The organism is Streptomyces sp. B5E4, assembly GCF_039871555.1.
Classification (GTDB): domain Bacteria; phylum Actinomycetota; class Actinomycetes; order Streptomycetales; family Streptomycetaceae; genus Streptomyces.
The window spans coordinates 57,672-112,373 of sequence record NZ_JBDPMI010000020.1; the positions used below are offsets into that span (position 1 = coordinate 57,672).

A 54,702-nucleotide genomic window follows, 5' to 3' on the forward strand; every position below is an offset into this window, starting at 1 on the left:
GCGGCCGGTGCCGCGGGCGGTGCGGGACGTGCGGTGGATGATCGAGGAACTGCGGGTCAGCTACTTCGCGCACGCGCTGGGGACGGCGTATCCGGTCTCCGACAAGCGGATCGTGAAGGCGGTCGACGCGCTGGTGCCGCCGACGAGGTGAGCCGCGGGAACCGGTTCGACCGGCGGCCTGAGCTGCTGTAGAGTCGGGCACGCGCGATCGCGCACGCAAGGTCCTGTGGAGCAGTTTGGAGTGCTCGCCACCCTGTCAAGGTGGAGGCCGCGGGTTCAAATCCCGTCAGGACCGCACAGTTTTCCGAGGGCCCTCTCTGAGGCCGCGCCCGCGGCGAAGCCGCAGACGGAAGCAGCAAATCCCGTCAGGACCGCACAGTTTTCCGGGGACCCTCTCTGAGGCCGCGCCCGCGGCGAAGCCGCAGACGGAAGCAGCAAATCCCGTCAGGACCGCACCGCATGATTCCCGTCCGGCCCCGGCCCCTTTCGGCCGGGGCCGTTCGCGTTCGTGCCCTCTCCCGTCCCACGAGTCACCTTCCGCCCCATCCGCCCTGCTGCCCGGTCTAGACCGGCTGCCCGATTCCTTGACGGGCGTACCGCCACTCGGTACTCAAGGGCTATGACGACGACGGTGCGGCATGAGACGAAGGCCCTTCTGCGCGCTCATCTCTCCGCCGCGTCGGCCTACGGGCACCTCACCCCCCACTGCGCCGTCTGCAGCCGTCTGCTGCGGCTGGCGATGGAGTCCGGACCGCCGGAGATCGCGGACGCGAAGGCCGCGACGATGGCGAACGACGCGGCGGACACGACCGAGCCGGACGGGGCAACGCTCCCGGCGTAGAGCCGGAATTGACGGGGGGTCACTATCGCAGCGGTCGCCAGGGCCGCAAGCCGCCACGACTGTGACGGGGATCACTCACTCGGTTTCGAAACAGGGGGATTTACGCCCCGCTTAGGTCAGGTCAATTTTGTATATGCCATTGCACCCATGCCCGGACGGGCACCGACACTTCCGGACGTCGCGTACGCGAACGGCCCCCGGCGGTCGCCCGGGAAGGGCGGCCACCGGGGGCCGATCGACACATCGCGCTGGACCCGGCGGAGTCCAGCGCGATCGATGACGCTGCGTCGCGTGTGGTGCGAGGGGCATGAGCCGGGCTAGGGGGTCCCGGCCGACCCCGGCGACGCGGGTGGGTCAGGCCTCGCTGCGCTGCTGCGGAATACCCGCCAGCAGTGCACGGACCTCCGCCTCGCGGTAGCGGCGATGCCCGCCGAGCGTGCGGATAGACGTGAGCTTGCCGGCCTTCGCCCAGCGCGTGACCGTCTTCGGGTCAACGCGGAACATCGTGGCTACCTCGGCGGGGGTCAGCAGCGGCTCGGCGTCAGGGGTGCGAGCGGTCATGAGCGGCCTCCTCGGGAGAACCGAACCTTCTCGGTTCTTTCCTCTAAATTCTGCACCTTGACCCTCGTTGACCGATATGGCCAACGGGGGTCGAGTCGGTAATAGGACGAACGGCTTGTCCTCGGCACTACAACTACACCATCTGTCCAGCGGCGTCGGCCAAACCGATGGAATTGCCCTCTGAGGTGTTCAACCTCGACGGATCCCGCTGGACCGTGCCATAGCGGACAGTCACACCTTCGTGACGATCAGTCACAGCATCACCAGGGGCCACAAGGCCTCCCACGAGAGGATCAATGCTCGGCATTCCACCCTAAGTTGGACGGAACATACCCCATCTGGACTCCTTGCCCTATATCGTCACCCAGGCTACGCGGTGACGGCAAGACCCAGGTACGTGCTTTCCATCACGCTTGACCAAATAGCCTGGTTCGGGACCTTCGTCCGGGACCAAGGTCCCCAGGGGCAGGGACCGAACGGCACCTTCCGTACCGAGGCATGGCGGGACACTAGTCCGGATTTGTTCGTCGCACTAGTGACCCCTTGCCCAACCCCTTGCCAGACCCCCGGCCGACGCCCCCGTCCGCCCTGCGCCAGGCGCCCCGCCCGTACGCCCTAGCTGGCGAACTGCCGCTCGCGCACCAGGCCCCAGCGGTCCGTCAGTCTCTGGTACGCCCGACCGGCCCGCTCCTCGTCCCCCGCCGCCAGCGCCGCGATGCCCTCCGCGACCTCCGCCGCGGACCGGTCCTCCGCCAGGTGCTCCTTCGGCAGGACGTGCACGAGACCGCCGTAGTCCAGCTCCACCAGCGACCGGGGATGGAACTCTTCCAGCCACTTTCCGACGTCCACCAGACCCTCGACCAGCGGCGCCTGGCCCACCGCGTCACGCAGCGCCTTGAGCCCGCGCGCCACCCGGCGCCGGGCCTGCACCATGGGCGTGCGGTAGCGCAGCAGGGTGCGCGTGCCCGTCTCGTACTCCCTCTCCTCGTCGGAGAAGAGCACGAACCAGCGCATCGGCACCGTCCAGACCGCGGACCTGATCCACGGCCGGGCGTCCGGGTTGTCCACCCGCCAGCGCGCGTGATCGGCGAGCGCCTGTTCCCGTACGACCTCGGGCAGCGCCGCCTCCAGCACCGGCCGGGGCAGCTCCTCGACCAGCTCGTCCAGCGCCAGCCAGCTCCGCAGCCGGGTGCGCCAGGGACAGACGCACGTCACGCCGTCCACGTCGGCGACGAAGGCGTCGCCGCTTTCGTGCGCCGGGGCCGCGGTCGGCGGGGTGCCGGCCAGCCCGGCCAGCGCCCGTAGCAGCTCGTCCTGGCTGGTGGGGGCGGCTTCGCGGGCTGCGTAGCGATACCAGTGGGTGCGTTCGGGTTCGGGGAAGGCGGCCAGCGGCTCGTACACGCGCAGATACGTCGCGTACGGGATCACCAGTGACGACATCACGGCCACGCCTCTCCCCTCTCCCACGTACGTATCCGAGTCTCCCGCAGACTATGGTGCTGAGTCCTCCGGGGGGACGCCTCCTGGGGACCCGAGACCCCGCCGGGGGGTCCGGGAGGCGGGCGCAGCTCTACGCTTGAGCCACTACCCGCCCTCCCCACCCCTGGAGGGCAGCAGCCCGCGACCAAACCGGAGTCACCACCGTGACCGACGTTCTCTCCACACTCTTCCGCTCCGATCAGGGCGGACATGAACAGGTTGTCCTCTGCCAGGACCGCGAGACCGGCCTGAAGGCGGTCATCGCCGTGCACTCCACCGCCCTGGGCCCGGCCCTCGGCGGCACCCGCTTCCACGACTACGCCGCTTCGGAGGACCCCGAGCAGGCCGCGGTCCTGGACGCGCTGAACCTCGCCCGCGGCATGTCCTACAAGAACGCGATGGCCGGCCTCGACCACGGCGGCGGCAAGGCCGTGATCATCGGGGACCCCGACGAGGTGAAGACCGAGGACCTGCTGCTGGCCTACGGCCGCTTCGTCACCTCGCTCGGCGGGCGCTACGTCACGGCGTGCGACGTCGGCACGTACGTCGAGGACATGGACGTGGTCGCCCGTACGAACCGGTGGACCACCGGCCGCTCGCCCGAGAACGGCGGCTGCGGCGACTCCTCGGTGCTGACGTCGTTCGGCGTCTTCCAGGGCATGCGCGCGGTGGCCGAGCACCTGTGGGGCACGCCGTCGCTGCGCGGGCGGCGGGTCGGCATCGCCGGGGTCGGCAAGGTGGGGCACATCCTGGTGGACCACCTGGTCGCGGACGGCGCGGAGGTGGTGGTCACCGACGTACGGGCGGAGTCGCTGGCGCGGGTACGGGCCGCCCACCCCGCTGTGGCGATCGTGGCGGACACGGACGCGCTGATCCGCGAGCCGCTGGACGTGTACGCGCCGTGCGCGCTGGGCGGGGCGCTCAGCGACGAGACGGTGCCCGTCCTCGCCGCCAAGGCCGTCTGCGGGGCGGCGAACAACCAGCTCGCCCACCCGGGCGTGGAGAAGGACCTGGCCGACCGGGGGATCCTCTACGCCCCGGACTACGTGGTCAACGCGGGCGGCGTCATCCAGGTCGCCGACGAACTGCACGGCTTCGACATGGACCGGGCGCGGGCGAAGGCCGCACGGATCTTCGACACGACGGTGGAGATATTCCACCGGGCGGCGTCCGACGGCGTACCCCCGGCGGTGGCGGCGGACCGGATCGCGGAGCAGCGCATGGCGGAGGCCAAGCGCCGCGGCTGAGCGCCGTACGCCCCTCGGCCCGCCCCGCTCCCGCCGGGGCGGGCGAGGCCCGTGTGCACATTCGCCAAGGCAAAGCAGCGATGTCACGTAACGCATGTCACCACCGCGCGGCGGGTCGCTCCTCGTCAGACGATAGAATCGGGTCTTGACCAGCGGGGACGCGGGCTCCACCGGGATCGGCGGCGGGGCCCGTGCTGCCAGCGACGTACCGTCAGGGTGCAGAAACAGGTACCGTTGAACCCCGATGGACGGTCTCTCTTAACGAGAGTCCGCTTCCGATCATGAACGCGTGTCAGACTCTGGGGCCATCGAGCCCCGTCGTTTGAGGGGGTCGACCCATGGGGCGCGGCCGGGCCAAGGCCAAGCAGACGAAGGTCGCCCGCCAGCTGAAGTACAGCAGCGGTGGGACTGACCTCTCACGCCTTGCTGAAGAGCTGGGCGCATCGACGACGAAGCCGCCGTCGAACGGTCAACAGCAGCAGCAACAGCAGCAGCAAGTCGAGGAAGAGTCGCCCGACGACGACCTGTACGCACGCTACGCGGAGCTGTACGAGGACGAGGACGACGAGGACGGCGAGGACTCGGCCGGCTCGTCGGAGCAGCGTCGCGGGGCCTGAATCGCAGACAGCAAATCGGAGCTCGGCTCGGGGACACCCCCGGACGGGCCCTTTTTGCTGCCGTGAATCGGCGGCGGCGGACCGCACCCCCGGGGCGTGGGGAGCCGTGGGCGCACCCCTCGCACGCGACGGGGACGCCGCGTGCGCCGTACGCCATGGACGCGTCGTACGCGCCGCCGGCGGCGGCCTCAGCGGGCATAGCCCCCCGTAAGCTCGACACCACCCGCCCCCGTCTCCTCCTGCCCGCGCACCTCACCGGCGACCCAGGCGTCGACCCCCCGGTCCGCGAGCAGCGCCAGCGTGACGTCCACCGATGCCTGCGGCACCACGGCGACCATGCCGACGCCCATGTTCAGCGTCCGCTCCAGCTCCGCCCGCTCGACCCGGCCCACCTCTCCGACCACGTCGAAGACGGCGCCCGGCGCCCACGTCCCGCGGTCGATGACGACCCGCAGCCCGTCCGGCACGACCCGGGCCAGGTTGCTGGCCAGGCCGCCGCCCGTGACGTGCGAGAACGCGTGCACCTCGGTGGCGCGCAGCAGCGCGAGGCAGTCCAGCGAGTAGATCTTCGTCGGCTCCAGCAGCTCCTCGCCGAGCGTGCGGCCGAACTCCGGCACCTGCCGGTCCAGCGTCCAGCCGGCGCGGTCCAGCAGGACGTGGCGTACCAGCGAGTACCCGTTGGAGTGAAGGCCCGAGGAGGCCATCGCGACGACCGCGTCACCCGTACGGATGCGATCGGCACCCAGCACCGCGTCCGCCTCGACCACGCCGGTGCCGGCGCCGGCCACGTCGTACTCGTCGGGGCCCAGCAGCCCGGGGTGCTCCGCCGTCTCGCCGCCGACCAGCGCGCAGCCGGCCAGCACACAGCCCTCGGCGATGCCCTTGACGATGGCCGCGACCCGTTCCGGGACGACCTTGCCGACGCAGATGTAGTCCGTCATGAACAGCGGCTCGGCGCCCGTGACCACCAGGTCGTCGACGACCATGGCGACCAGGTCGTGCCCGATCGTGTCGTGGACGTCCATGCGCTGCGCGACCGCGACCTTCGTGCCCACGCCGTCGGTCGCGGAGGCGAGCAGGGGACGCTCGTAGCGCTTGAGCACGGAGGCGTCGAAGAGGCCGGCGAAGCCGCCGAGCGCGCCGACCGACTCCGGCCGGCGGGTCTTCTTCACCCATTCCTTCATCAGCTCGACGGCGCGGTCACCGGCCTCGATGTCGACGCCCGCCGCCGCATAGGAGCCGGCGGCGGGGGCCGCGGGGGCGGGGGGCTGGCTGGCACCAGACATGGCGTTGGGGTCCTCCGGGTCGTTCACCTGGGGTCGGGTGGGGCCTGGGCGCCGGCGCTACGGGCGGCGCAGGGCGTCGGCGGCGTCGCGCCCGCCGGCGACCTCGGTCTCCAGCAGGTGCTTGCCCAGCAGCTCCGGGTCGGGCAGCTCCATCGGGTACTCGCCGTCGAAGCAGGCGCGGCAGAGGTTGTTCTTGGGAATGCCGGTGGCCTCGATCATCCGGTCGGTGGAGATGTACGCGAGCGAGTCCGCGCCCAGCGACTGCCCGATCTCCTCGACCGACAGGCCGTTGGCGATCAGCTCGGCGCGGGTGGCGAAGTCGATGCCGAAGAAGCACGGCCACTTGATCGGGGGCGACGAGATGCGCACGTGCACCTCGGCGGCGCCGGCCTCGCGGAGCATCCGTACCAGCGCGCGCTGCGTGTTGCCGCGGACGATGGAGTCGTCCACGACGACGAGGCGCTTGCCGGCGATGACCTCCTTGAGCGGGTTCAGCTTCAACCGGATGCCGAGCTGGCGGATGGTCTGGGAGGGCTGGATGAAGGTCCGGCCCACGTAGCTGTTCTTAACCAGCCCGGCCCCGTACGGAATGCCGCTGGCCTCCGCGTACCCGATGGCGGCGGGGGTGCCGGACTCGGGCGTGGGTATCACCAGGTCGGCGTCGGCGGGTGCCTCGGCGGCGAGCTGGCGGCCCATCTCGACGCGGGCGAGGTAGACGTTCCGGCCGGCGATCTCGGTGTCGGGCCGGGCCAGGTACACGTACTCGAAGACACAACCCTTGGGCTTTGCCTCGGCAAATCGGCTGGAGCGCAGCCCGTTCTCGTCGATCGCGATCAGCTCGCCCGGCTCCACCTCGCGGATGAAGCTGGCCCCGACGATGTCGAGCCCGGCGCTCTCCGACGCCACCACCCAGCCGCGGTCCAGGCGGCCGAGCACGAGCGGGCGGATGCCCTGGGGGTCGCGGGCGGCGTAGAGCGTCTGCTCGTCCATGAAGACGAGGCTGAACGCACCCTTGGCCCGCGGCAGCACCAGCGGCGCGGCCTCCTCCACGGTCAGCGGCTTGCCGTCGTCGTCGACCTGGCCGGCGAGCAGCGCGGTCACGAGGTCGGTGTCGTTGGTCGCCGCCGCCCTGCCGCTGCGCGATCCGCCGTCCGGGGGCAGCGCGGCGACCATCTCGGACAGCTCGGCGGTGTTCACGAGATTGCCGTTGTGGCCGAGCGCGAGCGACCCGTGGGGGGTGGCCCGGAAGGTGGGCTGCGCGTTCTCCCACACGGAGGCACCGGTGGTCGAGTAGCGCGCGTGACCCACGGCGATGTGGCCCTGGAGGGAGCCGAGGGATGTCTCGTCGAAGACCTGCGAGACCAGGCCCATGTCCTTGAAGACGAGGATCTGTGAACCGTTGCTCACCGCGATACCCGCGGACTCCTGTCCCCGGTGCTGCAGCGCATATAGTCCGAAGTAGGTGAGCTTGGCGACCTCCTCACCCGGGGCCCAGACGCCGAAGACGCCGCAGGCGTCCTGGGGGCCCTTCTCACCGGGAAGCAGGTCGTGGCTGAGTCGTCCGTCACCACGTGGCACGTATTCGAGTCTAAGGCAGATCCGCCCCACCCCCCGAACGGTGCAGACGTGGCGGGAATCACGTCCCGGCCTCCCGGCCGGGGCGGCGAGCGGGACAACCCGGTGCGGCTGCGTGCGCCGGCCGCTACTGTCGGCCGATGACGGAGCTGCACGAGGAGGGTGTGTGCCGCAGACGGGAGCCGCCGAGCGTGCGGTGCACGAGATCCGGGTTCATACGAGCGCGGGCGTCGAGGAGACGCCGGCCCTCCAGGAGCCGGTCGAGCGCCTGCTGTGCCCGGACCCCGATCACGCGCCTCCGTGCGAGATTCCCTGGAGCCTCACGTGGGACGACACGCCTGGGGCCCTGATCACAGGCGTGTACGCAACCCACGAGCAGGCCACGCAGGTGACGGAGCGGGTACGCGCCCTGGTGGGCGAGCGACGGCCCGTCTCGCTGCGGGAAGGCGACGCCGGGCGGTTCGGGGAACTCGTCGAGCAGTACCGGATCGAGACCGGACCGCGCCCGACCTGAGCCGCAGGCGGACCACGCTGCCGGAGGAAGGGGCGCTCGCCGTGCATGCCGTCATCGTCTGGTGGGACCTGGCCGACTCCGGCCAGACCATCGAGTCCCTGCGCCACTACCTGCGCGAGGAGTCCGTCTCCGCCTTCGCGGACGTACCCGGACTTCGCTTCAAGATGTGGCTCTCCGACCCTGATGCCGACCGGTGGGGGGCGGTGCTGCTGTGGGAGTCGGAGGAGGCGTCCCGGCAGCAGTTGCCGAGCCGCGCGGTCGAACTGATCGGCTACCAGCCTAGGGTTGCGCACACGTGTGACGTGGAGGCCACCGTCGAAGGCCGCTTCGAGATCGAGCAACTCGCGCGCCGCGGCCTGGCCTTCCCCGAGGGCGGTCACCACTCACGGCAATGACGGTGTGCCGGCGTGCGCTACCCGAGCACCTTGGCGTACCAGTGGTCCGCCTTGCCGTGGCCCTCGTATGGCGCCGTCTCCTCGTACCCGTACCGTACGTACAAGGCGCGCGCCTCGGTGAGCTGGGAGTTGGTCTCACACACGATCCGGACGGCGCCCAGCCTCCTGGCCGCCTCCTCGACGGCGAACAGCAGGCTCCGGCCCAACCCCGCTCCCCTCCCGGCGGGATGCACGTACATCCGCTTCAGCTCCGCCGTCTTCGGACTGCCGCCGAGCAGCCTGACGCCCGCGCAGCCCAGAAACTCGCCTCCGCCGGACCGTGCGACAAGGAACTCACCGTCGGGTGGCCCGAGGTCTCGATGCGGATCCTTCGCCAGGACGGTTCGCAGCTCGGCCTCGGTCGCCGGGCGTCCCAGCACCCGCCGCCCCATCTCCGTGAAGTACTGCCGCATCACCGGGTCCACGGCCGTGTCCGTGACGGGCTCGGGTCGGATCGTCCACGCAGCCATGCGGGCCATGCTTCCGGACTCACCGCAAGACGTCGACCGCTCCCGGCTACGCCGTCATCCCTTCATACGCCTCGCGCAAGTCGGCCGCTCCCGGCAGCTTTCGCGATTCCGCCGCGTTCACGACCTCCAGTGCCCGCCAGTGGTTCGAGGGCACGATCCGCATACGGCTGCGCACCTCGGTCACGCAGAAGGAGCCGCTTTGATCGACGCTCCAACCGCACCACCGTTGCCGCAGGTCAACGCGCCGCGGTTCAGTTCGTGGCGTTGGTCGCGGGACTCGCCCCGGGCAGGGCCGTTTCGCTGCGGAGTGCCTGCAAGGTGTCGAGTTCGCGGTCGATGTCACGGCGTTTGGCCCGCAGACGCTCGACTTCCTGGGCCAGAAGCTGCTCCATGACGCCCGTACGCTCCTCGGGCGGGGCTTCCAGGCACGGGAGCAGTTCGTTGATGGTGGCGCTGGTGAGGCCGGCGGCGAAGAGGTGCTGGATGAGGACGACGCGCTCGACCATGGAGCCGTCGAAGTCGCGCCACCCGCCGGGGGTGCGGCGGGAGCGGATGAGTCCCTGCTCCTCGTAGTACCGCAGGGACCGGGTGCTGACCCCGCTCTCGTTTCCCAGCTCACCGATGCGCATGGGGTCCAGTCTTGCACGTGACACCGGTGTGAAGGTTCACGATCCAGGCGCCCGCACTTCCTGGACGAAGGACACCCGCCATGCACTGGCTCTTCCTCGGACTCGCCGTCGTCTTCGAGATCTCCGTGGCCCTGTCCGCCGGCAAGGCCCGGGGCTTCACCCACCCCGGCTGGACGACCGCCACGCTCGTCAGCGGCGGCATCGCCACCTACCTCCTCAGCCTGGCGCTGCGTACCTTCGACGTCGGCGTCGGCTACGCGATCTGGACCTCCGTCGCCGGCGTCGGGATCGTCGTCCTCGGCGTCTCCCTCTTCGGACAGCGTCTCGACTGGCGCAAGCTCCTCGGCATCGCCGCGGTCATCGTCGGCGTCGTCGGCCTCCAGCTCAGCGGTGCGGCGTGACCTCCCCGCCCGCCGGCCCCCGTAGCACCCACCGGAAAGGAACCGATGTGTCCAGCCGTACCGCCCCCCGGAGCGACCGCGCGCGAGCCTGGTTCGTCCTCCTTCTCGCCGGGGTCTTCGAGATCGGGTACGCCCTCGCCGTCGGAGGCAGCGACGGATTCACCGTGCTCTCCTGGTCGCTCGTCGCGGTCGTCTTCTTCCTGCTGACGCTCTACGCCCTGAGCGTCGCCCTGCGCGCCATCGACGTGGGCATCGGCTACGCCGTGTGGGCCGGCATCGGCGCCGTGGGCGCCGCGCTGCTCAGCCCGGTGTTCTTCGACGAGGCCCTCACCCCCGCGAAGGCCCTCTGGCTCACGGTGATCATCGCGGGCGTCGTCTGGCTCAAGCTCTCCGACCGCCCGGACCGGACCGAGCGGACCGAGCGCGCCGGGCAGACCGAGCGGGCCCAGCAGGCCGTCCACCCGTGACGATCGTGCAGTCGGCGGCCGGTCACCCGCCCCGGTTCACGTCGACCGGCCGCCGAACTGCCAGTGGTGCACCTCGACGTCCGCGTACGCGCCCGCCGTGAGCACCGCCCGCGCCGTGTCCGCGTCCGGGGCCCGTACCAGCGCCGCCGTGCCCAGCCAGGTGGCCCCGTCGTCGGAGAGCAGGGGGCCGTACGCGATCAGCTCGTCTTTCTGCGGCGGCAGGGCCAGGTCGACGGCCGGGCCTTCGCCGAGGCCCAGGACGAGGTAGCGGTTGCCGTCGTCGGGGCCGCCGGGGAAGTCCCACATCGTGCGGCCCAGCGTGTTGCGCCAGCGGCGCAGCAGCACGTCGCGGTACGCGCCCGCCTGGTAGCCGGGTTCGTCGAAGGCGAACGCGCGTGCGGTGGCGGCGTCCGGCAGGTCGAGGACGTGCACGCTGCCGGTGGGTACCTCGCCGTCGTCGGCCATGGTCGGGCCGCGGGCGATCATCTCGGCCGCGTACCCGTCCATGTAGGACCAGTGCGCTTCGAGCAGTTCGTAGCGGAGCGCCATGGATCCGGGCCGGTCACGGTGGTAACAGAAGAACTCCATGGCCTTATTCTCACCTCGCGACCCGTCGGAACGGCGGGCCGGGGGTCAGGCGGGCGGCGGGCCCAGCGTCCCGATCGCCAGATCGATCGCGGTGGCCAGGCGTACGGGGTCGTGGCCGGCCCGTTCCCGTACCCGCAGGCCGAGGACCGTGCCGCGCGCCACCGCGGTCGTCTTCGGCGGCGTCGGCGCCGCCAACGTCTTCGGCGTCCCGCTCGGCACCCTCCTCGGCGAACTCACCGGCTGGCGCGTCGCCTTCGCCTCCATGAGCGCCCTGGCGCTCGTCGTGCTCGTCGTACTGCTCGCCGTGCTGCCGCCGCTGGCCGCCTCGCAGGCCATCCGGCCGCGGCTCCTGGCCGAGCGGCTCCGCAACCCGGGGGGACGCGTCGGCATCGTCGCCACGGCCCTCGTCGTCTTCGGGCACTTCTCGGCGTACACGTACGTGAGCCCGGCCCTCCAGCGGCTGTCGGGCATCGACCAGCGCCACGTCGCGCCGCTGCTGTTCGGCTTCGGCATCGCGGGCATGATCGGCAACTTCGCAGCCGGCGCGACGCTCGCGCGCAGCGTGCACCGCAGCGTGCTGGTCATCACCGTGTCCCTCGCCGCCGCGATGCCGCTCTTCCTGCTGCTGGGCCGGACGACGGCCGGCGGTGCCGTCCTGCTGACCGCCTGGGGTCTCGCCTACGGGGGCGTCTCGGTCGGGCTGCAAACGTGGATGATCAAGGCCGCTCCCCGGGCGGTGGAGGCGGCCTCCGCGCTGTGGGTGGCGGTGTTCAACCTGTCGATCGGCCTCGGCGCGCTGGCCGGCGGCGTCATGGTCGACGCCCTCTCCCTCCGGGGCGTGCTGTGGCTCGGCGGCGCCTGCGCCCTGGCCGCCGCACTGGCGGTCTGGAGCAGCCGCGCCGACGAGAACCTGCTGAACCCCCGCGGCCCCGTGGGTCACGTCAGGCGAGCACCGGGAGCACGTCCGTCAGGTCCGCCCGCTCGCCGCTCGCCGCCACCGACCCCTCCTCCCGCGCCGCCGCCCACTCCGTACGCCCCGTCGCCAGCCGGATCCAGGTCAGGGGGTCGGTCTCCACCACGTTCGGCGGCGTGCCCCGGGTGTGGCGCGGGCCCTCGATGCACTGGATCGCCGCGTACGGCGGGATGCGTACCTCCACCGCCGCGCCCGGGGACTTCGCCGCCAGCGCGTCCGCCAGGACACGGACCGCGGCGGCGACCGCGCCGCGGTCCAGGGGGACGTCGGTACCGGTGGCGCGGGTCAGGTCGTCGCTGTGCACGACGAGTTCGACGAGGCGGGTGACGGTCGCATCGAGCGCGGACATCGGGCCGAAGCGGTGCGGCAGCAGCCGGTCGGTGCGTACGGCCTCCGACGCGACCGCCGCAAGCCGCTCCGCCGCCGCGTCCAGCGCTGCGGCGAGATCCGCCGGCCCCTCCCCGTACGCGGCGGAGATGCGCTCCGCTTTCCGTACGACGCCGGCCGCCAGGTCGTCCGCGACACCCGCCGTCGACACCGCCCACCGCGGCAGGTCGACCGTCGCCCGCGCCGCCGCCGGAGGCGGCTCGGCGAGCAGCCGCGGCACCGTCTCGATCTCGTCGACGACATGCGCCAGCAGCAGCCGCACGTCCCAGCCCGGCAGCCCCGACGGCAGCGCGAGCCGGCGCTCGTCCAGCGCGTGCGCCGCGGCGCTCAGCGCGCGCACCTGCGCCGTGAGCGCCGTCCAGGTCTTCTGCGGGTCGTACGTACGCGCCCTGCGGGCGCCGCTGTGCTTGGCCGTCGGCATGACAGGAGCGTACGACCCATGTGTGACAAGGCGGACGTGTGCCACCATGCGCGCATGCCTATCGCCGACCGCTACCTCGCAGAAGACGAGTCGCTGGTGTACGTGACCCGCCAGCACTGGACCACGCTGGTCAACGAGTTCCTCGCGCTCTGTGTGATCGCAGTGGCCGCCGGGGTGCTCGTGTGGTGGCTGCCGACGGACGAGGACTGGGGGAAGTACACGAGCTTCGGGGTGCTGGCGGTGGCGGCGATCTTCGCCTGCTCCTTCTGGCTCGTCCCGCTGCTGCAGTGGCGCAGCACGATGTACATCCTGACCACCAAGCGCCTGCACAAGCGGAGCGGCTTCCTGTCCAAGTCCGGCCGCAGCATCCCCCTGTCGCGCGTCAACGACGTGTCGTTCCGCGCCAACCTGTGGGAACGGATCATGCGCTACGGGACCCTCAACGTGCAGTCCGCCTCCGAGCAGGGCGTGATGACGCTGCGGCACGTACCCGACCCGGAGGGGCTGAAGGCCGAGATCTACCGCGCCGTGGACGCCCTCGGGGGCGGGTCGGAGCCTGTGCGCTGACCCGCCCCCGTGGCGAAACGGCCCGGACTCAGGCGAACAGCGCCGGGATCGTCCGCTCGTACGTCTCCCGCAGCTCCGCCAGCGGCAGCGTGAACTGACCCTGCAGCTCCACCGCGTCCCCGTCGACCACGCCGATCCGGGCCGCCGGCAGCCCGCGGGCGCCGCACATGTCCGTGAACCGCATCTCCTCGCTGCGGGGCACCGCCACCACCGCGCGGCCCTGCGACTCCGAGAACAGGAACACCGCGGGATCCAGCCCCTCCGGCACCACCAGCCGCGCGCCGTGGCCGCCCTTCAGGCAGGACTCGACCACCGCCTGGACCAGCCCGCCGTCCGACACGTCGTGCGCCGCGTCGATCATGCCGTCGCGCGACGCGGAGATCAGGATCTCGGCGAGCAGCCGCTCCCGTTCCAGGTCGACCGCCGGCGGCAGCCCGCCGAGGTGGTCGTGAACCACCTGCGACCAGGCCGAGCCGCCCAGCTCCTCCTTCGTCTCGCCGAGGAGGTAGAGCAGTTGGCCCTCCTTCGCGAACGCCATCGGGGTGCGCCGCGCCACGTCGTCGATCACGCCGAGCACGCCGACGACCGGCGTCGGGTGGATCGGCTGGTCGCCGGTCTGGTTGTAGAGGGAGACGTTGCCGCCGGTGACCGGGGTGCCCAGGGTGCGGCAGGCGTCGGCCAGGCCGCGGCACGCCTCGGCGAACTGCCACATGCCCGCCGGGTCCTCCGGCGAGGGGAAGTTGAGGCAGTCGGTGACCGCGAGCGGGCGGGCGCCGGTGGCGGCGACGTTGCGGTACGACTCGGCCAGCGCCAGTTGCGCGCCCGCGTACGGGTCGAGCTTGGCGTACCGGCCGTTGCCGTCGGTGGCCAGCGCGACGCCGAGGCCCGTCTCCTCGTCGATCCGGATCATGCCGGAGTCCTCGGGCTGTGCCAGGACGGTGTTGCCGAGGACGAAGCGGTCGTACTGCGAGGTGATCCACGACTTGTCCGCCTGGTTCGGCGAGCCGACGAGCCGCAGCACCTGCGCGCGCAGCCCGGCACCGTCCACGGGGCGCGGGAGCTTCGCCGCGTCGTCGGCCTGGAGGGCGTCGAGCCAGCCGGGGCGGGCCATCGGCCGCTCGTAGACCGGGCCGTCGTGGGCGACGGTGCGCGGCGGTACGTCGACGATCTGCTCGCCGTGCCAGTAGATCTCCAGCCGGTCGCCGTCGGTGACCTCGCCGATGACGGTGGCGGTGACGTCCCACTTCTCGCAGATGGCGAGGAAGCGGTCGACCTTCGCGGGCTCGACCACCGCGCACATCCGCTCCTGCGACTCGCTCATGAGGATCTCCTCGGGCGAGAGCGTCGCGTCGCGCAGCGGTACGACGTCGAGTTCGACGCGCATGCCGCCGGTGCCGTTGGAGGCCAGCTCGGACGTGGCGCAGGACAGCCCGGCCGCGCCGAGGTCCTGGATGCCGACGACGAGGTCCTCGTGGAACGCCTCCAGGGTGCACTCGATGAGCAGCTTCTCCTGGAAGGGGTCGCCGACCTGCACGCTGGGGCGCTTCGAGGGCTTGGCATCGTCGAAGGTCTCGGAGGCCAGGATGGAGGCGCCGCCGATGCCGTCGCCGCCGGTGCGGGCGCCGTAGAGGATCACCTTGTTGCCGACGCCCGCGGCCTTGGCGAGGTGGATGTCCTCGTGCCGCATGACGCCCACGCAGAGGGCGTTGACCAGCGGGTTTCCCTGGTAGCAGGAGTCGAAGACGACCTCGCCGCCGATGTTGGGCAGGCCGAGGCAGTTGCCGTAGCCGCCGATGCCGGCGACGACGCCGGGCAGCACGCGCTTGGTGTCGGGGTGGTCGGCGGCGCCGAAGCGCAGCGGGTCCATCACGGCGACGGGGCGGGCGCCCATGGCGATGATGTCGCGCACGATGCCGCCGATGCCGGTGGCGGCGCCCTGGTAGGGCTCCACGTACGAGGGGTGGTTGTGCGACTCGACCTTGAACGTGACGGCATAGCCCTGGCCGACGTCCACGACGCCCGCCTGCTCGCCGATGCCGACGAGGAGGGCGTCGGAGGGCGGGGCCTTGTCGCCGAACTGCTTGAGGTGCACCTTGCTCGATTTGTATGAGCAGTGTTCGGACCACATCACGGAGTACATGGCCAGTTCGGCGCCCGTCGGGCGGCGGCCGAGAATCTCGCGGATCTGCTCGTACTCGTTCTGCTTCAGGCCGAGTTCGGCCCAGGGCTGCTCGGTGCCGGGGCTGCCGGAGGCGTGCTTGACGGTGTCCAGGGTCACGCTCGCTCGCTCCTTCGCGCGTGGGGGTCCAGACGGTCGTGGCTCAGGGCGCGAACTCGCTCCCTCTCCGCTCCGGTATCCAGCGGGGTGCGCGTCATGCGTGGACCAGCCTCTTGAGGATCGAGGTGAAGAAGCCGAGGCCGTCGGTGCGGCCGGTGCCGACGAGGGCTTCGACGGCGTGCTCGGGGTGGGGCATGAGGCCGACGACGTTGCCCGCCTCGTTGGCGATGCCGGCGATGTCGCGCAGCGAGCCGTTGGGGTTGCCGTCCAGATAGCGGAAGACGACGCGGCCGGTGGCCTCCAGCTCGTCGAGCGTACGTTCGTCGGCGGTGTAGCGGCCGTCGATGTTCTTCAACGGAATGTGGATGTCCTGGCCCGCGGCGTAGTCGGCGGTCCAGGCGGTGCCGGCGTTCTCCACCCGCAGCTTCTGGTCACGGCAGATGAAGTGGAGGTGGTTGTTGCGCAACATCGCGCCGGGCAGCAGATGAGTTTCCGTCAGCACCTGGAAGCCGTTGCAGATGCCGAGGACCGGCATACCGGACCTGGCCTGCTCGATGACCGTATCCATCACAGGCGCAAAGCGCGAAATGGCGCCCGCCCGCAGATAGTCGCCGTAACTGAAACCGCCGGGGAGCACGACCGCGTCGACCTGCCGCAGATCCTTGTCCCGGTGCCAGAGCGGGACCGGCTCGGCGCCCGCCAGCCGAACGGCCCGCAGCGCGTCGCGGTCGTCGAGAGATCCCGGAAAGGTGACGACGCCGATACGAGCGGTCACTTCGCCTCTCCCCCGTGCGCGACTTCCTCGACACGTACGGTGAAGTCCTCGATCACGGTGTTCGCAAGGAAGGTCTCGGCCATCGTGTTGATCTGCGCGAGGGCGGCGTCGTCGACCGGTCCCTCCACTTCGAGCTCGAAGCGCTTGCCCTGGCGGACATCCGCGATCCCGGCGAAGCCGAGGCGCGGCAGCGCGCGCTGCACCGCCTGCCCCTGCGGGTCGAGGATCTCCGGCTTGAGCATGACGTCGACTACGACGCGGGCCACTGGCTACTCCCGGTAAGGGTTGTGAAGAAGCGGTGACGACAGCGTACCTTGCGGACAAATCTACCCGGGTAGATATGGGTCGGGCCGGTTACGGTTCCGCATCGCCCGTGATATCCACTTGGGTAAAGGGCCCGATAAAAGTAGGGTCCGCATTGCGACGTGACACGCGGGCCCAATTGCTCGACTTCCGCAACAGAATCCGTCGCGATACAAAGGGTAAAGCACTGATCAAATGAGCCGGCGCTCCCGCAGCCCCGGTCTACCGCGCAGGTCGCGGCGGGCGAGGAAAGCGGCAGGCGCGACCGACGGAAGGACCGGTTTCGTGGCGCAGCGCGTAGTGGTCAGCCTCTTCGACGACATCGACGGCGGAGAAGCGACCGAGACGGTCAACTTCGGACTCGACGGGAAGTCTTACGAGATCGATCTCAATGCCTCGAACGCCAAGAAACTGCGCAGCACGCTGGCGCCCTTCCTGCGGGCCGGGCGGAAGCAGGCCGCGTCGGGGCGGGCCTTCGTCCGCACGGACATCGCACCCAACCCCGCCACCGTACGCGCCTGGGCCGGGTCGCAGGGCATGGAGGTGCCGGCCAGGGGCCGTATCCCGAAGAAGGTCTACGAGGCGTTCGAAGCCGCCCACTGACGCCGCCGCCTCCGCCGGCCTTCTTTCCAGCCGTTCCTCCGGTCGTCTCCCCCGGTCGCCCTATCCGGCGCCCGACGGTCCCGGTGTCCGGACGGCCGGATCCCTCATCCGGCCCTCCGCCGGGCCGTCTTGGCACCGTTGACCGGCCCGGCTTGCCATCCGCCCCCCGGGATCCGATAGAGTCTGGACACGCGCCAAGGGGAGACCCCCCGAGGCCACGCGGGTGTAGCTCAGTAGTAGAGCGCCCTCTTTCCAAGAGGGAGGCGCAGTGTGCGATTCCTGTCACCCGCTCCGCCACAGAAGCCCTGTTAATCGTGGGGTAGAGTGGAGCACGCGCCGGACGGTGAGAGCTGTTCGGATGCACGCGGACGTGGCTCAGTTGGTAGAGCATCACCTTGCCAAGGTGAGGGTCGCGAGTTCGAATCTCGTCGTCCGCTCAGTGAGGGCCCCGGCTTCGGCCGGGGCTCTTTTCGTGTTCCCGGAAGTCCTCCGGGATCCCGGCACCATGACATCTGTCATCGCGTCCGATGACAGCGTGCACTGCACCGGCACCCGCGGCGGCGGAAGTCTGAAGACATGGTCCATGCACAGGAGAACGTGATCAGCGCAGCGGGGCTGCGGCGCGCGTACGGAGACTTCGAGGCGGTACGCGGCGTCGACTTCGCCGTCCGCCAGGGCGAGTTGTTCGCCCTGCTGGGTACGAACGGCGCCGGCAAGACCTCCACCGTGGAACTGCTGGAGGGCCTGGCGGAGCCCAGCGGAGGAGAGGTACGGGTGCTGGGGCGTGACCCGTACCGCGAGCGCGGGCGGGTGCGCCCGTACACCGGCGTAATGCTCCAGGAGGGCGGGATGCCCTCGCAGCTCACGGTCGCCGAGACGGTACGGATGTGGGCCGGCTGCACGGCGCGGCCGCGGCCCACCGCGGAGGCGCTGGAGCTGGTCGGGCTCGCCGACCGCCGGGACGTCCGGGTGGCACAGCTCTCCGGCGGCGAGCGGCGCCGGCTCGACCTGGCGCTCGCGCTGCTCGGCCGGCCGGAGGTGCTCTTCCTCGACGAGCCGACCACCGGGCTCGACGCCGAGGGGCGGCACGCGACGTGGGAGCTGGTGCGCGAACTGCGCGCCGGCGGCACGACGGTGCTGCTCACCACGCACTACCTGGAGGAGGCCGAGGAGCTGGCGGACCGGCTGGCGATCATGGCCGGCGGCCGGATCGCGGCGGCCGGCACCGTCGAGGAGATCGTCGGCGCGCACCCGGCGACCGTCTCGTTCCGGCTGCCCGTCGGCTGGCTGCCGGGCGACCTGCCGCCGCTACCGGCGCTGGGCGTGACGGGGCACGAGCTGGCGGGCACGGCCGTACGGCTGCGTACCGGCGCGCTGCAGCGGACGCTGACGGGGCTGCTGCTGTGGGCCCAGGACAACGGCGTCGAGCTGGCCGGTCTGGACGCCCGGTCGGCATCGCTGGAAGAGGCGTTCCTGAAGATCGCGGGCGCCGCCGTGGACGACCGGCGGCCCGGCAAGAGCGCCCCGGCCGCGCAGCACGGCGCCGGCGCGGCCCGTACCGACGAGAGGAACGCCCGATGACCGCCACCACCGTCGCCACCCCGCCGGCGCACCTCGACGACCGCGCCGCCGACGTCCCCGGCCCGCTCGCCCGGCTGGCCGCGATCGGCCGCGCCGAGCTGACGCTGCTGTGGCGCAGCAAGCTGGTGCTCTTCGGCGCCCTGGTCACCCCGGCGGGCTTCGCGTTCGCCACCCGGTCCGCCGTCGAGGAGCTGGACCTGTCCGACACCGGCCTCACCGCGGCCACCGTCGTGCTGCCGAGCGCCGTCGTCTTCGCGCTGATCTTCGTCGTCTACGCGAACCTCGTCATCGTCTACGTCGCCCGCCGCGAGGAACTCGTCCTCAAGCGGCTGCGCACCGGCCTGCTCACCGACCGCGAACTGCTCGCCGGCGCGGCGCTGCCCGCCCTGTGCGTGGCGCTGGCGCAGTGCCTCGTGCTGGCCGTGGCCGTGAGCCTGGCGATGGACTCGCCTGCGCCTAAGGCGCCGCATCTGGCGGTGCTGGGGGTGCTGGCGGGGATGGCGATGCTGACGGTGCTGGCCGCGGCGACCGCGGCGGTGACGAAGTCGGCGGAGAGCGCGCAGCTCACGAGCATGCCGCTGCTGCTGGTGTCGATGTTCGGCTCGGGGCTGTTCGTGCCGTTCGAGGTGCTGCCGGACTCGCTCGCCGAGGTGGCGCAGCGGCTGCCGCTGTCGCCGGTGGTGGAGCTGGTGCGCGGCGGCTGGACGGGGGAGCCGGGCGGCGGCGCGGTCGTCGAGGCGCTCGCGGTGGCCGTGGCGTGGATCGCGGCGGGGGCGTGGGCGGTGCGGCGGTGGTTCCGGTGGGAGCCGCGCGCGTGAGGGGGGTGCGCGCTGCCGTGCGGCCACCGGAGAGCGGTGGGCGTACGGTACGGCCGTATGCGGCGATCACGCCGAGCGGGTCGACCGGGGAGGGGACGTACCAGATGACCGAGCCGGACGCGGGTGCGGGCCCCGGCCCGGATCCGGTCCCGGACCGGGACCCGGGACCGGGGCGCAGAGGCGGCGTGCTCGGCCGGCTGCAGCGCGCCCGGCGCATGAGCGGGCCCGAGCGCTGGCGGCAGTACACCGTCTCCACCATGTACTTCCTCGCGCTCTTCGAGGCGGTGCTGATCGGTGTATGGCTGAGCAACACCCGCGACGACATGGGCGCGGTACCGTTCGCCGTCGTCGCCGTGCTGCTCCTCGCGCACCTCACGATGCAGGTGAAGCTCTCCCTGACCGCCCCGTTTTTCGGCGCCGCGGGGCCCACCGACCGGCTGGTCGCCCTGCACCTCGCCGTCGTCTCGGCGCTGCTGGCCGCCGCCCTCGCGCTGCGCGCGACGGACCGGCTGGACCCGGCGGAGCTGGGGCCGTTCCTGGTGTGGGTGCTCATGTTCGCCGCCGGGCCCCTGGTGCTGGCGCTGCCGCTGCGGCGCGGCGGGGTGGTCGTCGCGGCGCTGTGCGCCGGGACCCTGCTGGCCGCGCTGGTGGTCGGGCCGCGCGAGAAGTGGCTGCTCGTCACCGCTGTCACCACGGCGCTGGGCGCGCCGTTCATGGGCGCCACCTACCGGTCCTCGGCGTGGGGCGTGAAGCTCGTCGACGAACTCGACGCCGCCCGCGCCGTGCAGGCCCGGCTGGCCGTCGCCGAGGAACGGCTGCGCTTCGGCCGCGACCTGCACGACGTACTGGGGCGCAACCTCGCCGTCATGGCGCTCAAGAGCGAGCTGGCCGTCCAACTGGCGCAGCGCGGCCGGCCCGAGGCCGCGGACCAGATGGCCGAGGTGCAGCGCGTCGCGCAGGAGTCGCAGCGCGAGATCCGCGCGGTCGTACGGGGCTACCGCGCCGCCGACCTGCGCGCCGAGCTGGCCGGTGCCCGCGCGGTGCTGCGCGCGGCCGGCGTCGACTGCGAGGTGGACGAAGGGGACCTGGCGGCTCCGGGCGCACGCGGGGAGGTGCCGGAGCGGGTGCAGTCGGCGCTCGCGTGGGTGGTCCGCGAGGGGACGACGAACGTGCTGCGGCACGCGGACGCCCGTACGTGCACGGTGTCGCTCCGGGCCGCGGACGGCGTGGCCGCACTCGTCATGGAGAACGACGGCGCCCCCGACTCCGAGCCCGGCACACCCGCCGACGGCGCCGGACTGACCGGGCTGCGCGAGCGGCTGGCGGCCGTGGGCGGCACCCTGAGCGCACAGCGCAGGACCGGCGGGCGGTTCCGGCTGGCGGCGCGTATCGACCTGGAGGCGTCGTGATCCGAGTCCTGCTCGCCGACGACGAGCACCTGATCCGCGGCGCGCTGGCCGCGCTGCTGGCGCTGGAGGACGACCTCACGGTCGTCGCCGAGGCGGCGGGCGGCGACGAGGCGCTGGCCATGGCCCGCGCCCATCAGCCGGACGTCGCCGTGCTGGACCTGCAGATGCCGGGGCTCGACGGCGTCGCCGTGGCGGCCTCGCTGCGTACGGCGGCACCCGGCTGCGCGGCGATGATCGTCACCAGCCACGGCCGCCCGGGTGCCCTGAAGCAGGCGCTGTCCGCGGGTGTGCGGGGCTTCGTGCCGAAGACGGTCTCGGCGCAGCGGCTGGCGGAGGTGATCCGCACGGTGCACGCGGGCGGCCGGTACGTCGACCCGGAGCTGGCGGCGGACGCCATCGCGGCGGGCGACTCCCCGCTGACGCCGCGGGAGGCGGAGGTCCTGGAGCTGGCGGCGGACGGCGCCCCGGTCTCGGACATCGCCCGCCGCGCCTCGCTGACACCGGGGACGGTGCGGAACTACCTGTCGTCGGCCATGACGAAGCTCGACGCGGAGAACCGCCACGCGGCGGCCCGCGTGGCGAGGGAACGCGGCTGGCTGTGAGGCGAGCGCCGCCACCGCATGCCGACCACCCGCCCCCGTATCGCCTCACTCCGCGGCCGGTCCGCGGCTTCGGTACGCGGGTATAGTGGGAAACCGCCCCAAGAGGCGTGCGGACGTAGCTCAGTTGGTAGAGCACCACCTTGCCAAGGTGGGGGTCGCGAGTTCGAGTCTCGTCGTCCGCTCCACGCACCGGCACCCCGGCCTCTTCGCGCGTCCGCCGCGGCACAACACGCAAGACCCCCGGCGCTGCCCGGGGGGCCGCCCCTTTCTGTGCCAGGATCAGGGGTGCCATGACTGCGACCACAGCTAGTACCGCATCCGCGCCCGCCCCCGCCGGCGCCGCGCCCGCGTCTGCGCCCGAGCCCGCGGCGCTGCACGGGCCAGTCCTCCAGTGGTTCCACGAGCACGCCCGCGACCTGCCGTGGCGCCGGCCGGAAGCCGGTCCCTGGGGCGTCATGGTCAGCGAGTTCATGCTGCAGCAGACGCCGGTGAGCCGCGTGCTCCCCGTCTACACGCAGTGGGTGAAGCGCTGGCCCCGCCCCGCCGACCTGGCCGCCGAGGCGCCCGGTGAGGCCGTCCGCGCCTGGGGCCGGCTCGGCTACCCGCGCCGTGCACTGCGCCTGCACGCCGCCGCCACCGCGATAAAGGAGCGGCACAACGGCGACGTGCCCAAGCGGCACGCGCAGCTCCTCGCACTGCCCGGCATCGGCGAGTACACCGCCGCCGCCGTGGCCTCCTTCGCGTACGGGCAGCGGCACGCCGTGCTCGACACCAACGTCCGCCGGGTCTACGCCCGGCTGGTCGGCGGCACCGAGTTCCCGCCCGGGGCGACGACCGCCGTGGAGCGCCGCGTCGCGCGCGAGCTGCTGCCGGACGAGGACGCCGAGGCGGCCCGCTGGGGCGCCGCGACGATGGAACTGGGCGCGCTCGTCTGTACGGCCCGCAAGCCCGACTGCGGCAACTGCCCGGTGGCGACGCTCTGCGCCTGGCGGCTCGCGGGACACCCGGCGCACGCGGGCCCGCCGCGGCGCACGCAGACGTACGCCGGGACGGACCGCCAGGTGCGCGGCCGGCTGCTGGCCGTCCTGCGGGACGCGGACGGGCCGGTGCCGCAGCAGCGGCTCGACGCCGTCTGGCACGAGCCCGTACAGCGGGCGCGGGCGCTGGACGGCCTGGTGTCGGACGGGCTGGTGGAGCCGCTGGCGGACGGGCTGTACCGGCTGCCGCAGGGCTGACGCCGCCGCCTGCCGCCCCCGGGCAGCGGGCAGCGGCGGGGCCACCCGGTATCTGCCGACGGGGATGCCCCGACGGGCTCCACCGCCGCAGCACGCCCCGCAATCCGGCACCCGCCGGCCCCGTGGTGCGCCGGCCCGTCCCGCCGGCGCGGGCAACCGACCGCGCGCGCCGGAGGCGACCCCGCGGCGTCAGGCCCAGGGCTTGCTGTGATCCAGTCCGCCCTCCTGCCGCTGCGTCAGCGAGTACCAGTTGCCGCTGTCGTCGCGGAAGATCGCCTCGATCCCGTACGGCCGCTCCTGCGGCTCCTGGACGAAGTCGACGCCGCGGGCCCGCAGCTTCTCGTACGTCGCCCGGCAGTCGTCGGTGTGGAACGCGCCGGCGCCCAGCACGCCCTTGTCGACGAGCGTCGTCAGCGCCTCCGCCGACTCCGGGTCGAGGCCGGGTCCCGTGGTCCGCATGAGGGCCAGCATGACGTCCGGCTGGCCGGGGACGCCGACCGTGATCCAGCGCACGCCCTCGCCCATCTCGATGTCGTCGCGGATCTCGAAGCCGAGCTTGTCGGCGAAGAAGTCGCGGCTGCGCTCCTGGTCGGTGGTCCACACGGTGGTGATGGCCAGGTTCGTGATCATGACGTTCTCCCTGGTGGGGTGGTGCTTCGGTACTGCGGCCACCGTAGGCAGGGGCGCCCTCAGCCCGCTTCCTCAGAGTTGCGCTCCCTGCTCCGCGGGTCGAACCCGCCGGCCCACAGCAGCGCGAAGCAGCCGGGTATGAGCGCGGTCCCGCGGCCCACGTGCGCATCGCGGTACGCGCTCGGAGGGAGGCCCGTACGCCGCTTGAAGCTGGCGGAGAACGTGCCGAGGGAGGAGAAGCCGACCAGGTGGCAGATCTCCGTGACGGCGAGGTTGCACGTACGCAGGTGCTCGGCGCGCTCCAGGCGGCGGCGCGTCAGGTACTGCCCGGGGGTCTCGCCGTAGGCGGCCTTGAAGGCGCGGATGAAGTGATACCGGGAGTAACCGGCGTGCGTCGCCACCGCGTCCAGGTCGAGGGCCGGGTCGGCCCAGTCGCGGTCCATGGCGTCCTTGGCGCTGCGAAGAGCGCGCAGGTCGGGGCGAAGCACTCTTCGAGCATGGCACGCCCCACCGACAACGGGCCCGCCGCGCATGCCGCCCCGCCGCCCGACGCCCCGCGGCCCCCGTCTGCGTACGCCGCCGGCCTTCCGGCCCGTACGCACACAGAAGGGCCGCGCGCCCCCGGCCCGCTACTGCGGGAGGCGCGCGGCCCGTCCTCGGGGCCCCGGTCCGCTCAGACCTTCACCGGGGCCTCCGCCTCCGCTTGCGCGGAGTCCGGACCGGCGTCCCCGGCCGGTCCGGCGTCATCCTTCGCCGGGGCGGCCCCGCGCAGCGGGACCTCCCTGACGAACCAGGCGGCGAGGAACCCGAGTGCCGCGATCGCCGCTCCCCAGAGGAAGACCTGGTGGGTGCCGTTCGAGACGGCGTTCAGGTACGCCTCCCTGATCTGCGTCGGCAGTTGCTCGATCCGCTCCGGGGTCAACTGCCCGCCGCTGCCCGCCGCCTTCCCGCCCGCGGGACCGGCCTCCTCGGCCATCGTGTCGGCGACCCGCCTGCTGAAGACGGCGCCCATCAGCGCGACGCCGAAGGAGCCGCCGATGGTGCGGGTCAGGGTGATCGTGGAGCTGCCGGCGCCCATGTCGCGCATCTCCAGGCTGTTCTGCCCGACGAGCATCGACATCTGGATCATGAAGCCCAGGCCGGCGCCCATCACGGCCATGTAGAGCCCGGAGGTCAGGCGGGAGGTGTCGGTGTCCATCGTGGACAGCAGGTACATCCCGGCGATCAGGGCGGCGCCGCCGATGATCGGGTAGATCTTGTAGCGCCCGGTCCTGGTCGTGGCCCGGCCGACGAAGAGCGAGACGATCATGACCGGCAGCATCATCGGCAGGAGCAGCAGGCCGGAGTTGGTGGCCGAGGCGCCCTGGACGCTCTGCTGGAACAGCGGCAGGAAGGTCACGCCCCCGAACATCACGAAGCCGACGATGAAGCCGATCACGTTCATCAGCGTGAAGTTGGGGTTGCGGAAGATACGCAGCGGGATGATCGGTTCTGCGGCGCGGGTCTCGGCCCAGCCGAAGGCGGCCAGCGAGGCGGCGCCGAGCACGGCCAGGCCGACGATCTGCGCCGACCCCCAGTCGTACTCCGTACCGCCCCAGGAGGTCACCAGCACCAGTGCCGTCAGCCCGATGGAGAGCAGGGCGGCGCCGGTGTAGTCCACGCGCGCCTTGACGCGCTTCTTCGGCAGGTGCAGCACGGTGGAGATGACGAAGAGGGCGACCGCACCGAGCGGCAGGTTGATGTAGAAGGCCCAGCGCCAGCCGAGGTGGTCGGTGATCGTCCCGCCCACCAGCGGGCCGCCGATGGTGGCGATGCCCATGACGGCGGCCATCATGCCCTGGTACCGGCCGCGTTCGCGGGGCGGTACCAGGTCGCCGATGATCGCCATCACGCCGACGATGAGACCGCCGCCGCCCAGGCCCTGGACCGCGCGGAAGGCGATGAGCTGACCCATGTCCTGGGCCATGCCGGACAGGGCGGAGCCGATCAGGAAGAGGACTATCGAGGACATGAAGATGCCCTTGCGGCCATAGAGGTCGCCGAACTTGCCCCACAGCGGCGTGGAGACGGCGATGGCCAGGGTGTACGCGGTGACCACCCAGGCGAGGTGGTTCAGGCCGCCGAGCTCGCCGACGATCGTGGGCATCGCGGTGCCGACGATCAGGTTGTCGAGCATCGCGAGCATCATCGTGATCATCAGGCCGAGCATGATCACTCTGATGTTCCGCGGCGGCGCTGGAACCGCCTCCTGATCCTTGTCCGCCATGACCCCTCTCCCTACTTACTTGCCGCCCGGCTAGTGGGTACGATGTGAACGTACGCCGCTACTTGCCGGGCGTCAAGTAAGCATCTGACGGAAGCAGGGATCATGGTCACGACCAGGAGTGACACCAGCCAGCGCATTCAGGACGTGGCGCTGGAGCTCTTCGCCGACAAGGGCTACGACAAGACTTCCCTGCGCGAGATCGCCGAACGGCTCGACGTCACCAAGGCCGCGCTGTACTACCACTTCAAGACCAAGGAAGACATCCTCGTCAGCCTGGTCGAGGACCACTTCGGGCGGGTCGACGAGCTGATCGCCTGGGGGCGGACCCAGCCGGCCACGCTGGAGACCCGGCTGGAGCTGCTGGCGCGCTACAGCACGCTGCTCGCCGGCGGCGACACGCTCTTCCGGTTCATGCAGGAGAACCAGGCGAGCATCCGCGACCTGAGCCTCGGCGAGACCTTCAAGGCGCGCATGGGCGACATCGTCGGAATGCTCCGCGACGAGGACGCCGACCTGAGGGACCAGGCCCGCAGCATCGCGGCGATCTTCACCATGCACGCGGGGATGTTCGCCCTGGACGACGCCAAGGGCGACCCGGAGGAGAAGCGGCTCGCCTGCCTGGAGGTCGCGCAGGAACTGGTGACGTCCGCGTACAAGGGCTGACCGCCGGCGCCCGCAGCGCCGGGCCCCGAGTCGTACGGGGCCGTCTCGTGCACACCCGTAGGCGCCTGTACGCGCCCGGGGCACCCGGCCCGTACACGCAGAGCCGCCCCGGACCACACGGTCCGGGGCGGCTCTGTGTCGTGCGTCGGAAGCCGAGCCGCTACGGGCTCACGCCTCCTTGCTCAGGTTCGGGCCCGCGCCGCCCGCGGCGGCGTCGACCGGCGGGGCGTCGGGCAGCGCCGACTTCTCCTCGCCGCGGAAGGTGAACGTCGCGTCGTCACCCTCGCCCTCGATGTCGACCACCACGATGTGGCCCGGGCGCAGCTCGCCGAAGAGGATCTTCTCCGAGAGCACGTCCTCGATCTCCCGCTGGATCGCGCGGCGCAGCGGCCGGGCGCCCAGCACCGGGTCGAAGCCCCGCTTGGACAGCAGGTCCTTGGCCTCGGTGGAGAGCTCGATGGCCATGTCGCGGTCCTTGAGCCGGTTGTCCAGCTCGGCCAGCCGCAGGTCGACGATCTCGATGATGTCGTCCCTGGTGAGCTGGTGGAAGACCACGATGTCGTCCACACGGTTGAGGAACTCCGGCCGGAAGTGCTGCTTGAGCTCCTCGCTGACCTTGGACTTCATCCGCTCGTAGCCGGACTTGACGTCGCCCCCGGCGGCGAACCCCAGGCCGAAGCCCTTGGAGATGTCCTTGGTGCCGAGGTTGGTCGTCATGATGATGATCGTGTTCTTGAAGTCCACGACCCGGCCCTGGGAGTCGGTCAGGCGACCGTCCTCCAGGATCTGCAGCAGCGAGTTGAAGATGTCCGGGTGGGCCTTCTCGACCTCGTCGAAGAGGACGACCGAGAACGGCTTCCGGCGCACCTTCTCCGTGAGCTGACCGCCCTCCTCGTACCCGACGTAGCCGGGCGGGGAGCCGAACAGCCGCGAGACGGTGTGCTTCTCGCTGAACTCCGACATGTCGAGCTGGATGAGCGCGTCCTCGTCACCGAAGAGGAACTCCGCCAGCGTCTTCGACAGCTCCGTCTTACCGACGCCGGACGGGCCGGCGAAGATGAACGAACCGCCGGGGCGCTTCGGGTCCTTCAGGCCCGCCCGCGTACGCCGGATGGCCTGGGAGAGCGCCTTGATGGCGTCCTCCTGCCCGATGACGCGCTTGTGCAGCTCGTCCTCCATGCGCAGCAGCCGCGAGGACTCCTCCTCGGTCAGCTTGAAGACCGGGATGCCGGTGGCGGTGGCCAGGACCTCGGCGATGAGCTCCTCGTCCACCTCGGCGACGACGTCCATGTCGCCGGCCTTCCACTCCTTCTCCCGCTGCGCCTTCTGCGCCAGGAGCTGCTTCTCCTTGTCGCGCAGGCCGGCGGCCAGCTCGAAGTCCTGCGAGTCGATCGCGGACTCCTTCTCGCGCCGCACGTCGGCGATCTTCTCGTCGAACTCCCGCAGGTCCGGCGGCGCGGTCATCCGGCGGATGCGCATGCGCGAGCCCGCCTCGTCGATCAGGTCGATCGCCTTGTCCGGAAGGAAGCGGTCGGAGATGTACCGGTCGGCGAGCTGGGCCGCGGCGACCAGGGCGGCGTCCGTGATGGACACCCGGTGGTGCGCCTCGTACCGGTCGCGCAGACCCTTGAGGATCTCGATGGTGTGCTGCAGCGACGGCTCCGCGACCTGGATCGGCTGGAAGCGGCGCTCCAGGGCCGCGTCCTTCTCCAGGTGCTTGCGGTACTCGTCGAGCGTGGTGGCGCCGATGGTCTGCAGCTCGCCGCGGGCCAGCATCGGCTTGAGGATGCTCGCCGCGTCGATCGCGCCCTCGGCGGCCCCCGCGCCCACCAGGGTGTGCAGCTCGTCGATGAACAGGATGATGTCGCCGCGGGTGCGGATCTCCTTGAGCACCTTCTTCAGGCGCTCCTCGAAGTCACCGCGGTAGCGGGAGCCCGCGACCAGGGCGCCGAGGTCCAGGGTGTAGAGGTGCTTGTCCTTCAGCGTCTCGGGCACCTCGCCCTTGACGATGGCCTGCGCCAGTCCCTCGACGACGGCGGTCTTGCCGACGCCGGGCTCGCCGATGAGGACGGGGTTGTTCTTCGTCCGGCGGGACAGCACCTGCATGACCCGCTCGATCTCCTTCTCGCGCCCGATGACCGGGTCGAGCTTGGACTCGCGGGCGGCCTGCGTGAGGTTCCGTCCGAACTGGTCGAGCACCAGGGACGTCGACGGCGTGCCCTCGGCGGGGCCGCCGGCCGTGGCGGTCTCCTTGCCGCCCTGGTAGCCGGAGAGCAGCTGGATGACCTGCTGCCGCACCCGGTTCAGGTCGGCGCCCAGCTTCACGAGGACCTGGGCGGCGACGCCCTCGCCCTCGCGGATGAGGCCGAGCAGGATGTGCTCCGTACCGATGTAGTTGTGCCCGAGCTGAAGGGCCTCGCGGAGCGACAGCTCCAGGACCTTCTTCGCCCGGGGCGTGAAGGGGATGTGGCCGGACGGGGCCTGCTGGCCCTGGCCGATGATCTCCTCCACCTGCTGGCGGACCGCCTCGAGCGAGATCCCGAGGCTCTCCAGGGCCTTTGCGGCGACACCCTCACCCTCGTGGATCAGGCCCAGGAGGATGTGCTCGGTGCCGATGTAGTTGTGGTTGAGCATCCGGGCTTCTTCCTGAGCCAGGACGACAACCCGCCGCGCGCGGTCGGTGAACCTCTCGAACATCGTTAATCGCTCCTCAGAGCGGTCAGGCAGATCGGGGACGTTCCCCTCCCTGTCCTTCCGCAGCTTAGTCCCGCAAGCGGGGACCGCTCATTCCAACTGCCGACACCCGGACGCTGACTCCGTCAGTCTCCTGCACCGGGCATCCGACTACTGCTCCAACCCGATGGTGCGAGACGATGTTCCCGCAGGCCAGGCGAATACTCTCAATGCCGCTACGCCCATGGCGAACGCCGCCCGCCGACCCTGCCGAAGCCTGCCGAAGCCACCGCTCTCACCAGCACCACTAGCCAAGTCTTACCCGCGTCATGGGCAGTGCCATCAGATTTTCCGGCCTCTTCACTGCGCTGACGGCGAACACGGTGGAACGCCTGTGGACGCTGATGCGGGGAAGAAGTAACGCGCTATGCGACCGGGATGACACATGTCGTAACCAACGCGGGTGCGACCCCGTTGCTCACGGTGTGACCGGCCCCGTGATCCCGCGCCAGACCGGCCCGCAGGGCAGGCCCGCCCCGGCGGGCGGAAGCGGCGCGCGCGGCCGGAAAGGGCCGGGTGCGGAGGCGGACGGCGAGGCCGCCGCTCAGGCGCCCCCAGCCGGTGTGCTGCCGTCCGGAGCGCTGCGCTGCGACGTGCTGGAGATGCCGTCGGAGGCGGGCTGGGCGGTGCTGCGCCGGCGGCCTGCCACAGGCCCCGTGGGGCTGACCGGCGGCCGCATGCGCTTCCTGATCGCCGAGGGCGGCGCGGCGGAGCTGCCGGGGCTGCTGGACTGGCTGGAGTGGGGCGGCATCCCGCTGGATCTGAGCGCGGCGCCGGCGGCGGTACGGAGCTGGCCGCCGACGCTGTGGCTGCGCCCGCCGGGCCGGGCGGCGCTGGCGCGGCTCCCCGCGGTGCGGCTGCCCGTGGACACGGGGGCCGGCCGCGGGGGCGGAGTCGTGGACGGGGAGGGCGTAGGAGATGACGCCGATGGCGTCGAAGACGTCGTCCGGGACGCTGTCGAAAGGGATGGGGACAGGGGGTACGCGGACGGCGATGCCGTGCCGGCGCGGAACCGGGTTACGGACCGGCCGGATCTGGTACGGCTGGTGAGCGCGGCGGCGACGGCCTGCCACCGCCTCGCCCTGAACGTCAGCCGTTCGCCTTTTCGTATGCCTCGCGGATGTTCGCCGGAACACGGCCACGCTCGCTGACCTCGTATCCCTGCTCCTTCGCCCACGCGCGGATCTTCGCCGTGTCCTGGCTGCCGGACGCCCCGCCGCGAGAACGCTTCGTAGCGCGGCCACCCGTCCTGCGGCCGCTCTTCACGTACTGCTCCAGAGCGGAGCGCAGCTTTTCCGCGTTGGCAGTGGTGAGGTCGATCTCGTAGGACTTGCCGTCGAGAGCGAACGTCACGGTCTCGTCTGCCTCACCGCCATCGAGATCATCAACAAGAAGGACCTGTACCTTCTGAGCCACCGGGCTTCCCTTTCATCGGAACAATGTGTGCTGGCGAAAGCAAACCGCTTTTCAGCGAAAAACTCAAACCCTGCCGGAGAACTCGCTCAACAATATCTTCGCGATTCGGACATAGCGCCATCAGAGATGCAGCAGCATCCTGCTGTTGCCGAGGGTGTTGGGCTTCACCCGCTCCAGGTCCAGGAACTCGGCAACGCCCTCGTCATACGAGCGCAGCAGCTCACTGTAGACGTCCTGGTCCACCGGAGTCTCACCGATCTCGACGAAGCCGTGCTTGGCGAAGAAGTCCACTTCGAACGTGAGGCAGAAAATTCGGCTGACACCGAGCCAGCGGGCGGTGTGCAGCAACTTGTCAAGGAGTTGGTGGCCGATGCCGGTGCCCTTGCGGGCCGGATCCACGGCCAGCGTACGCACCTCCGCGAGGTCCTCCCACATCACGTGCAGCGCCCCGCAGCCGACCACCGCGGCGTCCGTGTCGCGCTCGGCGACCCAGAACTCCTGGATGTCCTCGTAAAGCGTCACGGTGGCTTTGTCGAGAAGGATGTCACGGTGCACGTAGGGGTCGAGCAGCCGCCGGATGGCCCGGACATCCGAGGTGCGGGCACGCCGGATGGTGACCCCGTAAGAATCGCTGGGCATGACATGACGCTATCGTCACGTGCTTCCTTCGCCGCCACCGGCTTCGGTGCCACCGGGTGAGTCCAGCGACACGACGCGTAGCGCATCGCGCAGGGCTTCGAGCTGGGCCGGCGACATCATGCCGAAGAACGCGACAAGCGCGGCCGCCGGATTGTCGCTGGCGGCCCACGCCTCGTTCATGAGTGCGGCGGAGTAGGCGGCCCGGGTGGAGACCGCTTCATATCGATAGGCGCGGCCTTCGGGGGCGCGGCGCAGCCAGCCCTTCTGGTGGAGGTTGTCCATTACGGTCATGACGGTGGTGTACGCGAGAGGGCGTTCCTGCCGGAGGTCTTCCAGCACTTCCCGGACCGTGACCGGGCGGTTCCACTCCCACACCCGGGTCATGACCGTGTCTTCGAGCTCTCCCAATGGCCGGACCACGCCAGCACAATACCCACAGGAGCGTGAACAATGGGGCGATTGGGACGGGGAACGGAGCGGCGGGCGTGGCGATTCGGGCGGCGGAGGTGCGCCCGACGCCGGAGTGAGGGGTTACTCCGCGCTACTCGGCGGACTTCTGCTTCGCCGCTTCCGCCTGCGCGAATGCGGCGTCGACGGCGGCGTCTTCCTTGGCCTTGTTGGGCCCGCCCTGGTTCTTGACGATCGTCACGATCATCACGGTGAAGGCGACGGCCATGACGGTCGACGGAAGCAGCGCGGAGAGGTAATCCATGAGAGCCATCCATCGTTGCGGGCTACTGGGCGCGGGCGCCGCGGAGGTGCCGCGGGCTCCAGCGTAGCCCGGCGGGGGTGGCGGGTTTGCGGGAGGGGTGGAGGTGCGCCGGGGACCGGGGCGCACGGGAGCGGGGGCCGGGCCCGTACGGGAGGGCGGAGGTCAGGCCGTACGGGCCGAGTGGGGGCGTAGCAGGTGCTCCGGGCGCGGGGCCGGGCGGCGGCGGGGCGGGAAGACCTCGGCGGGGGTGGGCACGGGCCGGCCCGGGGGCGCGGGCTGCCGCTCCGGGGGGCTCTTCTCGCGCGGCGGGCGCTGCGGCTGCTCGCCGGGCTTGCGGGGCTGCCGGGCCGGGGTGGGCTCCGAGTCCTCGGACCCCTGCGCGGCCCGGGGGGCCCGGCCGCCGGGCAGGGCGCGCAGCGCGGGGCGCGGGAGGAGCGGGGACGGCACGGGCGGCGGCTCCGGCACCGAGGGCCCTGCCGGAGCCGCCGGTGCCGGGGGCACCGTGGGCGCCGACGGCACGGACCGCTCCGGGCGGCGGCCGGGCGGTACCTGGGCGGCCGTCAGCGCCTCACAGCGCCGCAGCAGCCGGCGCCGGCGTTCCGCCACGCCCGAGTCCGCCGGCTCGTCGCACAGGGCGCGCAGCGCGGCCACGTCCGCCTGCCGCGGCGCGTAGCCGGCGGCCAGTGCGTCGTGCAGCAACTCCGCGTAGCCGGAGGCACAGCCGGGGAGCGCGGCGCGGTAGCGGGCGAGGTCGGCGTTACGGAACAGGCGCATCCGGTCCGCCTCGGCCACCGCCTCGTCCAACGCCGCGGCCAGCTCCGTACAGTCCCGTACGACGGCAGCGCGCGGGACCGCCGGCGCGGCGGCCGGCTTCGTTCCGTCACCCCTGGCGGGCCTGGGCAGGCCCCAACTCGACTCGATGGCGATGGCCAGCGCGTCACGCACGACGCGGAGCTCGTCGGCGCTGAGCGCCACACCGCCTCGGGAACCGTATGGCGTAGGCATAATCCGACTTTAGGCCCTGAATGGGGCTTATAGCGCGAAGGCGCGCGGAACGGGCTATCGCCGCGGGCGCGCCGCTGCCGCGTACCCGTCAGGTGGTCGAGACGTTCCGCTCGTAGACCAGGCGGAGGCCGACCAGCGTCAGCCACGGCTCGTGCTCGTCGATCACCGAGGAGTCGGCGAGCATCATCGGCGCCAGCCCGCCCGTCGCGATGACCGTGACCTCGTCCGGGTCGTCGGCCAGCTCCGCCGCCATCCGGTTGACCACGCCGTCGACCTGGCCCGCGAACCCGTAGAGGATGCCGGACTGCATCGCCTCGACCGTGTTCTTGCCGATCACCGAACGCGGCCGGGCCAGCTCGATCTTGCGCAGCTGCGCGCCGCGTACACCCAGCGCCTCCGTGGAGATCTCGATGCCCGGCGCGATGACCCCGCCGACGTACTCGCCGCGCTCGCTGACCGCGTCGAACGTCGTCGCGGTACCGAAGTCGACGACGATGGCCGGGCCGCCGTACAGCTCGGCCGCCGCCAGGGCGTTGATGATCCGGTCGGCACCGACTTCCTTGGGGTTGTCCATCAGCACGGGTACGCCGGTCTTCACGCCCGGCTCGACGAGCACGGAGGGGACGTCGCCGTAGTAGCGGCGGGTGACCTCGCGCAGTTCGTGCAGCACCGAGGGGACGGTGGAGCAGATGGCGATGCCGTTGATGCCGTCGCCCAGCTCCTCGCCGAGCAGCGGGTGCATGCCCATCAGGCCCTGCAGCAGCACCGCCAGTTCGTCGGCGGTGCGGCGTGCGTCGGTGGAGATGCGCCAGTGCTCGACGATCTCCTCGCCGTCGAAGAGGCCGAGGACGGTATGGGTGTTCCCGACGTCGATGGTGAGGAGCATCTAGCCGTCGCCCCCCTCACGCAGGTCGAGGCCGATGTCGAGGATGGGGGTGGAGTGGGTGAGCGCCCCCACGGCCAGGTAGTCGACGCCCGTCTCCGCGTACGCGCGCGCGTTGTCGAGCGTCAGCCGCCCGGAGGACTCCAGCCGGGCGCGGCCGGCGACCAGCGCGACGGCCTCCTCGGTCTCCACGGGCGTGAAGTTGTCCAGCAGGATGAGGTCGGCGCCCGCGTCCACGGCCTCGCGCACCTGGTGCAGGGTGTCCGCCTCCACCTCCACGTCCAGGTCCGGGAACTCGGCCCGTACCAGCCGGAACGCCTCGGCCAGGCCGCCCGCCGCGACCACGTGGTTGTCCTTGACCAGCGCGGCGTCCGACAGCGACATGCGGTGGTTGACGCCGCCGCCGCAGCGCACCGCGTACTTCTCCAGCGCGCGCAGTCCCGGCGTCGTCTTGCGGGTGTCGCGGACCTTCGCGGCGGTGCCCTCCAGGGCGTCGGCCCAGGCGCGGGTGGCGGTGGCGATTCCGGACAGGCGGCAAAGGAGGTTGAGCGCGCTGCGTTCGGCGGTCAGGAGGTCGCGCGTGCGGGTACGGACCGTCAGCAGCGGCTGTCCGGCCGCGACGACGTCGCCGTCCTCCGCGTGCCGCTCGACTTCCATGTCATCAGTACAGACGACGGACAGCACCGCCTCGGTGACGCGCAGGCCGGCGACGACGCCGGCCTCGCGGGCGGTGAAGTCGCCGGTGGCGACGGCGTCTTCCGGGACGGTCGCGACGGTCGTCACGTCCACGCCGTGATCGAGGTCCTCCTCGACGGCGAGGTGGGCGACGTCCTCGACGTAGACGGGGTCGAGGCCCTCGTCGACGAGAAGCTGGGCGAGAGCGGGGTCGAGGCCGCACTCCAGGGGGTCGTGGCCGTACGCCGCGCCGGCAGCACCGTCGCCTGCCCCGCAGCCGCAGGCGTCGCCGCAGCCACCTGCGTCGGCGCCGTCGTCCGGGCCGCCGAGGGGCAGGAGCGTCAGCTCCACGGGCTGGGGTCGGTGGGGCTCTGGGGTGCTGCTCACGGGTTCTCCCGGTGGAAGGCGGTGCCGGCCGTGGTCCGGACGGCGAGTACGGGGTGTGCGGGGTCTTGGGGGCGTACGGGGTCCGCGAGGGCTGCGGGGCCTGCGGGGTTCTCGGCGCGCGCGGGGCTTTCGGGGCGTACGGGGTCGGGGGTCAGGGTGACGAGGAAGTGGCGGGCCCAGCCGGCGTCGTCGCGGTCGGCGTGGTCCTCGCGCCAGTGCGAGCCGCGGGTCTCGGCACGGCGCCTGGCGCACTCGACGAGGACCTGCGCGACGAGCAGCAGGTTGGTCGCCTCCCAGGTCTCCACGCACGGCGCCGCGGGGGCGGGGCGCGCGGTGTCGCGTATCGCGCCCAGTGCCGCGGCGGCCTCGTCCAGGCTGGCGGCGGAGCGCAGGACGCCGGCGCCTGCGGTCATGACGCGCTGGACGTCCGCGCGCGCGTCCTGCGGCAGGAGGGGGATCTCCCGGGGCGGACTCTTCTCCTCCGGCGCGGTCGGCTCCTCCGGTACGGGCGCGGCCGCGACATCCGCCGCGATGCGCTCGGCGAAGACCAGGCCCTCCAGCAGGGAGTTGGACGCCAGCCGGTTCGCGCCGTGCACGCCCGTACAGGCCACCTCGCCGCAGGCGTAGAGGCCCGGGACGCTCGTGCGGCCGCGCAGGTCCGTGACGACGCCGCCGGAGGCGTAGTGGGCCGCGGGGGCGACCGGGACGAGGTCGTGGACCGGGTCGAAGCCGTGGGCGCGGCAGGCCGCGAAGATCGTCGGGAAGCGCTGCTTCCACATCTCCGCGCCGAAGTGCCGCCCGTCGAGGTACATGTGGTCGGCGCCCTGCTCGCGCATGCGCCGCGTGATGCCCTTGGCCACGATGTCGCGCGGCGCCAGCTCCGCCAGCTCGTGCTGCCCCACCATGAACCGCACGCCGTCCGCGTCGACGAGATGGGCGCCCTCGCCCCGTACCGCCTCGGAGACCAGCGGCTGCTGGCCCTGCGCGTCCGGGCCCAGGAACATCACCGTCGGGTGGAACTGCACGAACTCCAGGTCCGACACCTCCGCGCCGGCGCGCAGCGCGAGCGCGACGCCGTCGCCGGTGGAGACGGCCGGGTTGGTGGTGGCGGAGAAGACCTGGCCCATACCGCCGGTGGCGAGTACCACGGCGGGGGCGTGTACGGCGCCCACGCCGTCGCGCGCGCCCTCCCCCATGACGTGCAACGTGACGCCCGCGGCGCGCCCTTCCGCGTCCTTGATCAGATCGAGTACGAGTGCGTGCTCGACGGTTTCGATGCCCGCCTCGCGCACCGCTTCGACCAGCGCGCGGGAGACCTCCGCGCCGGTCGCGTCGCCGCCCGCGTGGGCGATGCGGCGGCGGTGGTGGCCGCCTTCGCGGGTCAGCTCGATGGCGCCGGTGGCGGGGTCGGTGTCGAAGGCGGCGCCGGTGGCGATGAGGCGGCGTACGGCGGCGGGGCCCTCGGTGACGAGGGTGCGTACGGCGTCCTCGTCGCACAGCCCGGCGCCGGCGACGAGGGTGTCGGCGAGGTGCTGCTCGGGGGTGTCGCCGTCGCCGAGGGCCGCGGCGATGCCGCCCTGGGCCCAGCGGGTGGAGCCGTCGTCGAGATTGGCCTTGGTGACGACGGCGACCCGCCGGCCCGCCTCGGCGCAGCGCAGCGCGGCGGTGAGGCCGGCGACGCCGGAGCCGACCACGACGACGTCGGTGTCCAGCACCCAGCCGGGGGCGGGGGCTCCGAGCCGTATCGCGGTCACCTGGCACCTCCGAAGGTGAGGCGGATGTTGTCGATGAGACGGGTGGCGCCGACCTTTGCGGCGACGGCGAGGACGGCCTCGTGGGCGGTGCCGCCCTCCTGTGCCGCACCGGCCGCGTCCTGTGCCGTGCCGTCCGTGACCGGCGTGAAGTCCGCCGGGTCCACCAGGGCGGCGTAGTCCAGCTCCAGCGGGGGCGTCAGCGCACCCGCGTCGTGCAACACAGACTGTGCTGCGGTCAGCGCTTCCCGCGGGCCGCCCGCTGCGGTGCGCGCCGCGAACAGCGCACGCGACAGCGCGAGCGCGGTGCGGCGCTCCGGCGCGGAGAGGTAGACGTTGCGGCTGGACAGCGCGAGCCCGTCCGGCTCGCGGACGGTCGGCACGCCGAGGATCCGTACCGGGAAGTCGAGGTCGCGCACCATCCGCGTGATCAGGGCGAGCTGCTGGGCGTCCTTCTGCCCGTACAGCGCCACGTCCGGCCGCGTGAGGTGCAGCAGTTTGGCGACGACGGTCAGCACGCCGTCGAAGTGCCCCGGGCGGAACGCGCCCTCCAGCCGCTCCCCCATGGGCCCGGCGCTGATGCGCACGTGTGGCTCGCCGCCCGGATACACCTCGCCGGCGGACGGCGCGTAGACGACGTCCGCGCCCTCCTTGCCCGCGAGCAGGACGTCCGCGTCGAGGGTGCGGGGGTAGCGGTCCAGGTCCTCGCCGGGGCCGAACTGCAGCGGGTTGACGAAGACGGTGACCACGACCTGCCCGGACGGGCCCACCTCGGCGCGGGCCGCGCGGACGAGGGCGGCGTGGCCCTCGTGCAGCGCGCCCATGGTCATCACCACGGCGCGCGCCGGGCGTTCGGGCGCTCGACCGGGCGCCTCCGGGGGCTCATGCGCCCCCGGCGGCTCCGGCAGATCCGCGGCTTGGTGTACGAGTAGAGCGGTCATCGTCGCCGTCCTTCAGCGTCCTCCGTCGGCGAGGACCCCGAGCAGGTCCTCGGCCAGCTCCGGCTTGAGCAGCCCGCCCGCGAGCGCGCGGTCCGCCGTCGCCCGGGCCATCGCGACGTACGCGGGCACGGCCTGCGGCGCGTGCACGCGCAGCTCCGCGATGTGCGCCGCCACGGTGCCCGCGTCGCCGCGCGCGACCGGTCCGGTGAGCGCGGCGTCGCCGCTGCGCAGCGCGTTGTCGAGGGCGGCGCCCAGCAGCGGTCCCAGCATCCGGTCGGGGGCGCTGACACCCGCCTTGGTCAGCAGCTCCATCGACTGCGACACCAGCGTGACGAGGTGGTTGGCGCCGATGGCGAGCGCCGCGTGGTACAGCGGCCGGGCCGCCTCCTCCACCCACTCCGGCTCGCCGCCCATCTCCACGACCAGCGCCTCCGCCGCCGTACGCAGCTCGCCGGGCGCGGTGACGCCGAAGGAGCAGCCGGCGAGGCGCTGGACGTCGACGGCGGTGCCGGTGAAGGTCATCGCGGGGTGCAGCGCGAGCGGCAGCCCGCCCGCACGGGTGGCGGGCTCCAGCACCCCGGCCCCGTACCGCCCGGAGGTGTGCACGAGCAGTTGCCCGGGGCGTACGGCGCCGGTGCTCGCCAGGCCCTCGACAAGGCCGGGCAGCACGTCGTCGGGCACGGTGAGCAGCACGAGGTCGGCGCGGGCCAGCACCTGGGCGGGCTCGGTGACGGGCACGTCGGGCAGCATCTCGTCGGCACGCCTGCGGGCGCCGTCGGAGACGGCGTGCACGGCGACCGGACGGTGTCCCGCGAGCGCGAGCGCGGCCGCGAGCGGCGGGCCGACCCGGCCGGCGCCGACCACGCCGACGGCGAGCCGGGCGGGCTTCTCCTGCGGCTCGGGGGTGGGGCTGGGGTTCACGTCGCCTTCCGTTCCAGTCCGCTTCGGGTACCGGACGTACGGGTTCATGGTACTTGCGGCGGGGGCGGGCGCCGGTGTGTGTCCGAGCACGGTCTACGGCCGCGAGTGCGTCGTACGCGCGTACGCGGGCACCGCACGTTCGGTGGGTGCCCGGTGACGTACGCGCGCGTGCCGCTCCGCACAGGCCGGGCGGCCGGGGCGTAAACCGGTGGGGCGGAGGCGCCGCGGCGGGCATGATCGGGGCCCATGACGGACGCGGACGACCTCTTGACCCGTAGGCGCGCGACGTGGGCGGCGGCCGAGCACACCCTCTCGGCCTCCCTCCCCACCATCTCCGCACGCCTGGCCCGCCTCGCCACCACCCGCCCCGGCGGCGTCGACCTCGGCCAGCAGGTCGACGTCTACGCCGGCGGAATCGTCGGGGAGCTGGAGGAGCGGACCGCGGAACTGCTCGGCTGCGAGGACGCGGCGTTCTTCCCCACCGGCACCATGGCGCAGCAGGTCGCGCTGCGCTGCTGGGCGGAGCGCACCGGCAGCCGCGTCGTCGCCTCACACCCGCTCGCCCACCTGGAGGTGCACGAGCGGGCGGCGTACGCGGTGGTCAGCGGGCTGCGCGCGGTGCACCCGACGCGCGCGCCGCGGGTCGCCACGGCGGCGGAGGTGCGGGCGCTGGGCGAGCCCTTCGGGACGCTGATGCTGGAGCTGCCGATGCGCGAGCCGGGGTTCGTGCTGCCGGAGTGGGAGGAGCTGACGGAGGTCGTCGCGGCGGCGCGGGAGCGGGAGGCGGTCGTCCACTTCGACGGCGCCCGGCTGTGGGAGTGCACGACGCACTTCGGGCGCGGGCTGGCGGAGATCGCGGGGCTCGCGGACAGCGTGTACGTCTCGTTCTACAAGTCGCTGGGCGGGCTGTCCGGCGCGGCGCTGGCGGGTCCCGCGGGGTTCGTGCAGGAGGCGCGGGCGTGGCGGCACCGGTACGGCGGCCAGGTGTTCCAGCAGTGGCCCGCCGCACTGGCCGCGCTGGAGGGGCTGCAGCGGGAGCTGCCGCGGCTGCCGTCGTACGTGGCGCACGCGCGGGTCGTCGCGGGGGCGCTGCGGGAGGGACTGGCGAAGGCGGGGGTGCCGTTCTTCCGGGTGCATCCGCAGGTGCCGCACACGCACCAGTTCCAGGTCTGGCTGCCGTACACGGCGGAGGCACTGATGGACGCGGGGACGGCGCTGGCGGAGGAGACGGGGACGTGCCTGTTCCGGATGTGGACGGAGCCGGGCGACCCGCCCGGGCTGTCGGTGACGGAGGTCACGGTGACGGAGCCGGGGCTGGCGTGGTCGGCGGAGGACGTGGCGCGGGAGGCGGGGGTGCTGGTGGAGCGGGTGCGGCGGGTGGAGGCAGCGGGGGCGGGACGGACCGGCGCGGAGGCCGCGGCACCCGGCTCGGAGGATGCCGACCCCGCCGTGTCCAACTGACCACAGGTGGATTCGGACCCGTCGGCTCGGGCTTCGTCCAACTGCGCGGCCATGGATGAGGGCCCGTGGGCCCTGGCGCTGTCAGTCCCGTACCCGACCATGGATTCATGAGCGTCACCCTCGACATCACCGGCCTGGCCGTCGAGCGCATCGGCTTCACGCCCTCCCCGCTCGCGGAGCTGGGCGCCGCACTGCACGCGCTTGCGGCTCCCGGGCACCATCCCGGGGCGGCCGCCTGGACGACCGCGACCGCCGCGGCGCTCGACCCCGGGCTCGCGGACCGGCTGAGCGAGGCGGAGTTCCTGTGGAGCGCCGGGCGGGCCGACATCCTGCTGCCCGCAGCGCCGGGAGCGACGCTCGCCGAGGAGCTCGATGCGCTCGACCGGATACCGGACGACATGTTCGTCACCGCCGCGTTCGAGATCGTCTGCAACCCGGCGTACCAGTACGGCAGCCCCTCCCCGCTCGCCGACCCGGTGATCCGCCGGATCGCCGTCGAGCGTGCTGCCGCCCGCGGTCCGCGGCAGGCGGCGTTCGTGGAGCGGATGCTCGCCGACCCCGACGGGCTGCGTGTGTGGCTGCGGCGGCTGTTCGAGGACTGCGCGCAGGCGTTCTTCGACGAGACGTGGGAGCAGGTGCGCCACTCCCTGGCCGCGGACGCCCGGCACAAGACGGACCTGCTGCGGCGCAAGGGTCTGGCCGTGACGCTGGCGGACGTGTCGAGCGCGCTGCGGCTGGACGAGGGCGAGGACGGCTCGGTCCGGATCGTCGCGGACAAGCTGAGCAACGGTGGCGCGGTCGCGCGGGAGAGCTTGACGTTCCTGCCGACGGCGTTCGGCTGGCCGCATGTGCTGGTGGTGTACGCGCCGGGCTGGCAGCCGGTGATCCAGTACCCCATACCGTCGCCGGACCTGCCCCGGGCGCCGACGCTGGAGACGCTGCAACTGCGGCTCGAAGCGCTCGCGCACCCGGTGCGGCTCCGGCTGTGCCGCACGATCTCGCGGACGCCGACGACGACGGGCGAGCTGGCCGCCGTGCATCAGCTGACGGCGCCGGAGGTCTCCCGGCACCTGGCGGTGCTGAAGAAGGCCGGGCTGGTCGTCACGCGGCGCCGCGGACGGTACGTGCAGTACGAACTGTCGCTGCCGGCGGTCGCCCGCCTGGGCGGGTCCCTGCTGGAGGGCCTGCTGCGCTGAGGCGGGCCGCCGCCGGGCCGGGCACGGTCTGCCGCACGCCGGTCCCGGAGCCGGCGGTGCCGGCTGCATGCCCGTACGCCCGTCGCCCTCGTGCCCGTACGCCCTTCAGCCCACCGGCCCGACCCCGGCCCGGCCCCTGCCTCGCCGCGGCCGTCTTCCGTATGCCGTCAGCCCCCGGCGCGTACCAGCCCCGTCTCGTATGCCAGGACCACCGCCTGCACCCTGTCCCGCAGCTCCAACTTCGTGAGGATCCGCCCCACATGCGTCTTCACCGTCGCCTCCGACAGCACCAGTTGCGCCGCGATCTCCCCGTTCGACAGCCCCTGCGCGATCAGCAGCAGCACCTCGCGCTCCCGGTCCGTCAGCCGCTTCAGCTCCGGGTGCGCCCGCTCGCCCGCCGGGGCGGGCATCACGGCCGTGAACCGGTCGATGAGCCGCCGCGTCGTGCTCGGCGCGACGACCGCGTCGCCGCTGTGCACGGCCCGGATGGCGCTCAGCAGGTCGGCGGGCGGCACGTCCTTGAGCATGAAGCCGGACGCCCCGGCCTGCAGCGCGGAAAAGGCGTACTCGTCGAGGTCGAAGGTGGTCAATATCAGCACCTTCGGCGGCGCCTCCGCCGGCTTGTCCGCGCAGATGCGCCGCGTCGCCTCGACGCCGTCGAGGCGCGGCATGCGGACGTCCATGAGCACGACGTCCACCTTCGTGACGCCGAGAAGCTGCACCGCCTCGTCGCCGTCCCCGGCCTCCGCGACGACGTCCATGTCGGGCTGGGCCGCCAGCACCATCCGGAAACCGGTGCGCAGCAGCGCCTGGTCGTCCACGAGCATGACCCGGATCGTCACGTGAGTCCCTTCTCTCTCAGCGGGGCGGCGTGGGCCGCCCCGGGTTCCCGCCTTTGTCCGCGTCCGACGGTAAGCCGCCGGCCCGGCCGCCCGTCAGGCGGCCGTCTTCAGCGGCAGCACCGCACGTACGCGGAAGCCGCCGCCGGGCCGCGGCCCCGCGTCCAGCTCGCCGCCGGTCATCCCCACGCGCTCGCGCATGCCGATGAGCCCGTGGCCCTGGCCGTCGGCGCCGCCCTCCTCGTACAGCTCGGGCAGCGATCCGCGGCCGTCGTCCTCGATCAGCACCTGCAGCTCGCCGTCCGCGTAGGTCAGACGCACCGCGGCGCCCGCCTCCGGCCCGCCGTGCTTGCGGGTGTTGGTCAGCGCCTCCTGCACGATGCGGTACGCCGCGAGTTCGATGCTGCTCGGCAGCTCCCGCGGCGAGCCGGCCACCTCGAAGGAGACCGTGAGCCCCGCGCCGCGCACCTGCTCGACCAGCTCCGCCAGTTGCTCCACGCCGGGCTGCGGCACGTACTCGCTGCCCGCACCGGGGTCGCCGGTGCGCAGCACGCCGAGCAGTCGGCGCATCTCCGCCAGCGCCTGCCGGCCGGTGCCCGAGATGGTCGTGAGCGCCTCCTTGGCCTGCTGCGGCGCGCTGTCCAGCACGTACGCGGCGCCGTCGGCCTGTACGACCATGACGGAGACGTTGTGCGCCACCACGTCGTGCAGCTCGCGGGCTATCCGCGCCCGCTCGGCCGCCACCGCGATCCGCGACTGCGTCTCCCGCTCCCGCTCCAGGCGGGCGGCCCGTTCCTCAAGCTGCGCGTAGTAGGCGCGGCGGGTGCGCAGCGAGTCGCCGAGGACCCAGGCGAGCAGGAAGGGGACGGTCAGAAAGGCGAGGCCGACGGTCTGCTGGACGACGTTCTCGTTGTCGGCCGGCCACCGCAGTTGGTTGACCACGGGCGCGACGGCGGCGCCGACGAGCGCCAGCCGCGACGCCCAGGGCGCGTCTCCGGCGGCGACGGTGAAGATGACGACGAGCATGGCGAAGTTCGCCGGACCCGGGCTGGAGTCCACCACGACCTGCACGACGCCGAGCGCGCCGGCGACGAGCAGCATGCGTTCGGGGTAGCGGCGGCGCAGGGCGACGACGACGGCGTAGCCGATGCCGATGACCAGCGCGATCGTCTTCGCGATATCGGTGAGGGGAGCGTGCGGGTTGTCCTCGGGACTGGTCGTGTCCACGGCGATCAGCCAGGCACCGGTCATCAGGACGAGGCAGACAGCCCAGAAGCTGTCGACCAGCGTCGGATGACGGCGGAGGAAATCGTAGACACGTTGCACGTCACCCAGCGTAGGCACGCGCGCCTGAGCGGGAGTCAGTCCGCGGGGCGATCCCTGGCTGATGCATCTACTCCGCAGGGTGGAGGATGCGCTTGTGGAGAACGGTGGGACGGGCGGGTGGGACGCGGGCGCGGAGCCGGGCAGCCGGACAGCAGCGGGCCCGGAGACCGGTCCGGAGACGGACCCGCAGGCGGGCGCGGGCGGGGGTGGCTCGCTGCGCTGGCGGGAGGCCATGCGGCGGGCGCTGTACGGGCCGGAGGGCTTCTACCGGCGGGGCGGACCCGGCACCGGGGCGGGGGCGCACTTCCGTACCTCGGTGCACGCGTCGCCGCTGTTCGCGGCGGCCGTGGCGGAGCTGGTGCGGCGGGTGGCGGTCGCGCTGGGGCGCCCGGCGGAGCTGGACGTGGTGGACGTCGGGGCGGGGCGCGGGGAGCTGCTGACGGGGGTGCTGGCGGCGTACGCAGGACCGGGGCGGTTGCGGGCGTACGCGGTGGAGGTCGGCCCGCGGCCGGAGGTGCTGGACGAGCGGATCACGTGGCTCGCGGAGCCGCCGGAGGGGGTGCGGGGGCTGCTGTTCGCCAACGAGTGGCTGGACAACGTGCCGGTGGAGGTCGCGGAGACGGACGAGGGGGGTGTGCCGCGGTACGTGGAGGTCGCGGCACACGGCACGGAGCGGCTGGGCGCGGAGGTCGGCGGCGCCGACGCGGAGTGGCTGCGCCGCTGGTGGCCGCTGGCGGGTGCGGCGCCGGGCAGCCGCGCGGAGATCGGCCCCCCGCGCGACGCGGCGTGGTCGGCGGCGGTCGCGACGCTGACCGCCGGCCTGGCGCTGACCGCGGACTACGCCCACACCCGGGCCACCCGCCCCCCGTACGGCACGCTGACGGCGTTCCGCGACGGCCACGAGGTGCGACCGGTCCCGGACGGAAGCTGCGACGTGACGGCGCACGTGGCACTGGACGCGGTGGCCGCCGCACTGGCAGGGGAGAGCGGCACGGGGCCGGCGGAGGGCCGAGTCATGCCCGGCGACCGGGATATCCGGCGACCGGGAGAGACGGACGCCGGCTCGCCCCCCGGCCCGCCGTCCGCCGCCGCGCCGGAGCGGGACGGTCCGCCGTCACTGATGTCACAGCGGGAGGCGCTGCGGGGGCTCGGGCTCGACGGGAGCCGGCCGCCGCTGGCCCTGGCGTCGACCGACCCGGCCGACTACCTGCGGCGGCTCGCCACCGCGGGGCAGGCGGCCGAACTCCTCGATCCCGCCGGGCTCGGGGGCTTCACATGGCTGGCCCACCACGTGGGCATCGCCCCGGTCCTGCCCTGATGCCGCGGGGCCCGTACGCGCCCGCCGCACGGCGGGACTCCGCAGCGCCCAGGCCGTACCGTACGGACCGCCGCCCGTGCCCGTACCGCCACTCCCGTCACGCCCGCGAGCGCGCCTCACAGCTGCGGCAGCGAGTCCAGCTCCACCTCCGCCCGCGCCACCGCGCGCGCGTCGGCATCGATCGACCGCCGCAGCGCCTCGTGCAGGCTCGCCGGCGTCAGGACGCCCGCGAACCGACCGGTCACCTCGTCGTCCACCACCGCGATCCACCCCGCGTCGTACTGCAGCATCGTCGCGAACGCCTTCTTCAGGCTCGCCCCCAGCGGCAGCCAGGCGTCCATCCGCCGCGCGTAGTCCGACACCGCGCCGCCCTTGGCGATCTCGTCGGCCCCGACCCACCCGTGCAGTTCGCCGTCGCCGTCCAGCACGACCGCCCACCGGGCGCCCCCGTCCCGTAGCGCCGCCGCGGCACTCCGCGCGTCGTCGTCGAGCCGGACCACCGGCGGCTGCTCCAGGTCACCGCGCTCTATCTCCGTCACCGACAGCCGCTTCAGCCCCCGGTCGGCGCCGACGAAGTCGGCCACGTACGGGGTCGCGGGCGCGCCCAGGACCGCCGCCGGCGAGTCGAGCTGGTCGATCTTCCCCTTCCCGAAGACCGCGATGCGGTCGCCGAGCCGTACCGCCTCCTCGATGTCGTGTGTGACGAAAAGCACGGTCTTGCGCATCCGCGCCTGCAGCTTGAGGAACTCGTTCTGCAGGTGCTCGCGCACGACCGGGTCCACCGCCCCGAAGGGCTCGTCCATCAGCAGGACCGGCGGGTCCGCCGCCAGCGCCCGCGCCACGCCGACGCGCTGGCGCTGGCCGCCGGAGAGCTGATCGGGGTAGCGGCGGCCGTGCTCGTGCGGGTCGAGGCCGACCAGCTCCAGCAGCTCGGCCGCCCTCTTCAGCCGCTTGTCGCGCGGCGTGCCCAGCAGATGGGGCACGGTGGCCGTGTTGTCGAGGACGTTCTTGTGCGGGAAAAGGCCGACGTTCTGGATGCAGTAGCCGATATGGCGGCGCAGCTCGACGGGGTCGGTGGCCATGACGTCCTGCCCGTCGACCTCGATACGGCCGCTGGTGGGCTCGATGAGCCGGTTGACCATCTTCAAGGTGGTGGTCTTGCCGCAGCCGGACGGGCCGACAAGCGTCACCAGCTCGCCCTCGGCGACGTCGAACGACAAGTCGTTCACGGCGGTAATCCCATCGGGGTACCGCTTGGTCACGTGCTCGAATCGGATCATGTTTCCTCATTCTGCCCCGCCCTCCCGCCTCCGGTGTCAGTGGCGGGGGGTCTAATAGAGCTGCCTACGGGAAGGAGCGGTGGCGTGAAAGCCTCCGGCTGCCTGGCAGCGAACGAGTGGATCTGCGGTGAATACGTCCGCAGCCGCAGCGACGAGCTCGTCGACGCCACGGTCCAGCACGTCTGGATCACGCTGGCGTCAGTGGGCATCGGCCTGCTGGTTTCCTTCCCGCTGGCCCTGATCGCCCGCCGCTGGCGCGTGCTCACGGGCCCCGTGCTCGGCCTGACGACGGTGCTTTACACGATTCCGTCGCTCGCGATGTTCTCCCTGCTGGTCCCGCTCATGGGCATCTCGGCGTCCGTGGTCGTCACCGGGCTCGTGCTCTATTCGCTGACGATCCTCATCCGCAATCTGCTGGCCGGCCTCGATTCCGTACCGGCGGAGACGCGGGAGGCGGCACGCGGGATGGGATACGGGCAGACGCGCCTGCTGTTCGCCGTCGAGCTGCCGCTCGCGCTGCCCGCCGTCATGGCCGGGCTGCGGATGGCGACGGTGTCGACGATCGCGATGACGACGGTCGGCGGCATCATCGGCTACGGCGGCCTGGGCAACCTGATCGTCGACGGCATGCGCACCCTGTTCAAGGCACAGGTGCTGACGGCATCGGTGCTGTGCGTGCTGCTCGCCGTGCTGGCCGACCTGCTGATCCTGGGCCTGCAGCGGCTGCTGACGCCGTGGGCGCGGACGCAGCGGCGAAGCGGTGGTGGCAGGTTCCGCGCGAGGACCGCCGGGCGGCAGAAGGAGACGGCCTGATGGGCACCCTCGCGGACGCATGGACGTGGTTGACCACGGGGTCGAACTGGTCGGGTCCGACCGGCATCGGCGTACGGCTGGGCGAGCATCTGTACCTGACCGGCATGTCGCTGGCCATCGCCTGCGCGATCGCGCTGCCGACCGCGTTCTGGCTGGGCCACATCGGCAGGGGCGGCACCCTCGCGATCAACATCTCGAACGTCGGGCGAGCCGTGCCCACACTCGCGGTGCTCGGGCTGCTCATGCTCACGCCGCTGCGGATGCACGGCGACTGGCCGACGATCATCGCGCTGGTGCTCTTCGCGGTGCCGCCGCTGCTGACGAACGCGTACGTGGGCGTCCGCGAGGCCGACCGGGACGTGGTGGAGGCGGCGCGGGGCATGGGCATGTCCGGGCCGCAGTTGCTGGGCCGGGTCGAGCTGCCGCTGGGCTATCCGCTGGTGATGACCGGCCTGCGGTCGGCGACGGTGCAGGTGGTCGCGACGGCCACGCTGGCGGCCATCGCGGGCGGCGGCGGCCTCGGCCGGATCATCACCGCGGGCTTCCGGACGTACAACACCCCGATGGTGGTGGCCGGCGCCTTCCTGGTGGCGGTGCTGGCCCTGGTGCTGGAGGTCGTGCTCGCCGTCGCCGGGCGGCTGCTCGACCCGATGCGCGGCCGCCGCGGGCGCGGACGGCGGACGCTGGGGGACGACCTGGCAGCGCCGGGAGTGGAAGGGGCGGACGTACCGCCGGGGGAACAGAAGCCCGCGCCGGCGTCGCTGTAAGGTTCTGCGTCACGTCGGGCGCAGCGCCGTGTCACGTGACGTCGGCATGCGGATAACGCCGGCATTCTCCTCCGGAAGAAATCAACCGAATCACACGTAACCCGAACCCCCCACTGAGTGATGCCACAAATATCGACTCCCAACGGATGGAGAATCCCTTGATCACCAACCGCGTTCGCGCCCGCGCCGCCGCCTCGGTGCTGGCCGCCGCCGCCCTCACCGCGGGGCTCGCGGCCTGCGGCGGCGACAGCCTGGAGGAAAAGGGCGGCACGGACTCCACGGACGACGACAAGTCATCCCTGGTGGTGGGCCAGGCCGGGTTCACGGTCTCGACGGTGACCGCCGAGCTGTACTCGGCGATGCTGAAGGACGCCGGCTACGACGTCACGATAAAGAAGCTGGAGAACCGCGAGCTCTACGAGCCGGAGCTGGAGAAGGGCAGCATCGACGTCTTCCCGGAGTACGCCGCGACCCTCGCCGAGTTCCTCAACGCGAAGGAGAACGGCGTAGAGGCCCCCGAGAAGAACCCCGTCGCGTCGAACGACGTCGACGAAACGGTGACCGCGCTGCGCAAGCTCGCCGAGCCCCGCGGCCTCAAGGTGCTCTCCGCCGGCGACGCCGTCGACCAGAACGCCTTCGCCGTCTCGAAGGACTTCGCCGCCGAGAACGACCTCAAGACCCTCAGCGACCTCGGCAAGACCGGCGACCCCGTCCGCCTCGCGGCGGGCGACGAATGCCCGGAGCGCCCCTTCTGCGAGCCGGGCCTGGAGAACACGTACGACATCGACATCGCCAAGCTCGACCCCCTCGGCGTCGGCACCCCGGCGGCCAAGCAGTCGGTCCAGGACGGCACCAACCAGCTCGTCCTCACGACGACCACGGACGCCACCCTGGAGGACTTCGACCTGGTGCTCCTGGAGGACGACAAGGGCCTGCAGAACGCGGACAACATCCTCCCGGTCGTGAACGCCGAGGAGGCGGGCACGAAGGAGATCGCCGCCACGCTGGACAAGCTCACGCAGGTACTCACGACGGAGGACCTGATCGAGCTGAACCGCAAGGTGGACGCGGAGCGGATGAAGCCGGCCGACGCGGCACAGGAGTACCTGGAGGCCAAGAACCTCCTCGGCTCGTAAGCCAACGCGTAGGACGGCTCGCCAGGCGAGCGCTCCCGCCGGGCCGGGGCAGACCGGCCCGGCGGGACCCACGGAGGTGTCTGCGGAACGGGCAACCGATCCGGCTCGGGCGGCAACCAACTCACGTGCGCAGCACGCACCGCCCACCACCCGGGAGTTGGTCGACCATGGCACCAGGCAAGCCCCGCAGCACCCACGGCCCCTCGCACGCCCGCCGCAGGCGCAGGGGCGCGCTCACCGCCGCCTACCTGACGGCACTCGGCGCAGTGGCCGCCACCCTGACGGTCCCGAGCAGCGCGCACGGCGAGGAGCCCACGCCCGCGCCGCTGGCGTGCGGAGACGGTTCGTACCACGCGGAAGCGGTGAAGAGCGGCAGCACGTGGACCGCCCGCCGCGGCAGTTCCGTCGTCTACACCGGCGGCGACATGCTGTCTGCCATGAGCGCCGCCGTCGGCAGCCTCACCCCGGGTCGTACGTCCAAGGAGCGGGTCGTCGTCCACGGCTCCGGCACGATGAGTGCCAACGCCCGCCTCTCCCTCCCCAGCCACACCGCCCTCGACGTCTGCGGAACGATCGACGTCACGGGCTCCGGCTCCGGCGACCGCGCGCCCGTTTACGCCCGCGGCGTCACGGACGTCGAGGTCCAGCACCTCAACGTCACGGGCTCCCCGCTCTACGGCATCTTCATGCGCAACGTCACGGACGTCACCCTCGGCCGGATCGACATGCGCCTGTCCGCGGGCCTCGGTATTCGCATCGACAACCACGGCGACACCAGCGTCCCCACCCGCAACATCGACATCGGCGACGTCTACGTCTCCGGCACGAGCACCCACGCCGTCGAGACATACGGAGTCGACGACCTCACCGTCGGCACGGTCACCGCCCGCGATGTCGGCGGGTCCGGCCTGTTGCTCAACGACACCACCAACGCAACCATCGGCACCGTCGACGCCGTCGACGCGGGCACGGGCACCGGTTACGCCGCCTTCCGCATGGCCAACCGCAACGGCCGCATCGGCGACAGCTACGGAACCAACATCCGCGTCGGCCAGGTCATCGCCCGCGGCGGGGGCCGCGGCGTCTTCTGCGTCTCCGAGAGCGGCGGCGCGGTCATCGACCGCGTCGACATCGCCGGCACCGGCAACAACGCGATCCTGCTGGAGAACTGCTACAACGTCACCGTCGCAGGCCAGAGCGGTTCCGTAGCCGGCCCCGGGGACATCCGTATCGCGGCCCGCTCGGAGTTCGCGAACTCCCGGGACATCACGCTGCAGAACCTGACGGTGACGAACTCCGCCCTCAACGAGAGCCCGTGCGCCGACAACCTGACCGTGCGCAACGTCCAGTTGGTCAACTCCCGCCAGAACACCTGCTGACGCTGCCGCCTACTCCTGGGGCGGGGCGAAACTGACGGTCTGCAGAACGGCGGCGGTCATGTCGCAGAACTCGCCCCAGTAGTCCATGGCCGCCGTGTCGAGCGTGAAGACGCAGATGTACGGCCCCGTGGGAAACGGGACATGAACCTGGATCTGTCCGGCACGGAGCTTGGTCTCCTGCGCGTCGGCCACCAGCTCCGCGGGCACGGTGAACTCCCGCAACGTCATGCAGGACACCGCCGGGCCGCACGGTAGATCCACCCACCGCACGTCATTCGCCGGATCCCGGACGAGGACTTCCCGTACGCCGTTGGCGGCGGCCTCGACGGAAGGATGCCCGCTCTCCCACGCACCCACGTGGAACGCACAGTGCGCAATTTCGCCCTCATCACGCGCGAACAGCCCGAGAGCCGAATACGCCAGCCCGCAACTCCCCATCAGCTCCCCCATCCCGGCGTAGTACGGCGCGGTGGCGGTCCAGAGGGCTGCGTCACCGTTGGGGAAGAGCTCACACACGAACTCATCGGCCAAGGCGGCACGTTCGTCGGCGGTGGCGGCGATGGGCAGAGGGTGGAAGCCGTCGGGAACGGTGAACCAGATCGGGGGTATGGCGTCGGAGTCGGGAGAAGTCATCGAGAGCCGTCACCGAACCAATCGAAGTCATCACGCCTGAATTTGGCGGGTTCGCCCTCCGGGCCGAAGACTTGGGTGCGCCTGCGGCGGGTGCCATAGACCGGGTGGGCAGGTTCGGACCATGCCTCGAACAGGAAATTGCCGCTCGGTAGTCTGGTGACGACGCGATAGGGATACGTGGCAGAGCCGCCCTCGGAAGGTGCAACCTTCTCCAGGAAATCTTCGATGCCTTGACACTGACGAGGAGTGAGCTGATCAGGCGGAATGAACTCACTCGGAATGCCGATATGCAGGATCAGGCCGTAGACACAGCTCTGATCGTACGAGTGGAGCCGGCACCACGAGCCGTCAGTGAACGTGATCACGAAGTCCCGTTGCCCCTCACTGAACCTCTTCTGCTCCACCTGGGCGATCACCGACCGGTCCGCCTCCCAGAGGCGTTCGTCGCGGGAGGTGTCGTCGTCGGGAAAGCCGACGACAACCAGACGAACGTCGGTGATGATCAAGTGGGTCCGGTAGTTCGCGGGGCGGCGCGCGGGGTCGAGTTGCCAGGGAAGGGTCCTGGCGATCCCACCCTCCTGCGCCCACATGACGGGGAAGTCGTCGACCTCGTTCTCCGGGTCCTCGCTCTTGCCGCGAATCCTGGGTTCACCGAACGGGGACCCCAGAGCCCCCAGGGCGCTGGCGGCCACGACGACCAGCGTATGGCTGACGACGCCCGCCTTCCTGGCCGAACTCCGGACGTTCCGGGCCGCCCGGCTGCGGACGGTGTACGTCGGTCCCTCTGGCCAACCGGGCAACTCATGCTGGATGTCACGGCGCTCGGTGTCGCGGAACCAGCGCTTGCGGGAGACGCGTGTCGCCCTACCCGTAGCGAACTCCATCGCCCCGCGGCTGAGTAAGGTCTCACCCTGACGTGGCTCCCAGAATGCCATGACCCGCCCTCTCCTCAACGACCGAAGGCCGCTTCAAAACGGTCACCAATATTGACGTCAACGCCGAGATGCTGCGGAATGCTCACCAACTTCGGCGCCATCTTCGTCGCCGAGTCCAGCATCCGGCCACCCGCGGAGAACGGCTCGATGGCTACGTTCCCTCCGCTTATCAGGCTGAGCCCCCTGGTGCCGATCCACTGGCCTTGTCCGTAGCCTGCCTCCGCAATGCCGGCCATGCGGCTCCGCAGACCGCTCCCCGCGAATTCCACAACACCGATGTCCCTCCGCCCCCAAAGAGCCACGTTCTTACCGAACGGGCTCATCTTGGCACCACCCGTGACCTTGCCGGCAGTCTCACCGAACGAGACGAAGTTACGCGCGTTCTTCACATTCGGGACGTAGTTCGCCCCGAGCTGCACAGCGCGTGCCCGTGCAGCCTCAAGGTTGGCCAGCTTCGCCCCTTTCGTGAACGCCCCCGCCACGGGCAGCACGCCGAGGGCGTCCAAGCCGATGGTCGCCCAGCTCACGTCCGCGCCCGCCGCCTTGGCGATGCCGTGTGTGGCCAACGTCAGTCCTCCCGTGATCAGCGCTGCCGTCGCGAAGGCCGCGCCGATCCCGAAGGGCGCGGTGACGATGGCGAGTACCGCGAGGGCGGCGGTGACGTAGCTGAGGACGTCGCCGATCGCCTTGATGAGGTCCGCGTGGTCCTGGACCCAGTCGAGGGCGTCGCCCAGGACGTCCGATACGCCGCTGGCTATGCGGTCGAACAGCCCCGGCTCGTCCGGGGCTATGTCTCCGGCGCTGTCCAGCTCCCGGGAGATCGACCACGCCTCGGTGAAGTAGCGATCCTTCAGCCCCTCGGCCCGGCGCCGCACCTCGTCCAGCGCGTCGCCGGCCTCCTCGGCAGCCTTCTCGCGCTTGTCCTGCTGTTTCTTCTGCGCGTCCGACGCCTTCTCGTCATCCGAAGCACCGGGGAACGGCGACGCCTTCCCGGCGTCCAGGAGCCGCTGCGCGTCGCCGAGGGCCTCCTGCTTCCGCCGCGCTTCGCGCTCCAGCGCGCGTGCCTCGTCCTGGAACCGGTCCATCTTCTCGGACCAGCGCCGCAGCGCCGTCGCCGCCTTCTCGAAGGAGGTGTGCGCCCGCTTGATGTCGGGGGTGACCTTGTCGGCTACGTGGTCGGAGAAGGCGTTCGCGGCCTTGCCCTTCCACACTCCCTGGTCGAGGCGTTCCAGCTCCTTGGCGGTGGTGCCCAGCTCACCGGCGAGCCGGCCGATGGCGCGGGCCAGGTACTTGGTGCTGTGCGCGTCACCGGGCGCCGGGTCGAAGCCGAGGGTGGGGTAGTCCTTGTCGGCCACGTCAGTTCCCCTTGGGCTGGAGAGCCGCTTCCAGTTCCTTTTCCAGCCCGTCGAAGTCTCTGGCGATCTTCGTCAGCATCTTGGCGGCCCCCTCGGCATGCTCCCCGAGCTGCCCGATGCCGTACTCCCACGACTCGGCGAAGTCCTGCAACTCACGCATGAGCATCCAGGCGCCGACGACGTCGGTGTCGGTGCCCCTCATCGAGCGGGCGGCGTAGTCCAGACGTTTGGCCATGGTCGTGAACGTGTGAAAAAGCTCGTCAAGAACGTCACCCTTGATCTTTAAGTCTGCCATCCAGGTCCTTCCGGTGGGTCGACGGCGTACCCGGTCGCGGAGGTGATCCGTCCGATGTGACGCTAGCGAAGGGGGCGTAGCCGCACCACCCCGAATCTCTGCCCGGCATTGCCTATTGAGGCAATATCGGCCGCCCCACCCGCAGCTTTCCCTCTCCAATTCGGGGAATATTCGGCGACTTCCCATTCCTGTCGCAGACCTCATCGGGACAGACGTCCCAGTTGCGCCACCGTCGATATGGAATTCCATTGGCGGCCCTCACGCACGGCCGTCCTGATCACCTGGGCGCGGGGCCGCCTCGGGTGTGGCCGGGGCGGGGGTGGCGGGTGGGTGGGACGTAACCGGCGGGAACCGATTGGTGGGGGGCCGCTCCATTTGGGACATCTCCGCGGTAAGTTGCGGACTATGCCTCGTGGACGCCACCGCTTCTCCTCGCCGATGCGCGGGCTCCTGCCGCCCGTGTCGTTCGCCGCGGTCGCGCTGGGTTGCGCGGCCGGCGCCTGGTTGGTTTCCGGGGACGGGTCCGCCGTGCGGTGGTTGGCCGCGGGGGCGGCCGGGGCCGCGGTGGGGGCTTCGGCGCTCATGCGGTTGCGGGATCGGATGGCCGCGCTTCAGGTCAGCGAGGCGACCGGGGCGCTGGCGCGGGCCGAGCGGCAGCATGAGGAGAAGGTCGCCGAGCTGAAGGGCGACCTCGAAGAGGCGCGGCGCGTACGCGGGGAGTTGGAGAAGCGGCTCGGGTCGCGGCATGGCGACCTCGCCCGGTTGCGTACGGATCACGCCGCGCTGCTCGCGCGGTACGCCAACGCCGAGTCCGAGCGGGCCGCCGCGCTCGAAGGGCGGCGGCAGTTGGCCATCGAGGCGGCGACGCCCGTCAAGCAGTTGCCGCCCGCCGGGTACCAGTCGCAGGGGCGGCCGCCCTCTCTGAGTTCGTACCTGCGCGCCTCCCACGCCCTCGACAACCTCGCCGGCAACGCCGTCCGCCAGGGCCACGGGCAGACCCACGAGCAGGCGCCCTCCGGCGACGCCGCCGGCTTCAGCTACTTCTCCGCGCCGCAGCGGGCACCGTCCCGGGAGATGCCTTCCCCGGCGTCCGGGCGTCCGGCCGGCGGCGGCCACCGCTCCGGGCCCGGCGAGCCCGGTGACGCCGGTACCGACCTCGCCGACGTGGTCGGGCCCGAGGTCCTTGCCGAGGCGGAGGCGGAAGCCGACGCCGGGGCCGGTTCCGGGTCCGACGCCCCTCCGTCCTCCGGCGACGCCGACGACCCCGACGACGACCCCCACGGGCC

At 71.9% G+C, this 54,702-nt stretch carries 57 protein-coding genes, 4 tRNA genes and 1 pseudogene (2 of these 62 running past the window's edge); 30 read left to right on the forward strand and 32 right to left on the reverse strand.

The genetic code is table 11. The features are described 5' to 3' along the window. From hrpA to ABGA99_RS23725, 3 genes are all read left to right on the forward strand, one after another. On the forward strand, positions 1-151 hold the end of the coding sequence (hrpA, locus tag ABGA99_RS23715) for an ATP-dependent RNA helicase HrpA (RefSeq protein ID WP_347583394.1). 3,878 nt of this gene lie to the left of the window's left edge; the window shows 151 of its 4,029 coding nt (coding positions 3,879-4,029); its start codon lies off the left edge, out of view; its stop codon occupies positions 149-151. Positions 152-220: 69 nt separating this feature from the next. Then, a tRNA-Asp gene (locus tag ABGA99_RS23720) sits at positions 221-295 on the forward strand. A gap of 324 nt (positions 296-619) precedes the next feature. Beyond that, positions 620-841 (forward strand): DUF6274 family protein, encoded by a 222-nt coding sequence (locus ABGA99_RS23725; RefSeq protein WP_347574972.1) that lies wholly within the window; start codon positions 620-622, stop codon positions 839-841. 354 nt (positions 842-1,195) lie between these two features. Here ABGA99_RS23725 and bldC read toward each other — a convergent pair whose 3' ends face one another. Both bldC and ABGA99_RS23735 read right to left on the reverse strand, forming a co-directional pair. Continuing rightward, complete coding sequence (gene bldC, locus ABGA99_RS23730; protein WP_003949541.1) at positions 1,196-1,402, reverse strand: developmental transcriptional regulator BldC; 207 nt, start codon at positions 1,400-1,402, stop codon at positions 1,196-1,198. Between the two features lie 615 nt (positions 1,403-2,017). Further along, the gene (locus tag ABGA99_RS23735) at positions 2,018-2,851 is read right to left on the reverse strand and encodes a hypothetical protein (protein ID WP_347574971.1); all 834 of its coding nucleotides are present in this window, start codon (positions 2,849-2,851) and stop codon (positions 2,018-2,020) included. A gap of 194 nt (positions 2,852-3,045) precedes the next feature. On the opposite strand from ABGA99_RS23735, the gene ABGA99_RS23740 reads away from it, so the two are divergent. Beyond that, positions 3,046-4,128, forward strand: coding sequence for a Glu/Leu/Phe/Val dehydrogenase dimerization domain-containing protein (locus ABGA99_RS23740; protein ID WP_347583395.1), 1,083 nt, complete (start codon positions 3,046-3,048; stop codon positions 4,126-4,128). A 338-nt stretch (positions 4,129-4,466) separates the two neighbouring features. Further along, positions 4,467-4,745 carry a DUF3073 domain-containing protein gene (locus ABGA99_RS23745; protein ID WP_347574969.1) on the forward strand — a complete coding sequence of 93 codons (279 nt, stop codon included), beginning with the start codon at positions 4,467-4,469 and terminating at the stop codon, positions 4,743-4,745. Positions 4,746-4,933: 188 nt separating this feature from the next. Here the strand turns inward: ABGA99_RS23745 and purM are convergent, their stop codons facing one another. Beyond that, positions 4,934-6,031 (reverse strand): phosphoribosylformylglycinamidine cyclo-ligase, encoded by a 1,098-nt coding sequence (gene purM / locus ABGA99_RS23750; RefSeq protein ID WP_347574968.1) that lies wholly within the window; start codon positions 6,029-6,031, stop codon positions 4,934-4,936. Between the two features lie 57 nt (positions 6,032-6,088). Next, positions 6,089-7,609, reverse strand: a complete 1,521-nt coding sequence (gene purF / locus ABGA99_RS23755; RefSeq protein ID WP_347574967.1) for an amidophosphoribosyltransferase — start codon at positions 7,607-7,609, stop codon at positions 6,089-6,091. 163 nt (positions 7,610-7,772) lie between these two features. Between purF and ABGA99_RS23760 the strand changes: the two genes are divergently transcribed. Together ABGA99_RS23760 and ABGA99_RS23765 are read left to right on the forward strand one after the other, a co-directional pair. Then, positions 7,773-8,120, forward strand: coding sequence for a hypothetical protein (locus tag ABGA99_RS23760; RefSeq protein ID WP_347574966.1), 348 nt, complete (start codon positions 7,773-7,775; stop codon positions 8,118-8,120). A gap of 41 nt (positions 8,121-8,161) precedes the next feature. Beyond that, complete coding sequence (locus ABGA99_RS23765; protein WP_347583396.1) at positions 8,162-8,515, forward strand: hypothetical protein; 354 nt, start codon at positions 8,162-8,164, stop codon at positions 8,513-8,515. Between the two features lie 17 nt (positions 8,516-8,532). Here the strand turns inward: ABGA99_RS23765 and ABGA99_RS23770 are convergent, their stop codons facing one another. Continuing rightward, complete coding sequence (locus ABGA99_RS23770) at positions 8,533-9,024, reverse strand: GNAT family N-acetyltransferase (protein ID WP_347583397.1); 492 nt, start codon at positions 9,022-9,024, stop codon at positions 8,533-8,535. A gap of 251 nt (positions 9,025-9,275) precedes the next feature. Next, positions 9,276-9,653 (reverse strand): MerR family transcriptional regulator, encoded by a 378-nt coding sequence (locus ABGA99_RS23775; RefSeq protein ID WP_347575314.1) that lies wholly within the window; start codon positions 9,651-9,653, stop codon positions 9,276-9,278. Between the two features lie 80 nt (positions 9,654-9,733). On the opposite strand from ABGA99_RS23775, the gene ABGA99_RS23780 reads away from it, so the two are divergent. Together ABGA99_RS23780 and ABGA99_RS23785 are read left to right on the forward strand one after the other, a co-directional pair. Beyond that, on the forward strand, positions 9,734-10,054 hold the full coding sequence (locus ABGA99_RS23780; RefSeq protein ID WP_347574963.1) for a multidrug efflux SMR transporter: 321 nt from the start codon (positions 9,734-9,736) through the stop codon (positions 10,052-10,054). 47 nt (positions 10,055-10,101) lie between these two features. After that, positions 10,102-10,521, forward strand: coding sequence for a multidrug efflux SMR transporter (locus ABGA99_RS23785; protein ID WP_347574962.1), 420 nt, complete (start codon positions 10,102-10,104; stop codon positions 10,519-10,521). Between the two features lie 36 nt (positions 10,522-10,557). On the opposite strand, the gene ABGA99_RS23790 is transcribed toward ABGA99_RS23785, so the two are convergent. Further along, entirely contained in the window at positions 10,558-11,109 is a 552-nt protein-coding gene (locus ABGA99_RS23790; RefSeq protein WP_347574961.1) for a YciI family protein, read from the reverse strand. On the opposite strand from ABGA99_RS23790, the pseudogene ABGA99_RS23795 reads away from it, so the two are divergent. Beyond that, positions 11,108-11,782, forward strand: a pseudogene (locus ABGA99_RS23795) (MFS transporter); the annotation flags it as partial. The gene ABGA99_RS23790 and the pseudogene ABGA99_RS23795 sit on opposite strands and share 2 nt — an antisense overlap. 268 nt (positions 11,783-12,050) lie before the next feature. Here the strand turns inward: ABGA99_RS23795 and ABGA99_RS23800 are convergent. Then, positions 12,051-12,890 carry a sterol carrier family protein gene (locus tag ABGA99_RS23800; RefSeq protein WP_347583398.1) on the reverse strand — a complete coding sequence of 280 codons (840 nt, stop codon included), beginning with the start codon at positions 12,888-12,890 and terminating at the stop codon, positions 12,051-12,053. A gap of 54 nt (positions 12,891-12,944) precedes the next feature. Between ABGA99_RS23800 and ABGA99_RS23805 the strand changes: the two genes are divergently transcribed. Further along, the gene (locus tag ABGA99_RS23805) at positions 12,945-13,457 is read left to right on the forward strand and encodes a PH domain-containing protein (RefSeq protein WP_347574959.1); all 513 of its coding nucleotides are present in this window, start codon (positions 12,945-12,947) and stop codon (positions 13,455-13,457) included. A gap of 28 nt (positions 13,458-13,485) precedes the next feature. On the opposite strand, the gene purL is transcribed toward ABGA99_RS23805, so the two are convergent. From purL to purS, 3 genes are all read right to left on the reverse strand, one after another. Next, positions 13,486-15,735, reverse strand: coding sequence for a phosphoribosylformylglycinamidine synthase subunit PurL (gene purL / locus ABGA99_RS23810; RefSeq protein ID WP_347583399.1), 2,250 nt, complete (start codon positions 15,733-15,735; stop codon positions 13,486-13,488). Between the two features lie 94 nt (positions 15,736-15,829). Further along, on the reverse strand, positions 15,830-16,510 hold the full coding sequence (gene purQ, locus ABGA99_RS23815; RefSeq protein ID WP_347574957.1) for a phosphoribosylformylglycinamidine synthase subunit PurQ: 681 nt from the start codon (positions 16,508-16,510) through the stop codon (positions 15,830-15,832). Continuing rightward, entirely contained in the window at positions 16,507-16,776 is a 270-nt protein-coding gene (purS, locus tag ABGA99_RS23820; protein ID WP_047017143.1) for a phosphoribosylformylglycinamidine synthase subunit PurS, read from the reverse strand. The genes purQ and purS overlap by 4 nt, the downstream gene beginning before the upstream one ends. Before the next feature lie 322 nt (positions 16,777-17,098). Here purS and ABGA99_RS23825 point away from each other — a divergent pair, with 322 nt between their 5' ends. The 9 genes from ABGA99_RS23825 (at position 17,099) to ABGA99_RS23865 (ending at position 23,061) form a co-directional block, all read left to right on the forward strand. Continuing rightward, positions 17,099-17,416 (forward strand): Lsr2 family protein, encoded by a 318-nt coding sequence (locus ABGA99_RS23825; RefSeq protein WP_347574956.1) that lies wholly within the window; start codon positions 17,099-17,101, stop codon positions 17,414-17,416. A 219-nt stretch (positions 17,417-17,635) separates the two neighbouring features. Then, positions 17,636-17,707 (forward strand) — tRNA-Gly (locus ABGA99_RS23830). A 73-nt stretch (positions 17,708-17,780) separates the two neighbouring features. After that, positions 17,781-17,853 (forward strand) — tRNA-Gly (locus ABGA99_RS23835). Positions 17,854-17,992: 139 nt separating this feature from the next. Then, positions 17,993-18,997: an ABC transporter ATP-binding protein gene (locus tag ABGA99_RS23840; protein ID WP_347574955.1), complete on the forward strand. Its 1,005-nt coding sequence runs from the start codon at positions 17,993-17,995 to the stop codon at positions 18,995-18,997. Continuing rightward, entirely contained in the window at positions 18,994-19,815 is an 822-nt protein-coding gene (locus ABGA99_RS23845; protein WP_347574954.1) for an ABC transporter permease, read from the forward strand. Before ABGA99_RS23840 ends, ABGA99_RS23845 begins: the two co-directional genes overlap by 4 nt. Positions 19,816-19,919: 104 nt before the next feature. Beyond that, entirely contained in the window at positions 19,920-21,224 is a 1,305-nt protein-coding gene (locus ABGA99_RS23850; protein ID WP_347574953.1) for a sensor histidine kinase, read from the forward strand. Then, complete coding sequence (locus ABGA99_RS23855; RefSeq protein ID WP_347583400.1) at positions 21,221-21,826, forward strand: response regulator transcription factor; 606 nt, start codon at positions 21,221-21,223, stop codon at positions 21,824-21,826. The genes ABGA99_RS23850 and ABGA99_RS23855 overlap by 4 nt, the downstream gene beginning before the upstream one ends. Before the next feature lie 109 nt (positions 21,827-21,935). Further along, a tRNA-Gly gene (locus ABGA99_RS23860) sits at positions 21,936-22,011 on the forward strand. A gap of 105 nt (positions 22,012-22,116) precedes the next feature. Next, positions 22,117-23,061: an A/G-specific adenine glycosylase gene (locus tag ABGA99_RS23865; RefSeq protein WP_347574951.1), complete on the forward strand. Its 945-nt coding sequence runs from the start codon at positions 22,117-22,119 to the stop codon at positions 23,059-23,061. A 189-nt stretch (positions 23,062-23,250) separates the two neighbouring features. On the opposite strand, the gene ABGA99_RS23870 is transcribed toward ABGA99_RS23865, so the two are convergent. From ABGA99_RS23870 to ABGA99_RS23880, 3 genes are all read right to left on the reverse strand, one after another. Next, positions 23,251-23,691: a VOC family protein gene (locus ABGA99_RS23870; RefSeq protein ID WP_347574950.1), complete on the reverse strand. Its 441-nt coding sequence runs from the start codon at positions 23,689-23,691 to the stop codon at positions 23,251-23,253. A gap of 59 nt (positions 23,692-23,750) precedes the next feature. Continuing rightward, positions 23,751-24,134, reverse strand: a complete 384-nt coding sequence (locus ABGA99_RS23875; RefSeq protein ID WP_347583408.1) for a helix-turn-helix transcriptional regulator — start codon at positions 24,132-24,134, stop codon at positions 23,751-23,753. Between the two features lie 230 nt (positions 24,135-24,364). Further along, the gene (locus ABGA99_RS23880) at positions 24,365-25,957 is read right to left on the reverse strand and encodes an MDR family MFS transporter (RefSeq protein WP_347583401.1); all 1,593 of its coding nucleotides are present in this window, start codon (positions 25,955-25,957) and stop codon (positions 24,365-24,367) included. Between the two features lie 102 nt (positions 25,958-26,059). Here ABGA99_RS23880 and ABGA99_RS23885 point away from each other — a divergent pair, with 102 nt between their 5' ends. Continuing rightward, complete coding sequence (locus ABGA99_RS23885; RefSeq protein ID WP_347574948.1) at positions 26,060-26,620, forward strand: helix-turn-helix domain-containing protein; 561 nt, start codon at positions 26,060-26,062, stop codon at positions 26,618-26,620. 168 nt (positions 26,621-26,788) lie between these two features. Here the strand turns inward: ABGA99_RS23885 and ABGA99_RS23890 are convergent, their stop codons facing one another. After that, positions 26,789-29,317 (reverse strand): ATP-dependent Clp protease ATP-binding subunit, encoded by a 2,529-nt coding sequence (locus ABGA99_RS23890; RefSeq protein WP_347574947.1) that lies wholly within the window; start codon positions 29,315-29,317, stop codon positions 26,789-26,791. 461 nt (positions 29,318-29,778) lie between these two features. On the opposite strand from ABGA99_RS23890, the gene ABGA99_RS23895 reads away from it, so the two are divergent. Continuing rightward, positions 29,779-30,504 (forward strand): hypothetical protein, encoded by a 726-nt coding sequence (locus ABGA99_RS23895; RefSeq protein ID WP_347574946.1) that lies wholly within the window; start codon positions 29,779-29,781, stop codon positions 30,502-30,504. Here ABGA99_RS23895 and ABGA99_RS23900 read toward each other — a convergent pair. The 10 genes from ABGA99_RS23900 to ABGA99_RS23945 all read right to left on the reverse strand — a co-directional run bounded on the left by ABGA99_RS23900 (position 30,443) and on the right by ABGA99_RS23945 (position 38,683). Next, a complete protein-coding gene (locus ABGA99_RS23900) occupies positions 30,443-30,769 on the reverse strand; it encodes an Lsr2 family protein (RefSeq protein ID WP_027754213.1) in 327 nt (108 codons plus the stop codon). The genes ABGA99_RS23895 and ABGA99_RS23900 overlap by 62 nt on opposite strands. A gap of 120 nt (positions 30,770-30,889) precedes the next feature. Then, a complete protein-coding gene (locus ABGA99_RS23905) occupies positions 30,890-31,408 on the reverse strand; it encodes an amino-acid N-acetyltransferase (protein WP_047017129.1) in 519 nt (172 codons plus the stop codon). 15 nt (positions 31,409-31,423) lie between these two features. Next, complete coding sequence (locus tag ABGA99_RS23910; RefSeq protein WP_347583402.1) at positions 31,424-31,828, reverse strand: BlaI/MecI/CopY family transcriptional regulator; 405 nt, start codon at positions 31,826-31,828, stop codon at positions 31,424-31,426. Positions 31,829-31,949: 121 nt separating this feature from the next. Further along, the gene (locus tag ABGA99_RS23915) at positions 31,950-32,120 is read right to left on the reverse strand and encodes a hypothetical protein (RefSeq protein ID WP_018854367.1); all 171 of its coding nucleotides are present in this window, start codon (positions 32,118-32,120) and stop codon (positions 31,950-31,952) included. 162 nt (positions 32,121-32,282) lie between these two features. After that, positions 32,283-33,095 (reverse strand): hypothetical protein, encoded by an 813-nt coding sequence (locus ABGA99_RS23920; protein ID WP_347583409.1) that lies wholly within the window; start codon positions 33,093-33,095, stop codon positions 32,283-32,285. A gap of 118 nt (positions 33,096-33,213) precedes the next feature. Further along, a complete protein-coding gene (locus ABGA99_RS23925) occupies positions 33,214-34,011 on the reverse strand; it encodes a type III pantothenate kinase (RefSeq protein WP_347574944.1) in 798 nt (265 codons plus the stop codon). Continuing rightward, positions 34,012-35,034, reverse strand: coding sequence for a carboxylating nicotinate-nucleotide diphosphorylase (gene nadC, locus ABGA99_RS23930; RefSeq protein ID WP_347583410.1), 1,023 nt, complete (start codon positions 35,032-35,034; stop codon positions 34,012-34,014). It abuts the gene before it with no gap. 32 nt (positions 35,035-35,066) lie between these two features. Continuing rightward, complete coding sequence (locus ABGA99_RS23935) at positions 35,067-36,824, reverse strand: L-aspartate oxidase (RefSeq protein ID WP_347574943.1); 1,758 nt, start codon at positions 36,822-36,824, stop codon at positions 35,067-35,069. Beyond that, entirely contained in the window at positions 36,821-37,762 is a 942-nt protein-coding gene (panC, locus tag ABGA99_RS23940) for a pantoate--beta-alanine ligase (RefSeq protein ID WP_347574942.1), read from the reverse strand. The genes ABGA99_RS23935 and panC overlap by 4 nt, the downstream gene beginning before the upstream one ends. Before the next feature lie 12 nt (positions 37,763-37,774). Next, complete coding sequence (locus ABGA99_RS23945; protein ID WP_347574941.1) at positions 37,775-38,683, reverse strand: DUF2520 domain-containing protein; 909 nt, start codon at positions 38,681-38,683, stop codon at positions 37,775-37,777. 246 nt (positions 38,684-38,929) lie between these two features. On the opposite strand from ABGA99_RS23945, the gene ABGA99_RS23950 reads away from it, so the two are divergent. After that, positions 38,930-40,144, forward strand: coding sequence for a beta-eliminating lyase-related protein (locus tag ABGA99_RS23950; protein ID WP_347574940.1), 1,215 nt, complete (start codon positions 38,930-38,932; stop codon positions 40,142-40,144). 107 nt (positions 40,145-40,251) lie between these two features. After that, entirely contained in the window at positions 40,252-41,340 is a 1,089-nt protein-coding gene (locus ABGA99_RS23955) for a DUF5937 family protein (protein WP_347574939.1), read from the forward strand. 167 nt (positions 41,341-41,507) lie between these two features. Here the strand turns inward: ABGA99_RS23955 and ABGA99_RS23960 are convergent, their stop codons facing one another. Both ABGA99_RS23960 and ABGA99_RS23965 read right to left on the reverse strand, forming a co-directional pair. Then, on the reverse strand, positions 41,508-42,182 hold the full coding sequence (locus ABGA99_RS23960) for a response regulator transcription factor (RefSeq protein WP_347574938.1): 675 nt from the start codon (positions 42,180-42,182) through the stop codon (positions 41,508-41,510). Between the two features lie 93 nt (positions 42,183-42,275). Then, complete coding sequence (locus ABGA99_RS23965) at positions 42,276-43,505, reverse strand: sensor histidine kinase (RefSeq protein WP_347574937.1); 1,230 nt, start codon at positions 43,503-43,505, stop codon at positions 42,276-42,278. A 232-nt stretch (positions 43,506-43,737) separates the two neighbouring features. Between ABGA99_RS23965 and ABGA99_RS23970 the strand changes: the two genes are divergently transcribed. Further along, a complete protein-coding gene (locus ABGA99_RS23970) occupies positions 43,738-44,823 on the forward strand; it encodes an SAM-dependent methyltransferase (RefSeq protein ID WP_347575310.1) in 1,086 nt (361 codons plus the stop codon). Positions 44,824-44,939: 116 nt separating this feature from the next. Here ABGA99_RS23970 and ABGA99_RS23975 read toward each other — a convergent pair whose 3' ends face one another. Continuing rightward, on the reverse strand, positions 44,940-46,103 hold the full coding sequence (locus ABGA99_RS23975; RefSeq protein ID WP_347574936.1) for a betaine/proline/choline family ABC transporter ATP-binding protein: 1,164 nt from the start codon (positions 46,101-46,103) through the stop codon (positions 44,940-44,942). Positions 46,104-46,187: 84 nt separating this feature from the next. Between ABGA99_RS23975 and ABGA99_RS23980 the strand changes: the two genes are divergently transcribed. From ABGA99_RS23980 to ABGA99_RS23995, 4 genes are all read left to right on the forward strand, one after another. After that, a complete protein-coding gene (locus tag ABGA99_RS23980) occupies positions 46,188-46,916 on the forward strand; it encodes an ABC transporter permease (protein WP_347574935.1) in 729 nt (242 codons plus the stop codon). Then, on the forward strand, positions 46,916-47,683 hold the full coding sequence (locus ABGA99_RS23985; protein ID WP_347574934.1) for an ABC transporter permease subunit: 768 nt from the start codon (positions 46,916-46,918) through the stop codon (positions 47,681-47,683). Before ABGA99_RS23980 ends, ABGA99_RS23985 begins: the two co-directional genes overlap by 1 nt. A gap of 197 nt (positions 47,684-47,880) precedes the next feature. Beyond that, positions 47,881-48,819, forward strand: a complete 939-nt coding sequence (locus ABGA99_RS23990) for an ABC transporter substrate-binding protein (RefSeq protein ID WP_347575309.1) — start codon at positions 47,881-47,883, stop codon at positions 48,817-48,819. Between the two features lie 167 nt (positions 48,820-48,986). Beyond that, positions 48,987-50,198 carry a right-handed parallel beta-helix repeat-containing protein gene (locus ABGA99_RS23995; protein WP_347574933.1) on the forward strand — a complete coding sequence of 404 codons (1,212 nt, stop codon included), beginning with the start codon at positions 48,987-48,989 and terminating at the stop codon, positions 50,196-50,198. 9 nt (positions 50,199-50,207) lie between these two features. On the opposite strand, the gene ABGA99_RS24000 is transcribed toward ABGA99_RS23995, so the two are convergent. From ABGA99_RS24000 to ABGA99_RS24015, 4 genes are read right to left on the reverse strand one after another with little or no spacing between them, the layout of a single operon-like run. Then, positions 50,208-50,831, reverse strand: a complete 624-nt coding sequence (locus tag ABGA99_RS24000) for a hypothetical protein (protein WP_347574932.1) — start codon at positions 50,829-50,831, stop codon at positions 50,208-50,210. Beyond that, the gene (locus ABGA99_RS24005) at positions 50,828-51,766 is read right to left on the reverse strand and encodes a hypothetical protein (protein ID WP_347574931.1); all 939 of its coding nucleotides are present in this window, start codon (positions 51,764-51,766) and stop codon (positions 50,828-50,830) included. The genes ABGA99_RS24000 and ABGA99_RS24005 overlap by 4 nt, the downstream gene beginning before the upstream one ends. A gap of 14 nt (positions 51,767-51,780) precedes the next feature. After that, complete coding sequence (locus ABGA99_RS24010) at positions 51,781-53,121, reverse strand: putative T7SS-secreted protein (RefSeq protein WP_347574930.1); 1,341 nt, start codon at positions 53,119-53,121, stop codon at positions 51,781-51,783. Position 53,122: 1 nt separating this feature from the next. Beyond that, positions 53,123-53,356 carry a hypothetical protein gene (locus ABGA99_RS24015; protein WP_347574929.1) on the reverse strand — a complete coding sequence of 78 codons (234 nt, stop codon included), beginning with the start codon at positions 53,354-53,356 and terminating at the stop codon, positions 53,123-53,125. Positions 53,357-53,821: 465 nt separating this feature from the next. Between ABGA99_RS24015 and ABGA99_RS24020 the strand changes: the two genes are divergently transcribed. Further along, positions 53,822-54,702 carry the 5' portion of a hypothetical protein gene (locus ABGA99_RS24020; RefSeq protein WP_347574928.1) on the forward strand. 37 nt of this gene lie beyond the right edge of the window, so the window shows 881 of its 918 coding nt (coding positions 1-881); the start codon lies at positions 53,822-53,824; its stop codon lies beyond the right edge, outside the window.

Excerpts from the sequence above, each read along its gene's own strand:
- ABGA99_RS23925 (WP_347574944.1), bottom strand. The coding sequence starts at position 34,011 with ATGCTCCTCACCATCGACGTCGGGAACACCCATACCGTCCTCGGCCTC.
- ABGA99_RS23870 (WP_347574950.1), bottom strand. The coding sequence starts at position 23,691 with ATGATCACGAACCTGGCCATCACCACCGTGTGGACCACCGACCAGGAG.
- ABGA99_RS23915 (WP_018854367.1), bottom strand. The coding sequence starts at position 32,120 with ATGGATTACCTCTCCGCGCTGCTTCCGTCGACCGTCATGGCCGTCGCC.
- ABGA99_RS23905 (WP_047017129.1), bottom strand. The coding sequence starts at position 31,408 with ATGCCCAGCGATTCTTACGGGGTCACCATCCGGCGTGCCCGCACCTCG.
- purM (WP_347574968.1), bottom strand. The coding sequence starts at position 6,031 with ATGTCTGGTGCCAGCCAGCCCCCCGCCCCCGCGGCCCCCGCCGCCGGC.
- ABGA99_RS23865 (WP_347574951.1), top strand. The coding sequence starts at position 22,117 with ATGACTGCGACCACAGCTAGTACCGCATCCGCGCCCGCCCCCGCCGGC.
- ABGA99_RS23745 (WP_347574969.1), top strand. The coding sequence starts at position 4,467 with ATGGGGCGCGGCCGGGCCAAGGCCAAGCAGACGAAGGTCGCCCGCCAG.
- ABGA99_RS24015 (WP_347574929.1), bottom strand. The coding sequence starts at position 53,356 with ATGGCCAAACGTCTGGACTACGCCGCCCGCTCGATGAGGGGCACCGAC.
- ABGA99_RS23885 (WP_347574948.1), top strand. The coding sequence starts at position 26,060 with ATGGTCACGACCAGGAGTGACACCAGCCAGCGCATTCAGGACGTGGCG.
- ABGA99_RS23955 (WP_347574939.1), top strand. The coding sequence starts at position 40,252 with ATGAGCGTCACCCTCGACATCACCGGCCTGGCCGTCGAGCGCATCGGC.
- panC (WP_347574942.1), bottom strand. The coding sequence starts at position 37,762 with ATGACCGCTCTACTCGTACACCAAGCCGCGGATCTGCCGGAGCCGCCG.
- bldC (WP_003949541.1), bottom strand. The coding sequence starts at position 1,402 with ATGACCGCTCGCACCCCTGACGCCGAGCCGCTGCTGACCCCCGCCGAG.
- ABGA99_RS23845 (WP_347574954.1), top strand. The coding sequence starts at position 18,994 with ATGACCGCCACCACCGTCGCCACCCCGCCGGCGCACCTCGACGACCGC.
- ABGA99_RS23780 (WP_347574963.1), top strand. The coding sequence starts at position 9,734 with ATGCACTGGCTCTTCCTCGGACTCGCCGTCGTCTTCGAGATCTCCGTG.
- ABGA99_RS23995 (WP_347574933.1), top strand. The coding sequence starts at position 48,987 with ATGGCACCAGGCAAGCCCCGCAGCACCCACGGCCCCTCGCACGCCCGC.
- ABGA99_RS23770 (WP_347583397.1), bottom strand. The coding sequence starts at position 9,024 with ATGGCTGCGTGGACGATCCGACCCGAGCCCGTCACGGACACGGCCGTG.
- ABGA99_RS24005 (WP_347574931.1), bottom strand. The coding sequence starts at position 51,766 with ATGGCATTCTGGGAGCCACGTCAGGGTGAGACCTTACTCAGCCGCGGG.
- ABGA99_RS23800 (WP_347583398.1), bottom strand. The coding sequence starts at position 12,890 with ATGCCGACGGCCAAGCACAGCGGCGCCCGCAGGGCGCGTACGTACGAC.
- ABGA99_RS23880 (WP_347583401.1), bottom strand. The coding sequence starts at position 25,957 with ATGGCGGACAAGGATCAGGAGGCGGTTCCAGCGCCGCCGCGGAACATC.
- ABGA99_RS23850 (WP_347574953.1), top strand. The coding sequence starts at position 19,920 with ATGACCGAGCCGGACGCGGGTGCGGGCCCCGGCCCGGATCCGGTCCCG.
- ABGA99_RS23985 (WP_347574934.1), top strand. The coding sequence starts at position 46,916 with ATGGGCACCCTCGCGGACGCATGGACGTGGTTGACCACGGGGTCGAAC.
- ABGA99_RS23805 (WP_347574959.1), top strand. The coding sequence starts at position 12,945 with ATGCCTATCGCCGACCGCTACCTCGCAGAAGACGAGTCGCTGGTGTAC.
- ABGA99_RS23950 (WP_347574940.1), top strand. The coding sequence starts at position 38,930 with ATGACGGACGCGGACGACCTCTTGACCCGTAGGCGCGCGACGTGGGCG.
- ABGA99_RS24000 (WP_347574932.1), bottom strand. The coding sequence starts at position 50,831 with ATGACTTCTCCCGACTCCGACGCCATACCCCCGATCTGGTTCACCGTT.
- ABGA99_RS23725 (WP_347574972.1), top strand. The coding sequence starts at position 620 with ATGACGACGACGGTGCGGCATGAGACGAAGGCCCTTCTGCGCGCTCAT.
- ABGA99_RS23840 (WP_347574955.1), top strand. The coding sequence starts at position 17,993 with ATGGTCCATGCACAGGAGAACGTGATCAGCGCAGCGGGGCTGCGGCGC.
- ABGA99_RS23970 (WP_347575310.1), top strand. The coding sequence starts at position 43,738 with ATGCGGCGGGCGCTGTACGGGCCGGAGGGCTTCTACCGGCGGGGCGGA.
- ABGA99_RS23975 (WP_347574936.1), bottom strand. The coding sequence starts at position 46,103 with ATGATCCGATTCGAGCACGTGACCAAGCGGTACCCCGATGGGATTACC.
- ABGA99_RS23775 (WP_347575314.1), bottom strand. The coding sequence starts at position 9,653 with ATGCGCATCGGTGAGCTGGGAAACGAGAGCGGGGTCAGCACCCGGTCC.
- ABGA99_RS23790 (WP_347574961.1), bottom strand. The coding sequence starts at position 11,109 with ATGGAGTTCTTCTGTTACCACCGTGACCGGCCCGGATCCATGGCGCTC.
- ABGA99_RS23890 (WP_347574947.1), bottom strand. The coding sequence starts at position 29,317 with ATGTTCGAGAGGTTCACCGACCGCGCGCGGCGGGTTGTCGTCCTGGCT.
- ABGA99_RS23875 (WP_347583408.1), bottom strand. The coding sequence starts at position 24,134 with ATGGACCGCGACTGGGCCGACCCGGCCCTCGACCTGGACGCGGTGGCG.